General features: G+C 72.8%; 50 protein-coding genes, 2 tRNA genes and 1 riboswitch (1 of these 53 running past the window's edge). Of the genes, 35 read left to right on the top strand and 17 right to left on the bottom strand.

Features of this window, described 5'->3' with window-relative positions; genetic code table 11:
- Positions 1 to 742, bottom strand: the 5' portion of a protein-coding gene (locus tag ACIP5K_RS22525) for a DUF4352 domain-containing protein (protein WP_401412015.1). 110 nt of this gene lie to the left of the window's left edge; 742 of the gene's 852 nt are visible here — the first part of the coding sequence; the start codon lies at positions 740 to 742; its stop codon lies beyond the left edge, outside the window.
- A 203-nt stretch (positions 743 to 945) separates the two neighbouring features.
- Between ACIP5K_RS22525 and ACIP5K_RS22520 the strand changes: the two genes are divergently transcribed.
- The 6 genes from ACIP5K_RS22520 (at position 946) to ACIP5K_RS22495 (ending at position 8,198) form a co-directional block, all read left to right on the top strand.
- The gene (locus ACIP5K_RS22520; RefSeq protein WP_401412013.1) at positions 946 to 3,045 is read left to right on the top strand and encodes an N-6 DNA methylase; all 2,100 of its coding nucleotides are present in this window, start codon (positions 946 to 948) and stop codon (positions 3,043 to 3,045) included.
- A 122-nt stretch (positions 3,046 to 3,167) separates the two neighbouring features.
- The gene (locus ACIP5K_RS22515; protein ID WP_401412011.1) at positions 3,168 to 3,803 is read left to right on the top strand and encodes a hypothetical protein; all 636 of its coding nucleotides are present in this window, start codon (positions 3,168 to 3,170) and stop codon (positions 3,801 to 3,803) included.
- 5 nt (positions 3,804 to 3,808) lie between these two features.
- Positions 3,809 to 5,374: a protein kinase gene (locus ACIP5K_RS22510; RefSeq protein ID WP_401412286.1), complete on the top strand. Its 1,566-nt coding sequence runs from the start codon at positions 3,809 to 3,811 to the stop codon at positions 5,372 to 5,374.
- A gap of 194 nt (positions 5,375 to 5,568) precedes the next feature.
- A complete protein-coding gene (locus tag ACIP5K_RS22505; protein WP_401412009.1) occupies positions 5,569 to 6,282 on the top strand; it encodes a hypothetical protein in 714 nt (237 codons plus the stop codon).
- 176 nt (positions 6,283 to 6,458) lie between these two features.
- Positions 6,459 to 7,142 (top strand): SurA N-terminal domain-containing protein, encoded by a 684-nt coding sequence (locus ACIP5K_RS22500; protein ID WP_401412008.1) that lies wholly within the window; start codon positions 6,459 to 6,461, stop codon positions 7,140 to 7,142.
- An 84-nt stretch (positions 7,143 to 7,226) separates the two neighbouring features.
- The gene (locus ACIP5K_RS22495) at positions 7,227 to 8,198 is read left to right on the top strand and encodes a nucleoside triphosphate pyrophosphohydrolase (protein ID WP_401412007.1); all 972 of its coding nucleotides are present in this window, start codon (positions 7,227 to 7,229) and stop codon (positions 8,196 to 8,198) included.
- Between the two features lie 44 nt (positions 8,199 to 8,242).
- Here ACIP5K_RS22495 and ACIP5K_RS22490 read toward each other — a convergent pair whose 3' ends face one another.
- Positions 8,243 to 9,478 (bottom strand): cytochrome P450, encoded by a 1,236-nt coding sequence (locus ACIP5K_RS22490; RefSeq protein WP_401412005.1) that lies wholly within the window; start codon positions 9,476 to 9,478, stop codon positions 8,243 to 8,245.
- 331 nt (positions 9,479 to 9,809) lie between these two features.
- Here ACIP5K_RS22490 and ACIP5K_RS22485 point away from each other — a divergent pair, with 331 nt between their 5' ends.
- From ACIP5K_RS22485 to ACIP5K_RS22445, 9 genes are all read left to right on the top strand, one after another.
- The gene (locus ACIP5K_RS22485) at positions 9,810 to 10,862 is read left to right on the top strand and encodes a transglycosylase family protein (protein ID WP_401412004.1); all 1,053 of its coding nucleotides are present in this window, start codon (positions 9,810 to 9,812) and stop codon (positions 10,860 to 10,862) included.
- 180 nt (positions 10,863 to 11,042) lie between these two features.
- Positions 11,043 to 11,200: riboswitch (cyclic di-AMP (ydaO/yuaA leader) on the top strand.
- Positions 11,201 to 11,204: 4 nt separating this feature from the next.
- On the top strand, positions 11,205 to 11,915 hold the full coding sequence (locus tag ACIP5K_RS22480; protein ID WP_401412002.1) for a transglycosylase family protein: 711 nt from the start codon (positions 11,205 to 11,207) through the stop codon (positions 11,913 to 11,915).
- A 275-nt stretch (positions 11,916 to 12,190) separates the two neighbouring features.
- Positions 12,191 to 13,477 carry a phosphopyruvate hydratase gene (eno, locus tag ACIP5K_RS22475; RefSeq protein WP_207827959.1) on the top strand — a complete coding sequence of 429 codons (1,287 nt, stop codon included), beginning with the start codon at positions 12,191 to 12,193 and terminating at the stop codon, positions 13,475 to 13,477.
- Positions 13,478 to 13,591: 114 nt separating this feature from the next.
- The gene (locus ACIP5K_RS22470) at positions 13,592 to 14,089 is read left to right on the top strand and encodes a septum formation initiator family protein (protein WP_401412001.1); all 498 of its coding nucleotides are present in this window, start codon (positions 13,592 to 13,594) and stop codon (positions 14,087 to 14,089) included.
- Positions 14,090 to 14,114: 25 nt separating this feature from the next.
- Positions 14,115 to 14,648, top strand: coding sequence for a DUF501 domain-containing protein (locus tag ACIP5K_RS22465; protein WP_401411999.1), 534 nt, complete (start codon positions 14,115 to 14,117; stop codon positions 14,646 to 14,648).
- Positions 14,645 to 15,589: an exopolyphosphatase gene (locus tag ACIP5K_RS22460; protein WP_401411998.1), complete on the top strand. Its 945-nt coding sequence runs from the start codon at positions 14,645 to 14,647 to the stop codon at positions 15,587 to 15,589. Before ACIP5K_RS22465 ends, ACIP5K_RS22460 begins: the two co-directional genes overlap by 4 nt.
- A 40-nt stretch (positions 15,590 to 15,629) precedes the next feature.
- Positions 15,630 to 16,364: a hypothetical protein gene (locus ACIP5K_RS22455; RefSeq protein WP_401411997.1), complete on the top strand. Its 735-nt coding sequence runs from the start codon at positions 15,630 to 15,632 to the stop codon at positions 16,362 to 16,364.
- Positions 16,365 to 16,742: 378 nt separating this feature from the next.
- A complete protein-coding gene (locus tag ACIP5K_RS22450; RefSeq protein WP_401411995.1) occupies positions 16,743 to 18,143 on the top strand; it encodes an NAD(P)/FAD-dependent oxidoreductase in 1,401 nt (466 codons plus the stop codon).
- A gap of 256 nt (positions 18,144 to 18,399) precedes the next feature.
- A complete protein-coding gene (locus ACIP5K_RS22445; protein ID WP_401411993.1) occupies positions 18,400 to 19,701 on the top strand; it encodes a class I SAM-dependent methyltransferase in 1,302 nt (433 codons plus the stop codon).
- Positions 19,702 to 19,782: 81 nt separating this feature from the next.
- Here the strand turns inward: ACIP5K_RS22445 and ACIP5K_RS22440 are convergent, their stop codons facing one another.
- Together ACIP5K_RS22440 and ACIP5K_RS22435 are read right to left on the bottom strand one after the other, a co-directional pair.
- Positions 19,783 to 22,323, bottom strand: a complete 2,541-nt coding sequence (locus tag ACIP5K_RS22440; protein ID WP_401411992.1) for an ABC transporter permease — start codon at positions 22,321 to 22,323, stop codon at positions 19,783 to 19,785.
- 231 nt (positions 22,324 to 22,554) lie between these two features.
- On the bottom strand, positions 22,555 to 23,325 hold the full coding sequence (locus tag ACIP5K_RS22435; protein WP_401411991.1) for an ABC transporter ATP-binding protein: 771 nt from the start codon (positions 23,323 to 23,325) through the stop codon (positions 22,555 to 22,557).
- A gap of 428 nt (positions 23,326 to 23,753) precedes the next feature.
- Here ACIP5K_RS22435 and ACIP5K_RS22430 point away from each other — a divergent pair.
- The 5 genes from ACIP5K_RS22430 (at position 23,754) to ACIP5K_RS22410 (ending at position 28,121) form a co-directional block, all read left to right on the top strand.
- Positions 23,754 to 23,836: transfer RNA gene (locus tag ACIP5K_RS22430), tRNA-Leu, on the top strand.
- Between the two features lie 431 nt (positions 23,837 to 24,267).
- Positions 24,268 to 25,029: a hypothetical protein gene (locus ACIP5K_RS22425; RefSeq protein WP_401412283.1), complete on the top strand. Its 762-nt coding sequence runs from the start codon at positions 24,268 to 24,270 to the stop codon at positions 25,027 to 25,029.
- 581 nt (positions 25,030 to 25,610) lie between these two features.
- Positions 25,611 to 25,684: transfer RNA gene (locus ACIP5K_RS22420), tRNA-Leu, on the top strand.
- A 228-nt stretch (positions 25,685 to 25,912) separates the two neighbouring features.
- Positions 25,913 to 27,088, top strand: coding sequence for a 4-hydroxybenzoate 3-monooxygenase (locus ACIP5K_RS22415; RefSeq protein ID WP_401411990.1), 1,176 nt, complete (start codon positions 25,913 to 25,915; stop codon positions 27,086 to 27,088).
- Between the two features lie 136 nt (positions 27,089 to 27,224).
- Positions 27,225 to 28,121: a Bax inhibitor-1/YccA family protein gene (locus ACIP5K_RS22410; RefSeq protein ID WP_401411988.1), complete on the top strand. Its 897-nt coding sequence runs from the start codon at positions 27,225 to 27,227 to the stop codon at positions 28,119 to 28,121.
- A 78-nt stretch (positions 28,122 to 28,199) separates the two neighbouring features.
- Here ACIP5K_RS22410 and ACIP5K_RS22405 read toward each other — a convergent pair whose 3' ends face one another.
- Positions 28,200 to 28,430 carry a DUF4287 domain-containing protein gene (locus tag ACIP5K_RS22405; RefSeq protein WP_401411986.1) on the bottom strand — a complete coding sequence of 77 codons (231 nt, stop codon included), beginning with the start codon at positions 28,428 to 28,430 and terminating at the stop codon, positions 28,200 to 28,202.
- An 87-nt stretch (positions 28,431 to 28,517) separates the two neighbouring features.
- On the opposite strand from ACIP5K_RS22405, the gene ACIP5K_RS22400 reads away from it, so the two are divergent.
- Entirely contained in the window at positions 28,518 to 28,832 is a 315-nt protein-coding gene (locus ACIP5K_RS22400; RefSeq protein ID WP_401411984.1) for a hypothetical protein, read from the top strand.
- Between the two features lie 385 nt (positions 28,833 to 29,217).
- Here the strand turns inward: ACIP5K_RS22400 and ACIP5K_RS22395 are convergent, their stop codons facing one another.
- The 3 genes from ACIP5K_RS22395 to ACIP5K_RS22385 all read right to left on the bottom strand — a co-directional run bounded on the left by ACIP5K_RS22395 (position 29,218) and on the right by ACIP5K_RS22385 (position 32,655).
- Positions 29,218 to 30,042 carry a hypothetical protein gene (locus tag ACIP5K_RS22395; RefSeq protein ID WP_401411982.1) on the bottom strand — a complete coding sequence of 275 codons (825 nt, stop codon included), beginning with the start codon at positions 30,040 to 30,042 and terminating at the stop codon, positions 29,218 to 29,220.
- Positions 30,043 to 30,267: 225 nt separating this feature from the next.
- The gene (locus tag ACIP5K_RS22390; RefSeq protein ID WP_401411980.1) at positions 30,268 to 31,488 is read right to left on the bottom strand and encodes an acetyl-CoA C-acetyltransferase; all 1,221 of its coding nucleotides are present in this window, start codon (positions 31,486 to 31,488) and stop codon (positions 30,268 to 30,270) included.
- Positions 31,489 to 31,638: 150 nt separating this feature from the next.
- Positions 31,639 to 32,655 (bottom strand): SGNH/GDSL hydrolase family protein, encoded by a 1,017-nt coding sequence (locus ACIP5K_RS22385; RefSeq protein ID WP_401411979.1) that lies wholly within the window; start codon positions 32,653 to 32,655, stop codon positions 31,639 to 31,641.
- Between the two features lie 199 nt (positions 32,656 to 32,854).
- On the opposite strand from ACIP5K_RS22385, the gene ACIP5K_RS22380 reads away from it, so the two are divergent.
- A complete protein-coding gene (locus tag ACIP5K_RS22380) occupies positions 32,855 to 34,246 on the top strand; it encodes a cystathionine beta-synthase (protein WP_401411977.1) in 1,392 nt (463 codons plus the stop codon).
- A 306-nt stretch (positions 34,247 to 34,552) separates the two neighbouring features.
- Here ACIP5K_RS22380 and ACIP5K_RS22375 read toward each other — a convergent pair whose 3' ends face one another.
- Together ACIP5K_RS22375 and ACIP5K_RS22370 are read right to left on the bottom strand one after the other, a co-directional pair.
- Positions 34,553 to 35,422, bottom strand: a complete 870-nt coding sequence (locus ACIP5K_RS22375; protein WP_401411976.1) for a MurR/RpiR family transcriptional regulator — start codon at positions 35,420 to 35,422, stop codon at positions 34,553 to 34,555.
- Between the two features lie 92 nt (positions 35,423 to 35,514).
- On the bottom strand, positions 35,515 to 37,014 hold the full coding sequence (locus ACIP5K_RS22370) for an aromatic amino acid ammonia-lyase (RefSeq protein ID WP_401411974.1): 1,500 nt from the start codon (positions 37,012 to 37,014) through the stop codon (positions 35,515 to 35,517).
- Between the two features lie 171 nt (positions 37,015 to 37,185).
- Here ACIP5K_RS22370 and ACIP5K_RS22365 point away from each other — a divergent pair, with 171 nt between their 5' ends.
- The 6 genes from ACIP5K_RS22365 (at position 37,186) to ACIP5K_RS22340 (ending at position 42,565) form a co-directional block, all read left to right on the top strand.
- Positions 37,186 to 38,280 (top strand): ABC transporter ATP-binding protein, encoded by a 1,095-nt coding sequence (locus tag ACIP5K_RS22365; RefSeq protein WP_401411972.1) that lies wholly within the window; start codon positions 37,186 to 37,188, stop codon positions 38,278 to 38,280.
- Positions 38,277 to 38,921 carry an ABC transporter permease gene (locus ACIP5K_RS22360; RefSeq protein ID WP_401411970.1) on the top strand — a complete coding sequence of 215 codons (645 nt, stop codon included), beginning with the start codon at positions 38,277 to 38,279 and terminating at the stop codon, positions 38,919 to 38,921. Before ACIP5K_RS22365 ends, ACIP5K_RS22360 begins: the two co-directional genes overlap by 4 nt.
- Positions 38,922 to 38,926: 5 nt before the next feature.
- On the top strand, positions 38,927 to 39,607 hold the full coding sequence (locus ACIP5K_RS22355; RefSeq protein ID WP_401411968.1) for an ABC transporter permease: 681 nt from the start codon (positions 38,927 to 38,929) through the stop codon (positions 39,605 to 39,607).
- An 11-nt stretch (positions 39,608 to 39,618) separates the two neighbouring features.
- Positions 39,619 to 40,566 carry an ABC transporter substrate-binding protein gene (locus ACIP5K_RS22350; RefSeq protein WP_401411966.1) on the top strand — a complete coding sequence of 316 codons (948 nt, stop codon included), beginning with the start codon at positions 39,619 to 39,621 and terminating at the stop codon, positions 40,564 to 40,566.
- An 11-nt stretch (positions 40,567 to 40,577) separates the two neighbouring features.
- On the top strand, positions 40,578 to 42,017 hold the full coding sequence (locus ACIP5K_RS22345) for a purine-cytosine permease family protein (RefSeq protein WP_401411964.1): 1,440 nt from the start codon (positions 40,578 to 40,580) through the stop codon (positions 42,015 to 42,017).
- A 68-nt stretch (positions 42,018 to 42,085) separates the two neighbouring features.
- A complete protein-coding gene (locus tag ACIP5K_RS22340; protein WP_401411962.1) occupies positions 42,086 to 42,565 on the top strand; it encodes a hypothetical protein in 480 nt (159 codons plus the stop codon).
- Positions 42,566 to 42,577: 12 nt separating this feature from the next.
- On the opposite strand, the gene ACIP5K_RS22335 is transcribed toward ACIP5K_RS22340, so the two are convergent.
- Positions 42,578 to 43,372, bottom strand: a complete 795-nt coding sequence (locus tag ACIP5K_RS22335) for an SDR family oxidoreductase (RefSeq protein ID WP_401411960.1) — start codon at positions 43,370 to 43,372, stop codon at positions 42,578 to 42,580.
- 102 nt (positions 43,373 to 43,474) lie between these two features.
- On the opposite strand from ACIP5K_RS22335, the gene ACIP5K_RS22330 reads away from it, so the two are divergent.
- Positions 43,475 to 44,392: a helix-turn-helix transcriptional regulator gene (locus ACIP5K_RS22330; protein ID WP_401411958.1), complete on the top strand. Its 918-nt coding sequence runs from the start codon at positions 43,475 to 43,477 to the stop codon at positions 44,390 to 44,392.
- Here the strand turns inward: ACIP5K_RS22330 and ACIP5K_RS22325 are convergent.
- The 4 genes from ACIP5K_RS22325 to ACIP5K_RS22310 form a co-directional block, all read right to left on the bottom strand.
- On the bottom strand, positions 44,361 to 44,735 hold the full coding sequence (locus tag ACIP5K_RS22325) for a hypothetical protein (RefSeq protein ID WP_401411956.1): 375 nt from the start codon (positions 44,733 to 44,735) through the stop codon (positions 44,361 to 44,363). The two genes, ACIP5K_RS22330 and ACIP5K_RS22325, sit on opposite strands and share 32 nt — an antisense overlap.
- Before the next feature lie 86 nt (positions 44,736 to 44,821).
- Positions 44,822 to 45,358 (bottom strand): roadblock/LC7 domain-containing protein, encoded by a 537-nt coding sequence (locus tag ACIP5K_RS22320; RefSeq protein ID WP_401411954.1) that lies wholly within the window; start codon positions 45,356 to 45,358, stop codon positions 44,822 to 44,824.
- Positions 45,359 to 45,420: 62 nt separating this feature from the next.
- Positions 45,421 to 46,197 (bottom strand): transcriptional regulator, encoded by a 777-nt coding sequence (locus tag ACIP5K_RS22315; protein WP_401411952.1) that lies wholly within the window; start codon positions 46,195 to 46,197, stop codon positions 45,421 to 45,423.
- Positions 46,194 to 46,607 (bottom strand): hypothetical protein, encoded by a 414-nt coding sequence (locus ACIP5K_RS22310; protein ID WP_401411951.1) that lies wholly within the window; start codon positions 46,605 to 46,607, stop codon positions 46,194 to 46,196. The genes ACIP5K_RS22315 and ACIP5K_RS22310 overlap by 4 nt, the downstream gene beginning before the upstream one ends.
- A 429-nt stretch (positions 46,608 to 47,036) precedes the next feature.
- On the opposite strand from ACIP5K_RS22310, the gene ACIP5K_RS22305 reads away from it, so the two are divergent.
- From ACIP5K_RS22305 to hutI, 3 genes are all read left to right on the top strand, one after another.
- The gene (locus ACIP5K_RS22305; RefSeq protein WP_401412282.1) at positions 47,037 to 48,248 is read left to right on the top strand and encodes an allantoate amidohydrolase; all 1,212 of its coding nucleotides are present in this window, start codon (positions 47,037 to 47,039) and stop codon (positions 48,246 to 48,248) included.
- A complete protein-coding gene (locus ACIP5K_RS22300; protein ID WP_401412280.1) occupies positions 48,239 to 49,588 on the top strand; it encodes a formimidoylglutamate deiminase in 1,350 nt (449 codons plus the stop codon). Before ACIP5K_RS22305 ends, ACIP5K_RS22300 begins: the two co-directional genes overlap by 10 nt.
- A gap of 241 nt (positions 49,589 to 49,829) precedes the next feature.
- Positions 49,830 to 51,008, top strand: coding sequence for an imidazolonepropionase (gene hutI / locus ACIP5K_RS22295; RefSeq protein ID WP_401411949.1), 1,179 nt, complete (start codon positions 49,830 to 49,832; stop codon positions 51,006 to 51,008).
- A 20-nt stretch (positions 51,009 to 51,028) separates the two neighbouring features.
- On the opposite strand, the gene ACIP5K_RS22290 is transcribed toward hutI, so the two are convergent.
- Positions 51,029 to 52,168, bottom strand: coding sequence for a lipid II:glycine glycyltransferase FemX (locus ACIP5K_RS22290; protein WP_401411948.1), 1,140 nt, complete (start codon positions 52,166 to 52,168; stop codon positions 51,029 to 51,031).
- Between the two features lie 232 nt (positions 52,169 to 52,400).
- Between ACIP5K_RS22290 and ACIP5K_RS22285 the strand changes: the two genes are divergently transcribed.
- On the top strand, positions 52,401 to 53,069 hold the full coding sequence (locus ACIP5K_RS22285) for a DUF4097 family beta strand repeat-containing protein (protein WP_401411947.1): 669 nt from the start codon (positions 52,401 to 52,403) through the stop codon (positions 53,067 to 53,069).
- 101 nt (positions 53,070 to 53,170) lie between these two features.
- Here the strand turns inward: ACIP5K_RS22285 and ACIP5K_RS22280 are convergent, their stop codons facing one another.
- Entirely contained in the window at positions 53,171 to 54,112 is a 942-nt protein-coding gene (locus tag ACIP5K_RS22280; protein ID WP_401411945.1) for an RNA polymerase sigma factor SigF, read from the bottom strand.
- Between the two features lie 250 nt (positions 54,113 to 54,362).
- Between ACIP5K_RS22280 and ACIP5K_RS22275 the strand changes: the two genes are divergently transcribed.
- A complete protein-coding gene (locus ACIP5K_RS22275) occupies positions 54,363 to 54,734 on the top strand; it encodes an STAS domain-containing protein (RefSeq protein ID WP_401411943.1) in 372 nt (123 codons plus the stop codon).
- 239 nt (positions 54,735 to 54,973) lie between these two features.
- On the top strand, positions 54,974 to 55,465 hold the full coding sequence (locus ACIP5K_RS22270; RefSeq protein WP_401411942.1) for an ATP-binding protein: 492 nt from the start codon (positions 54,974 to 54,976) through the stop codon (positions 55,463 to 55,465).
- Positions 55,466 to 55,574 lie beyond the last annotated feature (109 nt).

Genomic DNA, 55,574 nt, shown 5'->3' with positions numbered 1-55,574 from the left:
TCCTGCCGGGCAGGATCGTCCCGCTGAAGCCCCCGCCGACCTTGCCGTCGAAGATCTGCTCGGCGGTCACGCCCGCCTTGCCGGCGCGGGCGTCGGCGGTCAGCAGCGTCGCGTCGAACTTCGCCTTGCTGTCGTTGGTGACCGTGACGGTGACCTTGTACGCCTTGTTGCCCTTGCTGTGGCCCGCGGCGTACGCGTCCGGGGCGAACCGCACCGCGTTCGACACCGACACCGTCAGGTCGTCGTCGTAGACCACCGCGTCGCCCGCGTCGAGCGCCTTGCCCGCGGCCGGCTTGTCGGCCTTGTCGTCCTTGTTGGCCTTGTCGGTGTCGCCCTTGTCGCCCTTGTCGCTCTTCGGGGCGCTCTCGGTGCCCTTGGCCTTCGTGTCCGACACCGACTCGTTGAACTGGTCGACCGCGTCGTCGACGGCCTTGAACGTCGTGTACGCGCCGAAGACCGCGAGGCCCATCGCGGCCAGGCCGAGGAGCGCGCCGGTCAGCGCCACGCCCTTGTTCGTGGCCTCGCCCCGCCTGGCGCGGCCCCGGCCCGTCAGGCCCAGGATCAGGGCGATCAGCCCGAGGACCCCGGCCAGCCAGAACAGGATCGGGACCACGCCCGACACGGCGCCGACGATGCCCAGGATCAGCGCCGCCGTCCCCAGCCCGTTCCGCGCCGCCTGCTGGGGCTGCGGCTGCTGGAACGGCGGGTACTGCGGGTGCTGCTGCGGCTGGGTCTGAGACATGACTGTTCCTCCGTGATGAGAGAAGCCAACCTCCCCCCGGCTTTCCGTGTATCCGGCGGTTGGCTGGGTCAAGAACACCATCATCTGTGAACCGAATCAACCGTGTTCACATGAATCTGGTGGCGATCGGTTGTGAATGCGGTTCTTAGGTGGAGGTCGATAGGGTCGGGTCCACACGTCATGCCACGAGGGGAGCCGGAGCGGTGCGGGACAACGCGACAGAGGTGACGGCCGCCGGGATCGCCCGGCTCGCCGGGGTCGGCCGGGCCGCGGTCTCCAACTGGCGGCGGCGGCACGCCGACTTCCCCAAGCCCGTGGGCGGCACCGACACCAGCCCCTCCTTCGCGCTCACCGAGATCGAGGAGTGGCTGCGCGAGCAGGGCAAGCTCGCCGAGGTCCCGCTGCGCGAGCGCGTCTGGCAGCAGCTCGCCGGCCACCCGGCGGGCCCGGTCACCGCACTGCTGCACGCCGGGAGCGTCCTGCTCCTCGTGCACGACCGGCCCACCGAATGGCTCGCCCTGAGCGCCACGACCGACGACCGCGGCCTCGCCGAGCGCCTGTCGGCCGCCCTCGAAGGCGTCCTCACCCCCCGCTTCGGGGCGCCCCCCGGGCGCGCCCTCGCGACCCCGGCGCCCGCCGCCCTCGTCCCGTCCGTCCCGCTGCTGCGCGGCGCCGCCGAACTCGCCGCGGACGTCGGCGCGCGCCGCGCCTTCGCGTTCCTGCTCGGCCGCCACCTGGACGCGAACCCGCGCCAGTACACGCTGACCCCGCCCGGCCCCGCCGCCCTGATGGCCGCCCTCGCCGGGCCCGCCGCCACCGCCCTCGACCCGGCCTGCGGCACCGGCGCCCTGCTGCACGCCGTGCGCACCCACGGCGCCCCCTGCGGACAGCGCCTCTACGGCCAGGACTCCGCGCCCGAGCTGGCCGCCCTGACCGCCCTGCGGCTCGCGCTCGACGGGCCCGCGGGCGAGGGCGCGGGCCCCACCGTGCGCACCGCCGCCGCCGACACCCTGCTCGCCGACGCGCTCGACGGCGTCAGCGCCGACGTCGTCCTCGCCCACCCGCCGTTCAACGAGCGCGGCTGGGGCCACGACGAGCTGGCCTACGATCCGCGCTGGGAGTACGGCTTCCCGGCCCGCACCGAGTCCGAACTGGCCTGGGTGCAGCACGCGCTGGCCCGCCTGCGCGACGGCGGCACCGCGGTCCTGCTGATGCCGCCCACCGTCGCCTCCCGCCGCTCGGGCCGGCGGATCCGCGCCGACCTGCTGCGCCGCGGCGCCCTGCGCGCCGTGATCGCGCTGCCCGCGGGCGCGGTCCCGCCGAACAACATCCCGCTGCACCTGTGGGTCCTGCGCCGGCCCGGCGGCACCGCGGTCCCCGCCCCCGAACTGCTCCTCGTCGACACCACCTCGCTGGCCGCCCCGGGCGACGTGCGCGAGCAGCAGGCCTGGGCCACCGTGCAGGACGCCGTGCTCGACGCCTGGCGCGCCTTCGACCGCGCGGGGACGCTGGCCGAGCGCCCGGGGGTGGCCCGTTCGGTGCCGGTCATCGAACTCCTCGACGACGAGGTCGACCTCGCGCCCGCCCGCCGGCTGCCCCCGCCGGCCGCGGGCGGCAGCGGCGCCGCCGGGCTGACCGCCGTGCGCGAGGAGCTCGCCGGGACCCTGCGGCTGACCACCGGGCTCACCCCGCGGCCCGCCGTCCCCGCCGCCGACCCCGCCCGCTGGCCGCTCACCACGGTCGGCGAACTCGCGCGCGCGGGCGCCCTGTTCCTGCGCACCCCGGCCGCCTCGGGGGCCGACTCCCGCACGGGCGGCGCCGCGCGGGTGCCGGTCCCGGTCCTCACCGACCACGACGTGCTCACCGGCGCCGCCCCCTCCGGCACCTTCGGCGGCGACGACGAGCCGTTCCTGCTGCGGGCCGGGGACGTCGTCGTGCCCGTCGTCGGCGGCGGCGCCACCGCGCGCGTGGTGGACGGTCCCACCGAGGGCGCCGCTCTCGGCCGCGGCCTCGCCCTGCTGCGCCCCGACCCGGCCGCGCTCGACCCCTGGTTCGTCGCCGGGTTCCTGCGCTCCACCGCCAACAACCGGCAGGCCAGCAGCTACGCCTCCACGGCGACCCGGCTCGACGTGCGCCGGCTGCAACTGCCCCGCCTCCCGCTGCCCGAACAGGCCGGGTACGGCGAGCGGTTCAAGGCACTGGCCGCGTTCGAGGACGCCCTGCGGCTCGCGTCCCGGCTCGGCGAACAGCTCGTCCAGGGCCTCCACGACGGCCTGACGGACGGCACGCTCGCCCCCGAGTGACCGTCACGGAACAGGCAGGTCCGCAACGGTTCGGTACAACCCCGGGCCGGTTGTCATGATCGGCCTATACGCTCGAAGGAGCACGCGGTTCGAACACCGGTCACACACCAGCAGGAGCATCCATGCACGGCCACGGCTACGCGCCTCCGCCCAGGCTCCCCTCGTCCGGAGCGCAGTCGGGTCTGCGCGTGCTCTTCGTGGCCATCGGCGTGCTCTCGTGCGGCTTCCTCGGGTTCGTGCCGGTGCTCCGGCTCGCCGTGACCACCCGCAGGAAGGCCGACTGGAGCGTCTTCGCCGCCGTCGCGGCGGTCCAGCTCGTCTGCTGGGCGGGCGTGTTCGGCGACCCGGGCGCCGAGGAGTTCACCACCTGGTGGGGGAACACCGCGATGGGGCTCATGCTCGTGAACGTCGTCGCCTCGGTCTCCTACTACCTGATCCGCGACATCCACTTCGCCCGCAGCCACCCGCACCCCGTGGCCCCGGCGCCGTACGGCATGCAGCCGCCCCCCGTGTACGGCTACCCCCAGCCCCAGCCCCAGCCCCAGCCCCAGCCCCAGCAGTACCCGCAGGGGCCGGTCGCGCCGCCGATGCACGGGATGGGCACGCAGACGGGCGGCGGCACGCCCCTGCCCACGCCCGCCCCCGCGCCCCGGCCCAGCGCACAGCCCCAGCCCCAGCCGCCGCAGCGCATCGACCAGGTCCGCGCGGAGCTTGACGAGCTGAGCGACTACCTGCGCAAGCAGGACGGCGGCCGGTGACAGCTCTGTCCGCGCACCCCGGCCTGCCCACCGCCGGCGGCCACCTCATCGCGGGGCGCTACGAACTCTCCTCGCTCATCGGCCAGGGCGGCATGGGCCAGGTCTGGACGGCGTACGACCAGCGCCTCGACCGCCGCGTCGCGGTGAAGCTCGTCCGCCCCGACCGGGTCGCGGGCGCCGAGGCCGAGGAGCTGCGCCGCCGCTTCCTGCGCGAGTGCCGCGTCACGGCCCAGGTCGACCACCCCGGCCTGGTCACCGTGCACGACGCCGGCACCGAGGGCGGCGAGGGCACCGGCGGGGCCTCGTTCCTCTATCTCGTCATGCAGTACGTCGACGGCTCCGACCTCGCCGACCACCTCGCCGAGCACGACCCGTACCCGTGGCCGTGGGCGGTCTCGGTCGCCGCGCAGCTGTGCGCCGTGCTGTCGGCCGTGCACGCGGTGCCGATCGTCCACCGCGACCTCAAGCCGCGCAACGTGATGGTGAAGAAGGACGGCACCGTCACCGTCCTCGACCTCGGCGTCGCCTCCGTCCTCGACACCGACACCACCCGCCTCACCCACACCGGCTCACCCATCGGCACGCCCGCGTACATGGCACCCGAGCAGGCGATGGGCGGCGCCGTCGGCCCGTACACCGACCTGTACGCGCTCGGGGTGCTGCTCCACGAACTGCTCAGCGGCGACGTCCCGTTCGCGGGCACCACCGCCCTCGGCATCCTGCACCGCCATCTGTACGAGGCCCCGGTCCCGGTCCGCCGGCTGCGCCCGGAGGTCCCCGAGGCGCTGGAGCAGCTGGTCCTGCGCCTGCTCGCCAAGGACCCGCAGCACCGGCCGGCGTCCGCCCAGCAGACGTACGAGGAGCTGCTGCCGCTGCTGCCCGCGCGGGGCGTGCCCACCGGCCGCCCGCTGGACCCCACCCGCCCGTTCCTGCGCCCGCACGCCCCGTGGCCCGACCGGGCCGTGACGCCCGCGCCGCAGCCCGCCGGCTCCGACGTCCAGGGCGACCGGCCCGACGTGGCCCGCGCCGTCGACGAGGTCAAGCGGCTCCTCGGCGAGGGCCGCATCACCCAGGCCGTCGACATCCTCGGCGCGATCCTGCCCGCCGCGGCCGCCCAGCACGGCGAGCACTCGCCCGTCGTGCGCACCCTGCGCAAGCAGTACGCGGCCACGCTCATGGACGACGGCCAGTACCGCCGCGCCCTGCCCGAACTGCGCCGCCTCGCCGACGAACGGGCCGCCGAGGCGGGCCACGCCGACCCGCGGTCCCTCCAGTTCCGCTACGAGGTCGCCCAGTGCCTCGAAGCCCTCGGCGAACCGGCCGCGGCGCTCGCCGAGTACCGCTCCCTGCTGCCGTACTACGAGAACCAGTACGCGACGACGGACCTGCGGCTCGCCCTCGAAGTGCGCCGCCGCATCGGCCAGTTGCTGCTCGCGGTCGGCGACCGGGGCGCCGCCCAGGAGACCCTGGTCCGGCTGCTGCACGACGCGGAGCGCCTGCACGGCCCCTCCCACCCGTTCCCCAACGAGGTCCGGCGCACCCTCCAGTGGCTCGGCCAGGTCAGGGGCTGAGCGGCAAAGAACCGGTCATCCACCGGTCAAGAACTGTCAGTGGGCTGGCTGTTCCGCACACCACCCGGCATGATCAGCTGGCTCGCAGTGCGCTGCCCCGTCCCCGGGCATGCCCCGCCCCGGCCCTCACCGCGCCGGGGACTGCTGGAGCATCCGCGTATTCCTGTCTCACGAGAAACACCGAGAACACCCCCATGCGCTCCATGACCCGTGCCGCCGTCCTGCTCTGCGCGACCGCCGCCCTCCCGCTCGCCCTGACCGCCTGCGGCCCGGACGACAGCACCGACGCCAAGGCGCCGGCGGCCTCCTCCGGCCGCGCGAAGGACCCCGACGCGGGCCTGGCCACCGGCGCCCGGCTGAAGAAGGCGCTCGCACCCGCCGCGTTCTTCGGCTCCGGCTACTCCCTGGACCCGTCCGCGGCCCGGGACACCGGCGACACCTACCAGAAGCAGGCCGCCCACCCGGCCGCGCTCGCCCACCCCGACTGCACCAAGCTCGGCGGCACCAGCTGGATCGCGCTCACCGGCGACGAGGGCGTCTCCTTCGCGCAGAACGACTACGTCGACGCCGACTCCTCCGTCGACATCGCCCAGGAGATCGACACCTTCCGCGGCGCGACGGCCGGCACCGTGATGCGGCACCTCGAAAAGGTCGTCGCCGCCTGCCCCGCCTACCGCGACGCGGACACCAAGTCCCGGGTCACGGTGGCCGGAGCGGCGACCGACGGCCTCGGCGACAGCGCGTACACCATCACGCTGACCGACCCGACCTGGACCAACGGCACCACCCTGATCGCGGTCCGCAAGGGCACCGACGTCGTCACGGTCATGTCCACGGACGGCCACGACGACGGCGCCGCGACGGCGAAGCGGCTCGCCGCGAAGGTGACCGCGGCGCTGGGCTCCTAGCGAAAGGCCCCGGGCCACCCGCGCACCGGAGCGCGGGCACCGGCTGACGGCGGCTCAGTACCTCAAGTCGCGGCGAATCGTTGTCGAATAGGTGGCCGAGGCATCGGCCACCTCCTAACATCATCATCGCCGGACTTTGTGCACCGACGCACAAACTCGCCGCAGGGAGGCCCACCTTGCACCGCCGCAACAGCCGCCGCACCGCGCTCGTCCTGTCCACCGCCGCCATCGCCGCGATCCCCGCCCTCACCGCCTGCGGAAGCGAGGCGCACCCCGGAGCCGCGGCCGTCGTCGGCGGCCAGCGCATCACGGTCTCCCAGCTGGAGAGCCGGGTGACCGAGGTGCGCCGGGCGCAGCAGGACGCCACCGACGGCGGCGCGCAGTACGAGCAGGCCGTCGCCAAGTCGGGCGGCCTCACCCGCAACACCCTGCACACCATGGTCCTGGACCGGGTGCTGCACCGCGCCGCCACCGACGCCGGGGTCTCCGTCTCCCGCAGGGAGATGCAGCAGATGCGGGCGGGCCTGGAACAACAGGCGGGCGGCGCCAAGCAGTTGGAGACGTCCTGGCTCCAGCAGTACAACGTGCCGCCCAAGCGGCTCACGGAGTCGCTGCGCACCGAGATCGAGGCGCAGAAGCTGGCCACGTCGCTCGGCGTCGACACCCGGACGCCCGCGGGCCAGGCCGCCTTCTGGAAGGCCCTCTCCCGGGCCTCCAAGGAGCTGAACATCGACCTGAACCCCCGCTACGGCAGCTGGGGCGTCACCAGGACCGGCACCGTGGGCCGGGTCGACGCCAAGACCCCGTGGCTGACCCAGGTCACCCGCGAGGCGCCCGCGGACCAGCAGCAGACGGCGTAGCGGCGCCGCGCCGCGGGCCCGCGGCCCGGCGCCGTGCCGGGCGCGGGGCGCGGCCGGGCGGCGGCCTGCGTTACGTTCGGGGGCGTGAACGACGACACCACTCCCGACGCCGGCCGCGTCGTCCTGCTCACCACCAGCCACCGGGTCGCCCCCGGACTGCTGTCCTGGCAGGCCTGGCAGGTCCTGCACGCCGCCGACGACGTGCTGTGCGCCGACCCCGCGCACCCGCAGCTGCCCTATCTGAAGGAGGCGGGCGTCGAGGTCGCCCTCGCGACGCCCGCCGCCCGCGACCTCGTCGAGCGCTGCGCCGACGGCGGGCGCACCGTCGTCGTGCTGACCACGGCGCAGGGCGACCGCGGCCTCACCGACGGCCTGGCGGCGCTGGCCGGCTCCGGCCGCGTCGCGATGCCGTCCCTCGAACTCCTCCCCGGCTCCTACGACCTGCCGGGCGCCCGGCTCCTCGACCTCGTCCAGGTGATGGACCGGATCCGCGACGCGTGCCCGTGGTCGGCGCCGCGCACCCACGAGGACCTGGCGAAGTACGTCATCGAGGAGGCGTACGAGCTGGTCGAGGCGATCGAGACCGGCGACCGGGAGGAGCTGCGCGAGGAGCTCGGCGACGTCCTGCTCCAGGTCGTCTTCCACGCCCGGATCGCCGAGGAGGACCCCGAGGAGCCGTTCTCCGTCGACGACGTCGCGGGCGCCATCGTCGACAAGCTCATCCACCGCCATCCGCACGTCTTCGGCGACGAGAGCGCGGCCACCCCCGAGGAGGTCCGGGAGATCTGGCTGCGCAGGAAGGCCGAGTCGAAGCGGCGCGCCTCCGTCACGGACGGCGTGCCCGTCGGCCAGCCGGGCCTGGCCCTCGCCGCGAAGCTCGGTTCGCGGGTGCGCACGGCGGGCCTGGACGTGCCGGTGCCGCCGGGGGAGGGCGTCGGCCACGAGCTGCTGGCGCTCGCCCTGCGCGCCGAGGCGTCCGGCGTCGACCCGGAGGCGGCGCTCAGGGAGGCGGCCCGCGCCTACCGCGACGCGGTGCGCGGCGCCGAGGGACTGTAGCCGGGGGCCGGGGGCCGGGGGACTGTAGGGGCGTAGGGCCGCGCTCAGCGGGGGGCGAACTCCACCGGCAGCGTCCGCAGCCCCCGCATGATGAGCCCGCCGCGCCAGCGCAGCTCGGCGGGGTCCGCGCCGAGCCGCAGGTCCGGCAGCCGGGTCAGCAGGGTCGCCAGCGCCGTCTGCCCCTCCAGCCGGGCGAGCGGGGCGCCGACGCAGTAGTGGATGCCGTGCCCGTACCCCAGGTGCTTGGTGTCGCGGCGGGCCAGGTCGAGGGTGTCGGGGGCGTCGAACCGGGCCGGGTCGCGGTCGGCCGCCGCGAGCACCACGAGCACCGGGTCGCCCACGGCGACCGGGACGCCGCCGATCTCCAGGTCCTCGGTCGCGTACCGCCAGGTCGCCATCTCCACCGGCCCGTCGAAGCGCAGCAGCTCCTCCACGCCCGTCTCCAGCAGCCCGTGCTCGCCCCGCGCGAGCGCGTCCTGGAGGACGGCCCGCTGCCCGGGGTGGCGCAGCAGGGCGTGGGTGCCGTTGCCGATCAGGTTGATGGTCGTCTCGAAGCCGGCGAACAGCAGCACGAAGCACATCGCCACCACCTCGTCCTCGGTGAGGTGCTCGCCGTGGTCGGAGGCGCGGATGAGGCCGGAGATCAGGTCGTCGCCGTCGCCGAGGCGCTTGCGGTGGATGAGGTCGGCGAGATAGCGGCGGATCTTCTTCACGGCGCGGGCGACGCCGCCGCGCGGCCCCTTGCCGTGACGGATCATCATGCCCGCCCAGTCCCGCAGGTCGTCCTGGTCCTCGCGCGGGACGCCGAGCAGGTCGCAGATCGCGTAGATGGGCAGCGGGAAGGCGAACTCGTGGATGAGGTCGGCGCTGCCGCGCGCCGCGAAGCCGTCGATGAGGCCGTCCGTCAGTTCCTGCACGCGCGGCGCGAACTCGGCCACCCGGCGCGGGGTGAACGCCTTGGAGACCAGGCGCCGCAGCCGGGTGTGGTCCGGCGGGTCGATGTTCAGCAGATGGGTCATCAGGCCGGCGCTGCGCTCGCCGGGGATGCCGGTCCTGCTCCTGCCTTGCGCGTCGTCCGCGTGGTGCACCGGGTTCTTCGACAGCCGCGGGTCCGCGAGCGCCTGACGCGCGTCCGCGTACCGGGTCACGAGCCACGCCTCGACGCCGCTGGGCAGGGTGGTGCGGTGCACGGGGGAGTGCTCGCGCAGCCAGGCGTAGGCGGGATACGGATCGGTGGCGAACTCCCAGGTGAAGAGTTCGGGGGCGGGCGCGGTGTTCACATCCCGACCGTACCCGGAGGCGGTCCGGCCAGCGGGAACGCGTGTGACCGGTGCCACTCGGCGCCGTGCGCGCGGGCGGCACGGGATGGTTTGTCGGCATCCCGGAAAGCCGCGAACGGGGCCCATTCACCGCACAGTTCACGACGGCCCACAGACCCCCGAAAGCTGACGTTGTGTCAAATCTGTGATGGAGGCGTGATCTACGCTGCATCGACTTGTGACAAGCGTTCGAGTCCCGCTACGTTCACCAGTCATCGCGACACACGCACAACAGGCACCACGCATCCACCTTGTCGCGTGCAGCTGTATCAGTCTCGCGAAAGGCAACCGCATGCTCTCCGGGAACGGTCGACACCGTCGCCCCCGCCAGGCCCCTGCTCTCGTCGTCGCCGCCGGGGTCACCGGCAGCGCCATCGCGATCCCGCTGCTCGGCGCCACCGGCGCGCACGCGGCGACGGCCACCACGTGGGACAAGGTCGCCGAGTGCGAGAGCGGCGGGCAGTGGAGCCTGGACGCGCGCAACGGCTACTACGGCGGCCTTCAGTTCTCGCAGGAGATGTGGGAGGAGTACGGCGGTCTCGACTACGCCCCGCGCGCCGACCAGGCCAGCCGCTCGCAGCAGATAGCCGTCGCCGAGAAGGTCCTCGACGCCAAGGGGCCGAGCGCCTGGCCGAGCTGCTCGGCCACCGCCGGCCTGGCGCAGGGCGCCGGCTCGGCGGACGTCGACCCGGGCGCGAGTGCCACCCCCAAGGCCCCCGGCGACGGCGGTGCGACGGCCGGGACGGACTCCGGCTCGGACTCCGGCTCGGACTCGGGTTCGAACTCCGGCGCGGACGCGGACGCGAGTGCGGATCCGGGAGACAAGAATCACGACGGATCCGGCGCATCGGACAAGGTGTCGGACAAGGCGTCGGACGATGCCACGGACGGCGCGTCGGACGCGGCGTCGGACGGCCCGTCCGACGGCCCGTCGGCGGACGACTCCGCCGCTACCTCGGGTAACAGCGAGGAGGGCGGGGCGAGTGACGCCGCGTCGGCTCCGTCCGGCACCGCCTCGCCGGACTCCCCGGACACCGCCGCCGACGACTCCACCGCCCCCGCCGACGCCTCCGCGGGCGGCCGGCACCGGGGCGACCGCGCCACCGACGACGGCGCCGACTCGCGTACGGGCGACGGCCGTCACGCCTCGCGCGACGAGCGGCGCGACGGCGACGCCTATGTGGTCCGCTCGGGTGACAACCTCTGGGACATCGCCGACGCCCAGAACGTGCCCGGCGGGTGGTCCGCGCTCTACGACGCGAACCAGAAGACGGTCGGTACCGACCCGAACCTCATCCTCCCTGGTCAGAGTCTGGATCTTGGGTCTGAATCGGTCGAAAAGTAGCGGGAGTTACGGGGTCTTTGAGGCCTGTATGTCCGCTTTTGATCGAGTGAGACATGAGTCTCAAAGACCCTGATCGTCTTTGAAATCGGGCGGATCCACTGCTTACGGTCTGACCGCTCGCCACAGCGGGCCCCGACGGACGTCACGCCGAATCCTGCCAACGTCCGTACGGGAACAGTCGACGCGTAAGCGCCGTAGGCAGGAGCGGGGGACCCAGGTAAGCCGCCGTCGAGGGAGACCGAGACGGCTTGGGGTTAAGCCGCGCACAAGGATGCGCGGCCGGGCACTCACTGGCCCGAACCCGACAGCTCACCTCGTAGGCGTCGGTGAGGGGATCTCTCCATGCTGCTTTCCAGCAAGGGCAAGCACCGCCGCCCGTCCAAGGCCGTCCGTGTCGCCACGCTCGCCGGTGTCGCCGGTGCCGCCGTCGCCGTCCCGCTGATGGGCGCCACCTCGGCCTCCGCCGCCTCCGCCTCCGAGTGGGACCAGGTCGCGCAGTGCGAGTCCGGCGGCAACTGGTCGATCAACACGGGCAACGGTTTCTCCGGCGGCCTCCAGTTCTCGCCGTCCACCTGGGCGGCCTACGGCGGCACGCAGTACGCGTCCTCCGCCGCGGGCGCCTCCAAGGCCCAGCAGATCTCGGTCGCCGAGAAGGTCCTCGCCTCGCAGGGCAAGGGCGCCTGGCCGAGCTGCGGCGTGGGCCTCTCGGGCGCCTCCACGGGCAACTCCGCCCCGGCCCCCCAGCAGGACACCCAGCAGTCCCAGCCGCAGCAGCAGCAGCCGCAGCAGAGCCAGCCGCAGCAGCAGAAGTCGACCGAGCAGCACACCGACTCCTCGGCCGCCTCCCGCTCGCAGTCGCGCGACACCGTCACCACCCCCACCGGCCAGAAGGTCGAGAAGGGCGACGGCGAGTACAAGGTCAAGACCGGCGACACCCTCAGCAAGATCGCCGACGCGCACGGCACGGACTGGCAGAAGGTGTTCAAGCTCAACAAGGACATCGTCAAGAACGCCGACCTGATCTTCCCGGGTCAGCAGCTCCACCTGAAGTAGGACCGCGCGGGAGTGCCGCGGGCCCGGCGTCGGCGGACGCCGGGTCACCGGCCGCACCCCCGTCCCCACTCCCCGGTGGGCCGCTCACCTGAGCAGCCCCCGCCCCATGCAGCGGGCGGGGGCTGCTGTCTTTGTTCCGTTAAGAAACATTTCGCTCTGGGCGTTGTCCACTGGCCGGGCGGTCGGATGGCCGATGCCTCGGAGCCGGTTAGGCTCAGAGGGTGCGGGACCGAACCAACCGGCCCCGCACCGTCCGCGTCACATCCCAGAAGGAGATGCTCGTGCCGTCCATCGACGTCGTCGTAGCCCGGGAAATCCTGGACTCCCGAGGCAACCCCACGGTCGAGGTCGAGGTCGGCCTCGACGACGGCAGCACGGGTCGTGCTGCCGTTCCGTCGGGCGCCTCCACCGGTGCCTTCGAGGCCATCGAACTCCGTGACGGTGACCCCAACCGTTACCTCGGCAAGGGCGTCGAGAAGGCCGTCCTCGCCGTCATCGAGCAGATCGGCCCGGAGCTGGTCGGCTACGACGCCACCGAGCAGCGCCTGATCGACCAGGCGATGTTCGACCTGGACGCCACGGACAACAAGGGCTCGCTGGGCGCCAACGCCATCCTCGGCGTCTCGCTCGCCGTCGCGCACGCCGCTTCCGAGGCGTCCGACCTGCCGCTCTTCCGCTACCTGGGCGGTCCGAACGCGCACCTGCTGCCCGTCCCGATGATGAACATCCTGAACGGCGGGTCGCACGCCGACTCCAACGTCGACATCCAGGAGTTCATGATCGCCCCGATCGGCGCGGAGTCCTTCTCCGAGGCCCTGCGCTGGGGCGCCGAGGTCTACCACACCCTCAAGAAGGTGCTGAAGACCAAGGGCCTGTCCACCGGCCTCGGCGACGAGGGCGGCTTCGCCCCGAACCTGGAGTCGAACCGCGCCGCGCTCGACCTCATCCTCGAAGCGATCAAGGAGGCCGGCTACATCCCCGGCCAGCAGATCGCGCTCGCGCTGGACGTCGCCGCCTCCGAGTTCTACAAGGACGGCAAGTACCAGTTCGAGGGCAAGGAGCGCTCGGCGGCCGAGATGACCGAGTACTACGAGGAGCTCGTCTCCGCGTACCCGCTCGTGTCCATCGAGGACCCGCTGTACGAGGACGACTGGGCCGGCTGGCACGTCATCACCGAGAAGCTGGGCGACAAGGTCCAGCTCGTCGGCGACGACCTCTTCGTCACCAACCCGGAGCGCCTGGCCCGCGGCATCGAGGAGAACTCGGCCAACGCCCTGCTCGTCAAGGTCAACCAGATCGGTTCGCTGACCGAGACCCTGGACGCCGTCGAGCTGGCCCAGCGCAACGGCTTCAAGTGCATGATGTCGCACCGCTCCGGCGAGACCGAGGACGTGACGATCGCGGACCTCGCCGTCGCCACGAACTGCGGCCAGATCAAGACCGGCGCCCCGGCCCGCTCCGAGCGCGTCGCCAAGTACAACCAGCTCCTGCGCATCGAGGAGATCCTCGACGACGCCGCGGTCTACGCCGGCCGCAGCGCCTTCCCGCGCTTCAAGGGCTGACCGGCCCCGCGCCTGCTGAGGCAGTAGTTCCGTACGTCCCCGCACTCGGTCCCGTACCGTGTGCGGGGACGTACGCACGTAGACAGCACTGCCGGACGGGGAGGCGGAGGAGCCATGCCGGGAAAGCTCCGAGACAGGGGCCGTGACGACTCGGCCCGCTTCTCCACGGCGACCCGCCTGCGACTGCTCGGCGAGCAGACCGCGGAGCGGGTCTACCGCTCGCAGACCAGGCGCCAGGCGCGCCGCTCCCGGCTGACCGGCCGCGCGGCCCTGCTCGCCCTCGTCGTCTGCACCCTCGTCGTGGCGCTCGCCTACCCGATGCGGCAATACGTCTCCCAGCGCGGCGAGGTCGCGGACCTCCAGCGCCAGCAGCGGCAGGCCGAGGAGCGCGTCGACCGGCTCCGCGACGAGAAGGCGCGCTGGCAGGACGACGCGTACGCCGAGCAGCGGATCCGGGAGCGCCTGCACATGGTGATGCCGGGCGAGACCGGCTACGTGGTGCCCGACGCGCGCGCCACCAGCACCGGCCGCCCGGACCAGAGCCCGGCCGAGCGCGCCTGGTACTCGAACGTCTGGGACGGCGTCGACAAGGCCGACCAGGCAGCCAACTGACACACGAGAGACACCCCAGGAAGTCATGGACACGCCCCCGCCCCAGACCGAGCGCACCGAGCCCACGGACGCCGACATCCACGCGTTCAAGGAGCAGCTCGGCCGCCCGCCGCGCGGCCTGCGCGCCATCGCCCACCGCTGCCCCTGCGGCAACCCGGACGTGGTCGAGACCGCTCCGCGTCTGGAGGACGGCACGCCGTTCCCGACGACGTACTACCTGACGTGCCCCCGCGCGGCCTCCGCCATCGGCACGCTGGAGGCCAACGGCGTCATGAAGGAGATGACGCAGCGGCTGACGACGGACCCGGAGCTGGCGCGCCAGTACCGCGCCGCCCACGAGGACTACCTCGCGCGCCGCGACGCCATCGAGGTCCTGGAGGGCTTCCCCAGCGCGGGCGGCATGCCGGACCGCGTGAAGTGCCTGCACGTCCTGGTCGGCCACTCCCTGGCCGCGGGCCCGGGCGTGAACCCGCTCGGCGACGAGGCGATCGCGATGCTGCCCGAGTGGTGGAAGAAGGGCCCGTGCGTGAGCGCCTGCACCGTGGAGGAGGACGCGTGAGCCGGGTGGCGGCCGTCGACTGCGGTACGAACTCGATCCGGCTCCTCGTCGCGGACGTGAACCCGGAGACGGGCGAACTGACCGACCTGGACCGGCGCATGACCATCGTCCGGCTCGGCCAGGGCGTCGACCGCACCGGCCGGCTCGCGCCGGAGGCGCTGGAGCGCACCTTCGCGGCCTGCCGCGAGTACGCCGCCGTGATCAAGGAACTGGGGGCCGAGCGGACCCGCTTCGTCGCCACCTCGGCGTCCCGCGACGCGGAGAACCGCGACACGTTCGTCCGGGGCGTCCTCGACATCCTGGGCGTCGAGCCCGAGGTGATCACGGGCGAGCAGGAGGCGCAGTTCTCCTTCACGGGTGCGACGAGGGAACTGACCGGCCGCGCCGACCTCGACACCCCGTTCCTGGTCGTCGACATCGGCGGCGGCTCCACCGAGTTCGTGGTCGGCGCGGAGCGCGTCGACGCGGCGCTCTCCGTCGACATCGGCTGCGTGCGGATGACCGAGCGGCACCTGGTGGGCGAGGACGGGCGGATCACCGACCCGCCCACCGCCGAGCAGATCGGGGCCGTCCGCGCCGACATCACCGAGGCCCTCGACCGGGTCACCCGGACCGTGCCGATCCGCTCCGCGCGCACCCTGGTGGGCCTGGCCGGTTCGGTGACGACGGTGGCCGCCCTGGCCCTCGGCCTGGACGCCTACGACTCCACGGCGATCCACCACTCCCGGATCCCCTACGAGAAGGTCGCCGGGCTGACGGACTGGCTGCTGTCCTCGACGCACGACCAGCGCGCCCTGAAGCCGGTCATCCACCCCGGCCGGGTCGACGTGATCGCCTCCGGCGCACTGGTGCTGCGGATGATCATGGAGTGGACGGGGGCCCGCGAGGTCGTCGTCAGCGAGCACGACATCCTCGACGGCATCGCCTGGTCCCTCGCCTGACCCCGGGCCATCGGCGCGGCCCCCTTGTAGGGTGCCGCGCATGGGGGAGACGACGGCGCGGCACGGCGCCTACCGGACCGGTCCGCTGTGGGGCGCGGCGGGCGTCTGCCTCGGTGTCCTGGTGCTCTGCTCGGGGCTCGCGCTGTTCGGGATGCTGGAGTTCCACGAGCGGTGCGCGCAGGGGCTGATCACGGGTTCCGGGGCGCTCGGCGACATCCACGACCAGGCGTTCCCGCCCGCCACGGTCTGCGAGTTCGCCGGCGGGGACGTCACCTCCGTCGGCGGGCGGTGGCCGCTCGCCGCGCTGTCCTGGCTGGCCCTGGCGGGGCTCGTGGGCTGTCTGCTGCTCGCGCTGGCCGCGGAGTGCTGCGAACCGGTCCCGGGCCCGGACCACGTCGTGCCCATGACCCGGGCGGCCAAGCTGCGCCGCACCGGCACCGCGTTCTTCGTGACGGGCTCGGTCTTCGCCGGGTGCTACGCGCTGGCCGGCGGGCGGCTGCTCGCCGGGCCCTCGTCGGCCTGCGCGGCCGGGGCGGACTGGGGGACGCAGGCGCCGCGGACCCTCGACCCGAGCTTTCTGCCGCCCCAGGCGACCTGCCGCTACACCAGTGGCCTCACGAGGCCGCTGAACCCGGACTGGCTGGCGTCCCTCAGCGTCGAGCTGGCCGTCCCCGCCCTCCTCGCGGGGGTCGGATTCGCCCTCGCCTGGTGGCGCCTGCGGCAGGAGCGCGCGGCCCGCGAGACCCCACTTCTGAGCACGCCGCACAGCGTCTGAGCACCCCTGGAGGGGGTCGCGACACCCCTCGGCGACACTCCGTCGGGAAAGTTCGTGAAGTTCTTCACAAGGAATTCGGCCCTGTTGGACGCCGTTACGGGCCCACGGGTCCGTCCGGGGCCCGCGCGGGGCACCACCGAGGGCGGTCCGGGGGGTTCCAGGGGTGTTACGGGCGGATGACGCGGAGGGGTGGTCCAGTGCCGCCGAATGCCCGCCGTCGCTGCTCAAGAGGGGTGTGCAACGACTGGCGCCGCCGCGCGGTTCCCCCGGGCGACCATGACATGGGTCACGTGGGCGGCGAAGTGTAGCAGAGGGGTGCGGGAACCTTGTGAAGGGGCGCACGAGCACCCCCCTCCACTCGGGTGGATACTCGATGGCATGAGCACCACGGAGCGTCCCAGGATCCTCATTGTCGGGGGTGGGTACGTAGGCCTGTACGCAGCGCGTCGCATCCTCAAGAAGATGCGTTACGCGGAAGCGACCGTCACGGTCGTGGACCCGCGCTCGTACATGACGTACCAGCCCTTCCTCCCCGAGACCGCCGCCGGCAGCATCTCGCCGCGCAACGTCGTCGTCCCGCTGCGACGCGCTGTGCCGGGAGCCGAGATTCTCACCGGCCGCGTGACCACCATCGACCAGGACCGCAAGGTCGCCACGGTCGCCCCGCTCGTCGGCGAGGCGTACGAGGTGCCCTTCGACTACCTGGTGATCGCGCTCGGCGCGGTCTCCCGCACCTTCCCGACGCCGGGCCTCGCCGAGGCGGGCATCGGCATGAAGGGTGTCGAGGAGGCCATCGGCCTGCGCAACCACGTCCTCGAGCAGCTCGACAAGGCCGAGTCGACGACCGACGAGGAGATCCGCCGCAAGGCGCTCACCTTCGTCTTCGTCGGCGGTGGCTTCGCGGGCGCCGAGACCATCGGTGAGGTGGAGGACCTGGCGCGCGACGCGGCCAAGTTCTACAAGAACGTCAAGCGCGAGGACATGCGCTTCGTGCTCGTCGACGCCGCCGACAAGGTGCTGCCGGAGGTCGGCCCGGACCTGGGCACGTACGGCCGCAAGCACCTGGAGTCGCGCGGTATCGAGGTCTACCTGAAGACGACGATGCCGTCCTGCGTCGACGGTCACGTGGTGCTGAGCAACGGCCTGGAGGTCGACGCCAACACCATCGTGTGGACCGCCGGTGTGAAGCCGAACCCGGCGCTCGCCCGCTTCGGTCTCCCGCTCGGCCCGCGCGGCCACGTGGACACCGCCGCCACCCTCCAGGTGCAGGGCACCGACTACATCTGGGCCGCGGGCGACAACGCCCAGGTGCCGGACCTCGTCGGCCGCGCCAACGGCAACGAGAACGCCTGGTGCCCGCCGAACGCGCAGCACGCCATGCGCCAGGCCAAGGTCCTCGCGGACAACGTGGTCTCGGGCATGCGCGGCTTCCCGCAGGGCGAGTACAAGCACGCCAACAAGGGTGCGGTCGCCGGTCTCGGCCTGCACAAGGGCGTCGCGATGATCGTCATGGGCAAGATGAAGATCAAGCTCAAGGGCCGTCTCGCCTGGTACATGCACCGCGGCTACCACGGCATGGCCATGCCGACGTACAACCGCAAGATCCGGGTGATCGCCGAGTGGACGATCAACATGTTCCAGAAGCGCGACATCACCGCGCTCGGCGCCCTGGAGACTCCGCGCGAGGAGTTCTACGAGGCCGCCAAGCCGGCGCCGAAGCCCGCCGCGGCCGAGGCCCCCAAGGCCGAGGAGAAGAAGGCCGAGGCCAAGGCCTCGTAACCGCCGTCCGTCCGTAGCCCGAAGGGGCCGCCTGCCATCCGTGGTGCAGGCGGTCCCTTCGGCGTTGCCGGGTGGTGCGGCGGGGCGCCGTGCGGGGGTCGCGGCCCGCCGGAATACGTGGTGGCTACATGTATTTTGCCGTTCCGTGACCCGGTCACGGGACTGCGGAGCCGGGCCGTCGGTGTTTACCTGCTGTTGGACCGGACCGCGATGTCGGGGCGTTCCGGTGTCTTCCGACATCACGGAGGTGTGCGCCATGCCCCACGCCGCACAGCGGCTGAAGAACCTCGCCGAGCAGCTGCTCGGCACCGAACTTCCCGTGCGCCTGCGCGCCTGGGACGGCTCCGAGGCCGGCCCCCCGGACGCCCCCGCCCTCGTCGTCCGCAACCGGCGCGCCCTGCGCCGCCTGCTGTGGAAGCCGGGCGAACTCGGTCTGGCCCGCGCCTGGGTGGCGGGTGACCTGGACGTCGAGGGCGACCTGTACGCCGCCCTGGACGCCATGGCGGAGCTCATCTGGGAGCACGACGACGACGCCCCGCGCAGGAGCCTCGCCGAGGCGCTGCGGGACCCGGCCGTCCGGGCCGGCGCGCGCGAGCTGGTGAAGCTGGCGGGCCCCTACCCGCCGCCCGCGCCGCCCGCCGAGGAACTGCGCCGCAAGGGCCGCCTGCACCTGCACACCAAGGGCAGCGACAGGAAGGCCATCAGCCACCACTACGACGTCGGCAACGACTTCTACGCGCTGGTGCTCGGCCCCTCGATGGTCTACTCGTGCGCCTACTGGGAGTCGCCCGGCGCGACCCTCGAATCGGCCCAGCGCGACAAGCTGGAGCTGATCTCCCGCAAGCTCGGCCTGGAGCCCGGCATGCGGCTGCTCGACGTCGGCTGCGGCTGGGGGTCGATGGCCATCCACGCCGCCCGCGAGCACGGGGTGAGCGTCGTCGGCGTCACCCTGTCGCAGGAACAGGCCGCGTTCGCCCGCAAGCGCGTCGCCGACGAGGGGCTGACCGACCGCGTCGAGATCCGCGTGCAGGACTACCGGGACGTGCGGGACGGCCCCTACGACGCGATCTCCTCCATCGGCATGGCCGAGCACGTCGGCGCCGACCGCTACCTGGAGTACGCGCAGGATCTGTACGCCCTCCTGGTGCCGGGCGGCCGGCTGCTCAACCACCAGATCGCGCGCCGCCCGCAGCGCGACGAGTCGGCGTACGAGGTCGACGAGTTCATCGACGCCTACGTCTTCCCCGACGGGGAGCTGGCGCCCGTCGGCAGCACGGCCGGGCTCCTGGAGCGGGCCGGGTTCGAGGTGCGCGACATCGAGGCGATCCGGGAGCACTACGCCCTCACCCTGCGCCAGTGGGTGCGCAACCTGGAGGCCCGCTGGGCCGAGGCCCAGCAGCTGGTCACCCCCGGCCGGGCCAGGATCTGGCGGCTGTACATGGCGGCCTCGGCGCTGAGCTTCGAGCGCAACCGGATCGGGGTCAACCAGATCCTCGCCGTGAAGACCCCGCCGGACGGCGCGTCGGGGATGCCGCTGCGGGCCCGGACCTGGAACTAGGGACCGGCGCGGCCGTACGCGCGCGACAGGGGGCGCCCGGTGCAGCACCGGGCGCCCCCTGTCGCGTACGCGCGCGGTCCGCTACTCGGACTTGATCGCCGCCAGCATGTTCAGCCGGGCCGCGCGGCGGGCCGGCCACAGGGCCGCCAGGATGCCGACCACGGCGGCCAGGGCGAGGAAGAGGCCCATCCGGCCCCACGGCAGGATCAGTGCGTAGGTCGACATCGCGTTGCCGATCAGCCGGCCGGCCGCCCAGCCGAAGAACACGCCGAGGCCGATGCCGAGCACGCCGCCGAACAGGGAGATCACCAGGGACTCCAGCCGGACCATGCGCTTGATGCCCTTGCGGTCGATGCCGATGGCGCGGAGCATCCCGATCTCCTGCTGGCGCTCGAAGACCGACATCGCCAGGGTGTTGATGACCCCGAGGACGGCGACGATCACCGCCATGGCGAGCAGGCCGTAGAGCATGTTCAGCATCAGCGTGAAGATCTGAGCGATCTGGTTGGAGATGTCCTGCTTGTCCTGGACCTGGATGGCGGGGTTCTCGCCGAGGGCCTTGGTGAGCCTGTCCTGGTTGGCCTCGGTGGCGCCGCCGGACATCTTCACCATCACCTGGAGGTCGGTGGCGGCGCCGTCGATGTGCGGGTCCAGGGTCGCGGAGTCGAGCAGGACGCCCCGCATCATCTCGTTGCCCTCGTAGACGCCCGCGACGGTCAGCCGCTGCTTGCGGCCGTCCTCGTAGGTCGTGGTGAAGGCGGAGCCGGCCTTCCAGCCGTGGTCCTTCGCCGTCTTGTCGTCGACGACCACGTCACCGCCGCCGACGGTGAACCGGCCGCTGTCCATGGTGAGCGCGGCCAGCTCGCCGATGGTCCTTCCGTCGACCCCGGTCAGGTACTCGGTCCTGCCGTCGATCCGGGAGGGCGAGTTGGTCAGGCCGGTGCCGGCCGTGACGCCGTCCGTGCGCTCCAGGGTCTTCAGGACGTCGGGGGAGAGCGGGTTGCCGTTCGCCATCGAGACGACGTAGTCCGCCTTGATGGAGTCGGCGGCCATCTTGTCGATCGCGCCCTGGACGCTGCCCGCGATCACCGTCAGGCCGGTGATCAGGGTCAGGCCGATCATCAGGGCCGAGGCGGTGGCGGCGGTGCGGCGCGGGTTGCGCACCGAGTTCAGGCGGGCGAGCTTGCCGGAGATGCCGAAGACGCGCAGCACCGGGGCGGCCGCCGCGATCAGCGGGCGCGACAGCAGCGGCGTCAGGATGAAGACGCCGATGACGAGCAGGCCGGCGCCGAGGCCCATGGGGGCCTGGCCGGAGTCGCCGCTCATCGTCGTCGCGGCGAGCACGGCCGCGACGCCGGCGGCGGAGACCAGCGCGCCGAGCGTGTTGCGCAGCACCATCGATTTAGCGGTCGGGGCCGCGTGCACCGCGTTCATCGCGGCGACCGGCGGGATCTTCGCGGCGCGGCGGCCCGGCAGCCAGGCGGCCAGCATGGTGACGACGACGCCGACGACGAGCGCGGAGACCACGGTGCCGGCCGAGACGACCAGCGGGCCGTCCGGGATGACCGCGCCGGTGCCGTTCATCAGCGCGCGCATCCCGGCGCCGATGCCGATGCCGACCGCGAGGCCGGTGACGGCGGCGACGGCGCCCACGACGAACGCCTCCAGGAGCACCGACCGGGTGACCTGGCGGCGGGAGGCGCCGACGGCGCGCAGCAGGGCCAGCTCCTTGGTGCGCTGGGCGACCAGCATCGTGAAGGTGTTGGCGATGATGAAGATGCCGACGAAGAGCGCGATCCCGGCGAAGACCAGCAGCATCGTCTTCATGGAGCTCATCGACGCCGAGATCTGCTCGGCCTGGTCGTCGGCGAGCTGCCGGCCGGTCTCGATGTGCACGGCGTCGTCGCCGAGCGCCTGGGCGAGCTGGGTCTTCAGCCGGTCCTGGCTGGTGCCGGCCGCGGCCCGCACGTCGATCTCGTCATACGCGCCGGGCTTGTGGAAGAGCCGCTGCGCGGTCGCCGTGTCGAACAGGGCGAGCGAGCCGCCGGCCGCGACGTTGCCGTCGTCGGTGGTGAAGACGCCGGTCAGGGTCGGGGTGAGGACGGGTCCGTCGACGGACATCCGGACCTGGTCGCCGACCTTGTACCCGGCGCGCGCCGCCGTCTCGGAGTCCAGGGCCACCTGGTGGGCGCCGTGCGGTGCGGTGCCGCGGGCCAGCGGATAGCGGGTGTCCTCGTGGCCCGGGGTGCCGGCGTAGTTGCCGCCCCTGGTCGAGAAGCCGTTGCCGACGAGCTTGCCGTCCTGGTCGGCGACGGCCGCGTAGCCGCTGACGACACCGGTCGCCGAGGCGGCGCCCGGCACGTCGCGCGCCGTCTTCAGGGTGGCGTCGGTCAGCTTCCGCTCCTTGCCGACCCGGTCGCCCTCGGCCTTGGTGGAGCCGGGGGTCAGCGCGACGTCGACGTGGTCGAAGCCCTTGGCGGAGGACTTCTCCAGCGCGGAGGAGATGGTGTTGGTGAAGACGAGGGTGCCGCTGACGAAGGCGACGCCGAGCATGACGGCGAGGACCGTCATCAGGAGGCGGGCCTTGTGCGCGAACACGTTGCGCAGGGCGGTTTTGAACATGGGTGTCAGCTCAGTCCAGGGTTCGTCGGGGCGTTTTCCTGCCCCTGCGGCGATCGGGGAGCGGGCCCGGGGCGGGGGCCGGTGCCTCGGCGCCGTCGCGGGTCGCCGGTTCGTCGACGACTGCGGGCCGGTGGGGCTTCTCGCGCGGCTCCCCGCGCCCCGGCGGGGGCGTGTGCCGCCCGTGCGGGGCAGGTGGGGCAGGTGGGGCAGGGGACGCCGGCGCGGCCGGGGTCAGCTGGTGCGGCCCTTGGTGTCGAAGCGCTTCATGCGGTCCAGGACCGTGTCGGCCGTCGGCTGGTGCATCTCGTCGACGATGCGGCCGTCGGCGAGGAAGACGACGCGGTCCGCGTAGGCCGCCGCGACGGGGTCGTGGGTGACCATGACGACCGTCTGCCCCAGCTCCCGGACGGAGTTGCGCAGGAAGCCCAGGACCTCGGCGCCGGAGCGCGAGTCGAGGTTTCCGGTGGGCTCGTCGCCGAAGATGATGTCGGGCTGCGAGGCGAGCGCGCGGGCGACGGCGACGCGCTGCTGCTGGCCGCCGGAGAGCTGCGCGGGCCGGTGGCCGAGGCGGCCGGAGAGGCCGACCATCTGGATCACGTTCTCCAGCCACTGCTGGTCGGGCTTGCGGCCCGCGATGTCCATGGGGAGCGTGATGTTCTCCAGGGCGGTCAGCGTCGGCAGCAGGTTGAACGCCTGGAAGATGAAGCCGATCTTGTCCCGGCGCAGCTTGGTGAGCTGCTTGTCCTTGAGCGTGCCCAGCTCGGTCTCGCCGATGCGGACGGAGCCGGAGGAGAAGGTGTCCAGGCCCGCGACGCAGTGCATCAGCGTCGACTTGCCGGAGCCGGACGGGCCCATGATCGCGGTGAACTCGGCCTGCCGGAACTCGACGGAGACCCGGTCGAGCGCGACCACCTGGGTCTCGCCCTGTCCGTAGATCTTGGAGAGATCCGTGGCGCGGGCGGCCGCCGTGGTGGTCCGGCCGGCGAGCGGGGTGGTGGTCACGGGAGGGTGCTCCTGTCCGTCGGGGAGGTGATCGGCGAGGCGATCGGGGGGTGATCGAGGTCTGGTTCCATCCTCGGTGCCGATCGTGCCGCCGAAGTCAGCCGCAGTTCCCGTTCCGGTGGGCGACTTCCGGTGGACCGGGGGAGCGGGAGTCATCCCCAGGTATGACACCGGACCCCGAGGACGCCGCCCCGGAGCCCCGCGGAGCGGAACCCGTCCCACCGCACGTGGGGCGGAGGTGAAATTCCGTCAATCACCGAGTGGGCGCCCCCGCGCGTGGAAGGGCCCCCGGCAAGTGCGGATGGCCGCTGTCGTGGGCTGATGCACCCTCAGACGTCAATAAAATAAGACAACATCGTTCCATTGTTCCGCTGTTCGAGGGATGCCGCCGGATAGTCTCGGACGGTCGACGCGGAGCCGCTCACCCTGCCCGGATGGTGGAATGCAGACACGGCGAGCTTAAACCTCGCTGCCCTTCGCGGGCGTACCGGTTCAAGTCCGGTTCCGGGCACCTCCGACGCGAGAGCGGCTGGCCAGGTGAGAAGGCCGATCGCCGTCGTCACCCGTCCGTGGCGCCGGCGCACCGCTGGCGCACGGAGTCCCTGGTGCTCCATCTCGGAGTACGCAGCGCCTCCGCGGCGGCGCTCACGTGGTCGGTCGGCAGTACCGCCCCGGCGCCGACCGCACCGACAAGCAAGGGCCTTGACGCGGAGATTCTTCCCCCCAAGGCGGCTCTCCCGGGGTGCCTACCCAGCGCACTCGACTTCCACGGATCCGCTTGGACCGCGGTCGACGGCAACTCCCGCTGCCGATGCGTAATTGTGACTCCGAGCCGTGCAACTGCACGCCACAGCTAGCGGTCGGAGAGGCGCCGGAGGATTGGCTGCCGGCGTCTTTTCCGAACAGGTCGGCGTACGCGTGAGCAGAGAAATCGGGGTTCAAGTGGGCAAGATGGTCTGGAGAGCTCTAGTGGCCGGTGGGGCGGCGGCAGTGTTCGCTGCCGTCGCGGCGGCCCCGGCGGGCGCGGCCGAGGGTGGGGTGTCGTTCACCCGCATCAAGGTGAACGGCGGCAAGCCCATCGTGATGGGCGTGGGGGCGGTCAGTGCGCCCACCTCGTTCCGTATGACGACCACCCGCAAGTGGGAGTGGCCCTTGGTGTTCCTGTACCGGGGCAATACGGACAACGTGCTGTGGCACGCCGTCGGGACCAGCGACTGCGTCCACGCGGGTCCGGGTGTCTGCGACTTCACCGGGTCGCTGGACTTCGACCCCCGCGAGTGGGACACGCTCAACAGCGAGGCGGGAGCCTGGAAGGTAGGCGCCCAGGTGCGGTTCTCGGGCGGAGGCGGTGACACCGACGGCTCGAACGTCACGGTCTACATGAAGCGCAACAGCCGCCTGACCGTCAACGCCTCACCCGAACCGGTGGTCAAGGGCAAGACGATCACCGTGACCGGCAAGGTCACGCGGGCCAACTGGGAGACCAAGAAGTACGGGACCTACGCAGACCGCCTGGTCAGCCTCCAGTTCAAGCCCAGCGGTTCCTCGTCCTACACCACGGTGAAAAAGGTGCACGCCAACGGCTCGGGCGCCCTCAAGACAACCATGAAGGCGACCAAGACGGGCACCTGGCGCTGGGCCTACTACGGCAACACCACCACCGGTCCCTCGACCTCGTCCGGGGACAACGTCGTGGTGAGGTGACGACGTGCCCGGCGAGGCGACTCCCTGATCGAGATCTGTGACATGCCCCAGGTCCGCTCTTCGCTCCGCTTGTAGCAGTCCAGGCGGAAGCGGTGTTGGGGTGCCCTCCCGAATGCTGGATCCACTTCCGCACCGACGCTGCTGTCGGCGCGGATGGCTGCCCGCCGACCCCAACCCGCACCCCGAGATCAGCGCGGCGGGCGGGGGCGGCGGCTCGACCGCGTCGTACCGGCTCCCGCTCCCGCCGAACCTGATCGTCCACCTCGTCGCATCCGGGCCCGGGATCCAGCTCGCGAGGCGGGCTCCGCTACTTCCCCATGCCGTCCCTCAACGTCGCCGCCATGACGTGGGTGCACACCGAGGCCGACGCGCTCATGAACCGGCGCTCGCCCTCCCCTTTTTGGTCGTATTGATCGCAGAGGATGTCCGATTTCGGCACTTCCACGGCGCTGACGTGCGAGAAGGTGAGACGGTCGAGCCGTCGCCGCTCGACCGGACCTCAAGTCACACGCCAGGAGAGCCGTGTACGAGTGGCAATGCACCTCGTCGGCGTAGAAACGTCGCCCGCCTTCGAGGCTCCGGCCCGGGTCGCGCAACTGGTAGACGCAGCCGCCTTAAACGCGGTCGAGTGTGGGTTCGAACCCCACCCCGGGCACCGGCCCGCCCCGAGGGGCGGACCCTTCCGTCCGTGGCATTCCGTCCGCCGCTCCGAGACGGAGGCAAGTCCGGCTCCGGGCACCTCCGACGCCACTCGCGGACGCCCGTCCGACGGTCGCCGACGCCCGTTCGGAAGGTCACCCATTGACACCCGCGCGCCCGCGGACGAGGATCCGCAGCGATCCGTGATGAACAAAAGTTCGCCACGCGAACGCGAGGGGGTCGGATGCGCACCACCGTCGGCATCGTCGGAGCGGGGCCCGCGGGGCTGCTCCTGGCCAGGCTGCTGCACAACGCCGGGATCGGGTCCGTCGTCCTGGAGAGCCGGGACCGCGCGTACGTGGAACAGCGCCAGCGCGCCGGGATCCTGGAGCAGGGCACCGTCGACGTGCTGCGCGCGGCCGGGGTCGGCGGCCGGATGGACCGCGAGGGGCTGCCGCACGACGGCATCGAACTCCGCTTCGACCGGCGCCGCCACCGCGTCGACCTCCCCGCCCTGACCGGCGGCCGGCGGGTGATGGTCTACGCGCAGACCGAGGTCTGCAAGGACCTGATCGCGGCCCAGCTCGCCGACGGCGGGCCCCTGCTCTTCGGGGCGCAGGCGCTGGCGGTGGAGGACGCCGCGACGGACCGCCCCCGCGTCCGCTTCCGCCACGCGGGCCGCGAGGACGTCCTCGACTGCGACTACGTCGTGGGCTGCGACGGCTTCCGGGGCGTGGCCAGGAAGGCCGTCCCGGCCGCGCTCTCGGCCACGTACGAACGCACGTACCCGTTCGCCTGGCTCGGCATCCTCGCCGACGTCGCCCCCTCCCACGACGAGCTGGTCTACGCCCGCGGCGAGCGCGGCTTCGCCCTGCTGAGCATGCGCTCCCCGGCCGTGACCCGCGCCTACCTCCAGGTCCCCGCGGGCACCGACGCCGCCGACTGGTCCGACGCGGAGATCTGGGACGAGCTCGACCGCCGCCTGGAGGTCGACGACCCGGGGTGGCGGCTCGCCCGCGGACCCGTCACCGCGAAGTCCGTGACACCCATGCGGTCGTACGTGCACGAACCGATGCGGCACGGCCGGCTCTTCCTCGCCGGGGACGCCGCCCACATCGTCCCGCCCACCGGCGCCAAGGGCCTCAACCTCGCCGTCGGCGACGTCGTCACCTTCGCCCGCGCCCTGCTCGCCCTGCGCGACACGGGGGACCCGGCGCCCCTCGACGCCTACTCCGAGACCTGCCTGCGCCGGGTCTGGCAGGCCGAGCGGTTCAGCTACGCCCTGACGACGATGCTGCACCGCGCGCCCGACGCCACCCTCTTCGACGAGCGGCTCCAGCGGGCCGCGCTCGACCGCGTGACCAGCGCACACGCCGCCGAGACCGATCTCGCGGAGGGTTACACAGGGTTTCCGCTGTGAGACGGAACACCCTGGGGCGCCGCGACGTTCCACCGTCACAGGACGGGAAAGATCCTCCTTGAGCATTAGGGACGTATCTTTGCCAGAGCATTACTCTTGATGGCGAGGCCATGCACGGTGGCCACAGAGGAGTGAAATGAGGAGCAGCAACCCGGTCTTCTCGCGACGGGGGTTCAGCCGCGACAACGGCTACGCGCAGTTCAACGCGCAGCCGCAGGCCGGGGGCCCCGCTGTCGGCACGGCCGAAGGTAACCCGTACGCGCAGGCCCCCGCGGGCAACCCGTACGCGCAGAACCCGTACGCCCAGCAGGACGTCCAGTACGGCGCGCCGCAGGCGCCGGCCACCACCGGCCGCATGACGATGGACGACGTCGTCATGCGCACCGCGACCACGCTCGGCACCCTGGTCGTCACCGCGGTGCTCGCCTGGGTGCTGCTGCCGGTCGACGAGGCCCACCTCGGCAGGTCGTACGGCATCGCCATCGTCTCCGGACTGATCGCGATGGTGCTCGGCTTCGTCCAGGCCTTCAAGCGCAAGGCGTCGCCGCCGATCATCCTGGCGTACGCCGCTCTCGAGGGTGTCTTCCTGGGCGTCCTGTCGAGCGTCGTCGACAACTACATCGCCAGCGGCGCGGCCATGCAGGCCGTGCTCGGGACGATGGCCGTGTTCGTCGCGGTCCTCGTCGCCTACAAGGCGGGCTGGATCCGCGTCAACCGCCGCTTCTACGGCTTCGTCATGGCCGCGGCGATGGGCTTCGTCCTGCTCATGGCCGTGAACCTGCTGTTCGCGGTCTTCGGCGGCGGCGACGGCCTCGGCTTCCGCAGCGGTGGCCTCGGCATCCTGTTCGGCATCATCGGCGTGCTGCTCGGCGCGTGCTTCCTGGCCCTGGACTTCAAGCAGGTCGAGGACGGCATCGCGTACGGCGCCCCGAAGGAAGAGGCGTGGCTCGCCGCGTTCGGTCTGACCATGACGCTGGTCTGGATCTACATGGAGTTCCTGCGCCTCATCGCGATCCTCCAGGGCAACGACTGACGGCTCCGCCGCAGTTCTCGGGCCCGCGCACCCCGGTGCGCGGGCCCTTCGCCGTTCCGGTGCGGGGAGTCGCGGCGGCTACCCGAACCGGCGGGCCGCGCGCCTGAGGTCGTACTCGTGGACGATCGCCTTGGCGTGGCCGTACGCGAGGTCGTGCTCCCCGCGCAGCCAGCTGACCTTCTCTTCGAAGCGAAGGAAGCAGGGGCCTTCTTCTACGGTGCGCAGCCAGTCGCCGACTTCACGGCCGGTGCAGTGGGGGATGCGGGCGAGTAGATTGCGGTGGGTCTCCTCGGAGAAGACTTGGGACATCGGCGCCTCCGGAACGCTTCGATGTGGCCGGGTCTTCACGTCACCGTGCCTGAGCATCGGGGCCTTGTAAACAGCTACAGTCGCCGAGTGCTTGATACGACGCCTTTGACCGCAGCGGTGGACCAGTTCGCGGACCGGCTGCGGGCCGCGCCGCAGAGTCGGTTGCAGCGGGGGGCCGCCGCGGCGGCCCTCGACCTGGCCCGGGAGCTGTCCGGGTGGGCTCAGCGGCTGGAGGAGCCCGGGGTGGGGGCGGTGCGGGAGATGCCGGATGCCGGGATGTTCGCCGCCGCTGATCAACTCACCGTTGCGGGGCGGGATCTCGGGGTGGTGCTGGGGGATGAGCGGGATCTGGTGCGGGCCGTGGAAATGGTGGAGTCGGCGATGAAGCGCGCCGGCGTCTAGCTCCGCTCCTGGGTGGCGTTTCGTCTGCGGCCCGGTGGCCTCTTCTCGCGCAGTTCCCCGCGCCCCTGAGGCACGCGCTGCGCGCAGCCTCCCCTGCCCTGAGGCTGCGCTCCGCGCGCCTCCCCCTGCCCTGAGGCTGCGTTCCGCGCGCCTCCCCCTGTCTGAGGCTGCGCACTCCCGCGCACGTCCCTTGTCTGAGGCTGCGCACTTCCGCGCGCCTCTCCTTGCTGGACGGCCCGGTGGGCCGCCCTTGATGAGATGCCGCACGCAGTGCGCATCTCAGGGGCGCGGGGAACTGCGCGAGAAGCGGCCACCGGCCGGGAGCCGACGACGGTCCTGGGGGCGCGGGGAACTGCGCGAGCGGCCACGGCGGTGGTGCGCGGGGTCAGGTGGAGGCTATGACTCGGTCGGCCAGGATGTAGACGGAGTCGGCGCCGCACTCGAAGGTCAGGGCGTAGGCGCCCGAGACACCGGACCCGCCGAGCAGCACCGGCACATCCCCGCCCCGCAACGCGTCGGCCAGCCGCTCCGCGGTCTCCCGGTGGCCCGGGGTCATGCACAGCGTGGTCCCGTCGGCGAACACGTAGACATCGAGCGTGCCGAGTGGCCCGGGCCGCACATCGGCGAGAGCGGTGCGCGCCTGCGCCAGGCCCTCCAGACACGCCACGGTGCGCTCGTGGTCCCCGATCCCGTCGGCGGCGGGCGACTGCACCGGCACGAAGTCGGGGTGCGAGGGGTGCCGCCGGCGCGCGGCGGCCAGCTCGGGCGACTCGTCCGCGAACTCGTCCTCGATCTCCAGCATGGGTTCGAGCACCGGCTCGCCGACCGGCTCCAGCCCGGCGAAGTCGGCCTGCCGGGGCAGGAAGAACTCCTCGCCGAGCGTGCCGCCCGCGAGGAACGGCGGCAGGTCGGAGGTGTCCCGCGACTCCTGCGCCGCCCAGAACGCCCGCGCCTCGGCCAGCTCCCGCTCCCGCTCCTCGGCGAGCGCGTCGGCGACCGCGGCGCGTATCGCGTCGGTGTCGGTCGCGGTGCGGGCCGCCGGGACGGTGGCCGACCGCGCGGCGCTCGCGCGGCCCCGCGCCAGCTCGTCTCTCAGGTCCGCGAGCTGCCGGCGCAGGCCCCGCACATGGTGCAGGGTGACGGCGCCGACGGCCGTGGCAGCGGCCGAGGCGAGCAGCAGGACACTGAGGGTGGCAGGCAAGGCGCTCACTGACGTACTCCCGGTTTCAAGTCGACCCCCGACTTCCTACATCAGCTTGAAGCCTGTAAGAACCTGCTGTCAGTGCATTACGTCACGAATTGGACAGGTCTTTTGGCCGGGCGTTTAGCCCTGATATGGCCTGGGTACCGGTCTGACCTGCGAAAACGACTTTCCCCCATGACGCAGATCACATCATGGGGGAATTTCGATCACGAACGGATAGCCGGTTTCCGGTCAGCTCAGGCGCTCGACGACCATCGCCATGCCCTGGCCCCCGCCGACGCACATGGTCTCCAGGCCGAACTGCTTGTCGTGGAACTGGAGGCTGTTGATCAGCGTGCCGGTGATGCGGGCGCCGGTCATGCCGAAGGGGTGGCCGACGGCGATGGCGCCCCCGTTGACGTTCAGCTTGTCCTCGTCGATGCCCAGGTCGCGGGCGGACGGGATGACCTGGGCGGCGAACGCCTCGTTGATCTCGAACAGGTCGATGTCGGAGACGCCGAGCCCGGCGCGCTTCAGCGCCTGCTTGCTGGCCTCCACCGGGCCGAGGCCCATGATCTCGGGGGACAGGCCGGAGACGCCGGTGGACACCACGCGGGCGAGCGGGGTCAGGCCCAGCTCGCGGGCCTTGGTGTCGGACATGATCACGAGGGCGGCGGCGCCGTCGTTGAGCGGGCAGCAGTTGCCGGCCGTGACCAGTCCGTCCGGGCGGAAGACGGGCTTGAGGCCCGAGACACCCTCCAGGGTGACGCCGGCGCGCGGGCCGTCGTCCTTGCCGACGACCGTGCCGTCGGGGGTGGTCACCGGGGTGATCTCGCGCTCCCAGAAGCCGTTCTTGATGGCTTCCTCGGCGCGGTTCTGCGAGCGGACGCCGAACAGGTCCATGTCCTCGCGGGTGACGCCCTTCAGGCGCGCCAGGTTCTCGGCGGTCTGGCCCATCGCGATGTACGCGTCCGGGACCAGGCCGTCCTCGCGCGGGTCGTGCCAGCTGGTGCCCTCCTGCTGGGCGACGGCCGCGGTGCGGGCCTCCGCCTCGGCGAAGAAGGGGTTGCGGGTGTCGGGGAGCGAGTCGGAGTTGCCCTTCGCGAACCGGGACACCATCTCCACGCCGGCGGAGATGAAGACGTCGCCCTCGCCCGCCTTGATCGCGTGCAGCGCCATCCGGGTCGTCTGGAGGGAGCTGGAGCAGTACCGGGTGACGGTGCAGCCCGGGAGGTGGTCCATGCCCATCTGGACGGCGACGATGCGGCCCAGGTTGTTGCCCTGCTCGCCGCCGGGCAGGCCGCAGCCGAGCATGAGGTCGTCGATGTCGTGCGGGTCGAGCTCGGGGACCTTGGCGAGGGCCGCCTGGATGATCGTGGCGGTCAGGTCGTCCGCGCGCAGATCCTTGAGCGAGCCCTTGAAGGCCCGGCCGATCGGGGAACGGGCGGCTGAGACGATCACTGCTTCGGGCATCACGGCTCCAGGAGTTCGTTGGCCTTTTCAGGTGGGACCGTCTGGGAAGTTACCCGTACGTATGGCGCGGGTCACCGTCCCGGGCGTGTGACTCCGGCCGCATTTTACTAAGCGCTTGCTCAGGGTGGTGCGCGTCCCCGGTCCCGGGCCCTACGAGGTGACCGGGGCCGGGTCCTGGGTGGGGACGCGGCGCCGGCGCCGCCGCTTGAGGAGGGCCCAGGGCCCCCGGGGCCCGGTGGGCATGGCCCCCGTGACCTCGGTGCCCCCCTCGGACGCGGCCCGCACGGCGGCCCGCGCCACCGGCAGGAACCCCTCCTCGCGGGTCGCGTCGGGCCGCTCCTCCTCCGGCCAGAGCCCCAGCGCGGCGCAGAGCGTCGGCAGCACCGCCATCGCCGCCGTGGCGTACCCCTCGGCGGACGGATGGAAGTTGTCCGGCCCGAACAGCTCGCGCGGATTCGCCGAGAACTCCGGGCCGAGCAGGTCCATCAGCGACACCGTGCGCCCGCCCTGCTCCACGGTCCCGATGGTCTGCGCCGCGGCCAGCTGCCGCGAGGCCCGCCGGGCGATCCAGCGCAGCGGCTGCTGCACCGGCTCCACCGACCCCAGGTCGGGACAGGTGCCGACCACCACCTCGGCCCCGGCCGTGCGCAGCCGCCGGACGGCGGCCGACAGGTGCCGTACGGACTTGGTCGCCGGGATCCGGTGGGTCACGTCATTGGCGCCGATCATGATGACGCAGACGTCGGGCAGCCACTCCGGGTCGCCGAGGACCAGGGCGACCTGCCGGTCGAGGTCGTCGGACTGGGCGCCGGGCAGTGCCACGTTGCGCAGCTCCACCGCGCGCTCCGCCACCGCCGCGAGCCCCGAGGCGAGCAGCGCCCCCGGCGTCTGCCGGGCCCGGTGCACGCCCTGTCCGGCGGCCGTGGAGTCGCCGAGCACCACGAACCGCAGGGGGGCGCGGTGCTCGACGTCGTAGGCCCGGCCGTACAGCCCGTCGGCGGACGGCACGTGGACCGGGTCGGGGCCCTGGTTGCCGACCTGGCGCCGCGCCATCTGCACCTCCGCGAGCACCACCCCGACCGCGGCTGCCCCGAGGAGCCCGATCCCGCCGCCGCCGTACGCCGCGCCCGCGGCGATCCGCCGTGCCACCCTCGCCCTGCTCGACATGTTCCGCGGCCACCTGTCTCTCGCGATCCGCCAGTGCGCTGTCCGTGCCGCGCTTTCCCACGGCCACATGAACTCCTTGCCCCGTAAGCACCGTCGGCCAATCGCGGGATGAGCTGAAGGCCCGCTCCGCGCAATACTCTGGCGGCATCCCGCAACAGGACATCCAGCAGGACATCCACCGGCAGACCCGGAGTAGAACGTGCAGATCCACGACTCGATGATCAGCCTCGTCGGCAACACCCCGCTGCTGAGGCTCAACAAGGTGACCGAAGGCCTCCAGGCGACCGTCCTGGCCAAGGTCGAGTACTTCAACCCCGGCGGTTCCGTGAAGGACCGCATCGCGCTGCGCATGATCGAGGCGGCCGAGCGGAGCGGGGAGCTGGAGCCGGGCGGCACCATCGTCGAACCGACCAGCGGAAACACCGGCGTCGGCCTGGCCATCGTCGCCCAGCAGAAGGGGTACAAGTGCATTTTCGTGTGCCCCGACAAGGTGTCCACCGACAAGATCAACGTGCTGCGTGCGTACGGCGCCGAGGTGGTGGTCTGCCCCACGGCGGTGGACCCCGAGCACCCGGACTCGTACTACAACGTCTCGGACCGCCTCGTGCGCGAGACGCCGGGCGCCTGGAAGCCCGACCAGTACTCCAACCCGAACAACCCGCTCTCCCACTACCACTCGACCGGCCCCGAGCTGTGGGAGCAGACGGACGGCAGGATCACCCATTTCGTCGCGGGCGTCGGCACCGGCGGCACCATCTCCGGGACCGGCCGCTACCTGAAGGACGCGAGCGAGGGCCGGGTCCAGGTCGTCGGCGCGGACCCCGAGGGCTCGGTCTACTCCGGGGGCTCCGGGCGGCCGTACCTGGTCGAGGGCGTCGGCGAGGACTTCTGGCCGTCGGCGTACGACCGTGACGTCGCCGACGAGATCGTGCCGGTGTCCGACAAGGACTCCTTCCAGATGACGCGCCGGCTCGCCAAGGAGGAGGGGCTGCTGGTCGGCGGCTCCTGCGGGATGGCGGTCGTGGCCGCGCTGCGCGTCGCGGAGCGGCTCGGCCCCGACGACATCGTGGTGGTGCTGCTGCCGGACAGCGGGCGCGGCTACCTCAGCAAGATCTTCAACGACGAGTGGATGGCGGACTACGGCTTCCTGGAGGACGCCGGGCCCAGCGCGCGCGTCGGCGACGTCATGAAGGACAAGGCCGGCGGCGCCCTGCCGGAGCTGGTCCACATGCACCCCGAGGAGACGGTCGGCGAGGCGATCGACGTGCTGCGGGAGTACGGCGTCTCGCAGATGCCGATCGTGAAGCCGGGCGCCGGGCACCCGGACGTGATGGCGGCCGAGGTCATCGGGTCGGTGGTGGAGCGGGAGCTGCTCGACGCGCTGTTCACCGGGCGGGCCTCGCTCGGCGACGCGCTGGAGAAGCACATGTCGGCGCCGCTGCCGCAGGTCGGTTCCGGGGAGCCGGTGGCGGACCTGATGAGCGTGCTCGGTTCGGCGGACGCGGCGATCGTGCTGGTCGAGGGCCGGCCGACCGGTGTCGTGAGCCGTCAGGACCTGCTCGCGTTCCTGGCCAAGGACGCCGCCCGGTAGGTCCGCCGGGGAGGTTCGGGAAAACGGTACGAGCGTGTCACGTGCCCGCAGCACACGCTTAACACGCGTCCGGCAGATTGGTGGATGTCGGAAGGGGCGGGAGCGGCTCCCCGCCCCAGCCGGCACCGTAGCGGCGTCAGGACCTCCGGAGCGGCTCCCGGACCTCCAAGGACGCCCAGGACGTGGCAGCCCGGCCCTGACCGGGCTGTGCGCGTCCCCCGCGGGGACCGCCGTCGTCCCGCCCCCCGTCACACGGGGGTGCGGCGGTCCCCGCGCAACTCTCCTTCCGGCGCCCCGGGCCCGGGTCTACTCGACGAACAGGCCGCGCTCGGTCGCCCGCACGTCGAACTCCTCCAGCCGCGCCTGCGCCTGCGGCAGTCCGTCGCACATCGCCTCCAGCAGCACCCGGCCGAGCAGCATCGGCGCGCACGCCGTGTCGAAGGCGAGGCCGGTGCCGACCGCGGCCGGCAGCAGGAGGTCGCTGTGCCGGGCGACGGGGGCGAACGCCGAGTCGGCGACGGTGACCACGGTCAGGCCCGCCGACTGGGCGTACCCGAGCGCGTCGACCACCTCGCGGGGGTGGCGGGGCAGCGCGAAGCAGAGCAGCGCGGTGGCGCCCGCCCGGACCGCCGCGTCGATCCGGTCGGCGAGCATCGTGCCGCCCTCGTCGAGCAGCCGGACGTCCGGGTGGACCTTGGCCGCGAAGTACGAGAACCCGTAGGCCTGCGAGGCCGCCGCGCGCAGTCCGAGGACCGGCAGCGGGCGGGAGGCGGCGAGCAGCCGGCCGGCCCGTTCGACGGGCGCGGGGTCGGCGAGCAGGTCGGCGAGGTGCCGCAGGTTGGCGATCTCGGCCTCCACCGCCTGCTGGTACTCGTTGGTGCGCGGCGGTGTCGCCGGGGCGGCCGGGGCGACCTCGCGCAGGTGCTTGCGCAGCGCCGGGTAGCCGTCGAAGCCGAGCGCGACGGCGAACCGGGTCACGGAGGGCTGGCTGACCCCCGCCAGCTCGGCCAGCTCGACGGAGGACAGGAACGGCACGTCGGCGGCGCGCCGCACCATGCAGTGCGCGATGCGGCGCTGGGTGGGCGTGAGCCGGTGCCCCTCGAAGAGGTGCTGGAGCCGCGCGGCGGGGCTGCCGCCCGCGCCGGTGCCGGTGGTCTGTTCGGTGTGCTCGCTCATGGCTCCCCGTCCGTTCCCCGTCGCTCCATTCACGGGGATTGCCTCATGCATGAGCTTATTCAAGGGGGCGGGGCGGCGCCAGGGTGCGCTCCCTAGACCTCGAACTGTCCGAGCAGCTCGGCGGCCCGCTCCACGTCCGGCGTCAGGGGGCGGTCCGCCATCTGCGGGTCCAGCTCCGCGTCCGCGAGGGCGAACGCGCGGCCCACCGGGAGGTCCGGGTCCAGGCGGAGGTCGCGCAGCCGCAACGCCCGTACCGCCGCGACGAGTTCGCAGCCGACCACCTGGCGGTAGGCCGCGCACAGGCGCAGGGTCTGGCGGGCCGCGAGGGAGGCGAAGCTGGCCTGCTCCTCGACGCCGCGGGAGAGGACGGCGTGGCCGAGCGAGGCGGGGGCCGCGAAGGCGCGCAGGTCGGCGAGGGCGCCGCCGGCCGCGTATTCCAGGATCATCACGCCGGACGCGGCCGCCTCGCCGTCCGCGAGGAAGGGCCGCAGACGGGTGAAGTTCGGCTCGTTCAGGGTGGAGAGCCGGGACGTCGACAGCCGGGCCACCTGGGTCATGGCCAGCCTGAAGTGGTCCAGGGCGAGCGCCAGTTGGGCCATGTAGAAGCCGCCGTGGTGGTAGGCCGCCATGTCCGCGGGGGAGATGAGCGGGTTCTCCGCCGCCGCGTTGATCTCGACGGTGAGCACGTCCTCGAGGGCGTCGGCCGCGTCGTGCGCCGGGCCGTGGATCTGCGGCACGCAGCGGAAGCCGTACGGGTCCTGGATGCGGCCCAGCGGCGGGGTGGGCCGCTCGTCGGCGCCGAGGATCGCGCGCATGGCCGCCGCGACGTCGTAGCTGCCCCGGTGGTGGCGGGCCTCGTGCACCGGCAGCGCGTACGCCTCGTAGGAGCCGTCGACCGCCATCAGGCTCAGCGCCGCCACCAGCCGCGTCGCGGTCAGCAGGGCGCGCAGTTCGTGCAGGGCGAGCGCGGCCTGGCCGAGGGTGAGGGCGTTGGAGGAGATCAGTGCCAGGGCGTCGTTGTTGTCGAGGGGCTGCGGCTCGGGCGGGGTGCCCTTGCCGCGCCAGGGGTGCTCGCCCGCCAGCGCCAGGCCCATCTGGGCGAGCGGGGCGATGTCGCCGGTGCCGACCGAGCCGTGTTCGTTGACGACGGGGTGCGCGCCGTTCTCCAGCGCCTCGCACAGCGCCGTGACGACCGTGGGGCGCAGGCCGGCGCCGCCCGCCAGCAGCTGGTTCGCCCGGACCGCGAGCATCGCCCGGACCTCGCGCTCGGGCAGCTCGTCGCCGATCGCGCCCGCGTGGCTGCGCAGCAGCCGCAGGCCGTGGTCGGCGGCGGCCTCGGTGGGCACGTCCTCGCTGCGGTTGGCGCCGACACCGGTGGAGCGGCCGTAGACGCGGCCCCACGCGGCGATCTCGCGCGCCGCGTGCCAGGACTCCTCGACCCGTTTCATGGCGTCCGTCCCGGGCACCGGTCGGGCCTCGGAGTGTGCGAGGCGGACCACGTCGGCGACGGGCAGGCCGTGGCCGTCGAGGACGACGACCGGGCGGGCGACGGACAGGGGGCCGGACGTCGCGGGGGAGGACTTCGGGGGCATATCGGGCTTTTCCTCCTCAAGTAGCCGTCTGCGTCTCACAGTTCGGTCGATCTAGGGTGATTCGGCGGTGATTTACCAGCGATTCACACCAGGCCATTGACAATCTATTCACGCACCAAGAACTCTGCATGACGATATGCAGGACGGGCAAGAGGACTCCAGAGGCGCTCCATGATTCAGTTCGAAGCGGTCCACAAGAGGTTCCCGAACGGCACGACCGCGGTGCACGACCTCTCCCTCGACATGCCGGAGGGGGGTGTCACCGTCTTCGTCGGGTCCTCGGGGTGCGGCAAGACGACCAGCCTCCGGATGATCAACCGCATGGTCGAGCCCACCTCCGGCACGATCCGGGTCGGCGGCCGCGACGTCCTCGACCAGGACGCCGCCGAGCTGCGCCGCTCCATCGGATACGTCATCCAGCAGTCCGGCCTCTTCCCGCACCGCACCGTCCTCGACAACGTCGCCACCGTGCCGCTGCTGCTCGGCTGGGGCCGCAGGAAGGCCCGGGCCGTCGCCGCCGAGCTCCTGGAGCGGGTCGGCCTCGCCGCCGAGCTGGGCAGGCGCTACCCGCACCAGCTCTCCGGCGGCCAGCAGCAGCGTGTCGGCGTGGCCCGCGCGCTCGCCGCCGACCCGCCGGTGCTGCTCATGGACGAGCCGTTCGGCGCCGTCGACCCCGTCGTGCGCACCCAGCTCCAGGACGAGCTGCTCCGGCTCCAGCAGGAGCTGAGCAAGACCATCGTGTTCGTCACCCACGACATCGACGAGGCCGTGCGGCTCGGCGACCGGATAGCCGTCTTCCGCGAGGGCGGACACCTGGTGCAGTGCGCCACGCCCGCCGAGCTGCTGGCCCGCCCCGCCGACGGCTTCGTCGCGGACTTCCTGGGCGCCGAGCGCGGGCTGAAGCTGCTGTCGCTCACCGACCTGGCCGGGGTGGCGCAGGGGACGGCGCCGGACGGCGGCCCCTGGGAGCTGACGCTCGACGCGGCCCGCAGGCCACTGGCCTGGCGCGACCGGGCGACCGGCGCCGAGACCCCCGTACGGGCGCTGCGCGACACGGACTCGCTGCTGTCGGCGCTGAACGAGGCCGTGGCCTCCCCGCCGGGCCTGGTGGTCCGGGTGGACGCCGACGGGGTGCTCACCGGGGTCACGTCGCGGGACGACATCCACGCCCGGGCCGGTGCCGCGCACGCGCGGGCCCTGGCGGGCGGCCCGTCCCGGCCGACCGGCCCCGAGGGGCACGACGCGGCGGAGGCCGATGCCACATGACGATCGACTGGACCTGGATATCCGAGCACGGCTCGGACCTCACCAGCCTCACCCTCTCCCACCTCCAGGCGGCTCTCGGCGCCGTCCTGCTGGGCCTGCTGATCTCCCTGCCGCTCGCCGTCGTCGCCCACCGGGTCCGCCCCCTGCGCGGCTTCCTGCTCGGGCTGTCGAACGTGCTGTTCACGATCCCCTCGATCGCCGTGTTCGTGCTGCTGCTCCCGGTCTCCGGGCTGACCCGCACCACCACCGTCATCGGCCTGACGATCTACACCCTGGTCGTGCTGCTGCGGAACACCGTCGAGGGCCTGGACTCCGTGCCGCAGAAGACGCGGGAGGCCGCCAGGGCCATGGGCACCCGGCCGATGCGCATCCTGCTCACGGTCGAGCTGCCGCTCGCGCTGCCCGTCATCATGGCGGGCGTCCGCATCGCCACCGTCATGTCCATCTCGCTCGTCTCCGTGGCGACGTACATCGGCGACGGCGGCCTCGGCCAGCTCTTCACCGACGGGTTCCAGCGCAACTTCCCGACCCCGGTGATCGTCGGCGTCGTGCTCACGCTGCTGCTCGCGCTCGTCGCCGACGCGCTCCTGGTCGCCGTGCAGCGGCTGCTCACGCCCTGGACCCGGACCCGGAAGGGCTGACCGCCATGTACGAACTGTTCAAGAACCTCGGGTCCTGGCTCGTCAGCGGCGAGCAGTGGACCGGCCCCGACGGCATCGCGCACCGGCTCGCCGAGCACCTCCAGTATTCGCTGATCGCCACCCTCGTCGCCGCCGCGATCGCCCTGCCCGTCGGCCTGCTGATCGGGCACACCGGCCGCGGCGCGTTCGTCGCGATCAACCTCTCCTCCTTCGGCCGCGCCCTGCCCACCGTCGGACTCGTCGTGCTGGTCTTCCTGGCCAGCGGACTGTCGATGTGGCCCGTCTACATCGCCCTCGTCGCGCTCGCCGTGCCGTCCATCGTGACCAACACCTACGCGGGCATGACCGCCGTCGACCCGGAGGTCCGGGACGCCGCGCGCGGCCAGGGCATGCGCGGCCACCAGGTGCTGTTCCAGGTCGAACTGCCGCTCGCGCTGCCGCTGATCATGACCGGGCTCCGGCTCGCCCTGATCCAGGTCGTGGCGACCGCCACCATCGCCGCGTACGTCTCCTTCGGCGGGCTCGGCCGCTACGTCTTCGACGGGCTCGCCCAGCGCGACCTCGTCCAGGTCCTCGGCGGCGCCGTGCTCGTCGCGGTCGTCGCCGTCGTCCTCGACCTCGCCCTGTCCGGACTCCAGCGCCTGCTGTTCCGCCACCGCCCCGCCGCCACCCCCAAGTCCGCCTAGGAGCACGCCAGATGAGCACACTCAACCGACGCACGCTGCTCGGCGGGCTCGCCGCCGCGGCCTCCGTACCCGCACTGGCCGCCTGCTCCAGTGGCATCACCTCGCTGAACGGCGACGGGGGCGGCGGCTCCGGCTCCGGCTCCAGCAAGGGCGGCGTCACCATCGGCACCGCCAACTTCACCGAGAACCAGGTCCTCGGCCATCTCTACGCGGCCGTCCTCGACGCCGCCGGGGTGAAGACCTCCGTGCGGCCCAACCTCGGCACCCGCGAGATCCTCATCCCCGCCCTGCGCGGCGGCGACATCGACCTGCTGCCCGAGTACCAGGGCGCCCTCCTGCACTACCTCGACACCAAGGCGAAGGCCACCGAGGAGGGCGAGATGCAGAACGCCCTCGCCATGGCCCTCCCGAACGGCCTCCAGATCCTCCCCTACGGGATGGCCGAGGACTCCGACGCCTTCGTCGTCACCCGCGAGACCGCCGCGAAGTACCACCTGAAGTCCCTCGCGGACCTCGCGCGGCACAACGGCCGGCTGGTCATCGGCGCGGCCCCCGAGGTCAAGAAGCGGCAGGTCGGCGCCGTCGGCCTGAAGGACGTCTACGGCATCGAGTTCAAGGAGTTCAAGTCCCTCGACTCGTCCGGCCCGCTGGTCAAGGGCGCCCTGCGCAAGGGCGACGTCGACGTGGCGAACCTGTTCACCACCGACACCGACATCGCCGCCAACCACTGGGTCGTCCTCACCGACCCCAAGAACCTCGTCCCCGGCCAGCACGTCGTCCCGCTGATCGCCGACCGCAAGGCCGACTCGACCGTCCGCAAGGCCCTGGCCCGCCTCGGCAACGTGCTGACCACCGAGCACCTCACCGAGCTGAACCGGCTCGTCGACAAGGACAAGAAGGACCCCGAGGACGTGGCGAACGACTACGCGCGCCGGCACGGCCTGACGCGGAAGAAGTAGGGAGGCCCCGCATGGCAGCGGTAGTGGAGCAGCACTCCATCGACGTCGTCCCCGACAGCGAACGGCACGGACACCCCTTCAGCCAGTTCACGCTCTGGCTGGGCGCCAACCTCCACATCACGGCCGTCGTCACGGGCGCCCTCGCGGTCGTCTTCGGCGGTGACGTGGTCTGGTCGCTGGCCGGGCTCGCCCTGGGCAATCTGCTCGGCGGCGCCGTCATGGCCCTGCACTCCGCGCAGGGCCCCAAGCTCGGACTGCCCCAGATGATCCAGTCGCGGGCGCAGTTCGGGGTCAAGGGCGCCGTCCTGCCGCTGCTCCTCGTGATCCTGATGTATGTCGGGTTCTTCGCCAGCGGCAGCGTGCTCGCCGGCCAGGCGACCGCCGAGCTGACGCACACCGGCGACGCCACCGGCATCGTCGTCTTCGCGCTGATCACGGCCGTCATGGCGGCCGTCGGCTACCGCGTCATCCACATCCTCGGCCGGGTCGCCAGCGTGATCTGCGCGCTGGCCTTCGTCTACCTCGGCATCCGGCTCCTGGACCGCGTCGACCTCGGCGCGCTCCTCGGCGACGCGCACTTCTCCCTCCCGATGTTCCTGCTCGCCGTCTCCCTCTCGGCGTCCTGGCAGCTCGCGTTCGGCCCGTACGTCGCCGACTACTCGCGCTACCTGCCGCGCGCGACGAGCGGCCGGGCGACGTTCTGGTGGACGCTGGCCGGCTCGGCGCTCGGCTCGCAGTGGTCGATGGCGTTCGGCGTGCTGGTCGCCGCGAGCGCCGGCGAGGCCTTCATCGACAACCAGGTCGGCTACGTCGTCTCGCTCGGCGGCACCGGTCTCGTCGCCTCCGTCTTCTACTTCGTGATCGCGCTCGGCAAGCTCACCATCAACGTGCTCAACACCTACGGCGGCTTCATGTCGATGGTGACCGGCGTCAGCGGCTTCCGCGGCCGGCGCACCCTCGGCCCGCGCGGCCGGGCCGCGTACATCGCGGTCATCATGATCGCCGGCACGGCCGTCGCCCTGCTCGGCAAGGACAGCTTCCTGAACTCCTTCAAGGACTTCCTGCTGTTCCTGCTGACGTTCTTCACGCCGTGGTCCGCGGTCAACCTGGTCGACTACTACCTGATCTCGCGCGAGCGCTACGACATCCCCGCCCTCGCCGACCCGCACGGCCGCTACGGCGCCTGGCGGTGGGACGCGCTCGGCGTGTACGCGGTCGGGGTCCTGGCCCAGCTGCCGTTCCTGGCCACGTCGTTCTACACCGGCCCGCTGGTCGGTCCGCTCGGCGGCGCCGACATCTCGTGGATCGTCGGGCTCGCCGTCCCCGCCGTCCTGTACTGGCTGCTCGCCCGCCGGGACACCTCGCACGTGCCGGACGCGACGATCCTGGGCCTGCCCGGCGAGGGCGCGGGGGCGGGCGCGGGCGAGCCGGCCGCAGCGGGCCGCTCCTGACCCTCCGGCGGATTTCGGGGGGTTAGCCCCACTGTCCGGACGCCGCCGGATCCGTACCGTACGAGGGTATGGAAGCCCGCGAACGCGCACGCGATGCCGAACTGAAGAAGGACCTCGACGCGACCGTCCAGGCGCGCAGAGAGCTGGGGGCGGAGTACGAGTCGGCGCTCGTCGACTCGTTCCTCGACAAGGTCGACCAGCGCCTCGACCCCATGGTCGACCGCCTGGTGCGGCGCCAGCTCGCCGAGCAGCAGATGACCGCCGCCCGCGACAGCCGCCGGGGCCGCCGCGACGGCGGCAGCTGGGGCGAGCGCTTCGGCTTCGCCGTCGTCTCCCTCGTCCTCGCCGTCCCGCTGTCCGCGATCGCCGTGGTCAACGCCGGCCTGCCCGGGCTGCTGATCGCCTGGGGCGGCATCGTCGGGGTCAACGCCGTGCACAGCGGGGCGCTGCCGGACCGGCTGCGCGGCGGACGGCGCTCGCCGGACCGGCAGGACAGGCAGGACAGGCAGGACCGGCAGGACCGGCAGGGTTCGGAGTGGGAGGGGTAGCCGTCCGCCCGCTCACGCCTGGCGGGTGGGCAGGGCGATCACCTGGCGCAGGTTGACCCGGCGCGGCCGGCTGGTCGTGTAGGCGATCAGGTCGGCGATGTCGTCGGCGGTGAGCCCGGCGAGCGCGTCGAACATGCCGTCCAGCTGGGCGGAGAGGTCGGCGTTGTCGACGTGGCTGACCAGCTCGGTGTCGGTCAGGCCCGGCTCCACATTGGTCACCCGGACGTCGTGCGGGCCCAGTTCGGTGCGCAGCGACTGGGAGAGATAGGTCAGCGCGGCCTTGGTCGCCCCGTACACCGCGTAGTTCGGGAACGGCACGTGCGCGCCGATCGAGGAGATGTTCACCAGGTCCGCGGTGCCGCCCGCCCCGGCCGCCGCGACGAGGTCGGGGACGAAGGCGCGGATCACCCGCAGCGCGCCGGTGACGTTCGTGTCGAGCATGCGGTGCCACTCGTCGGCGCGGCCGTCGGCGATCGGGTTGGGCAGCATCACGCCCGCCGCGTTCACCACGAGGTCCACCGTGCCGTACGCGGCGTGCACCCGCTCGGCGGCCGCGTCGACGGACGCATGGTCGGTGAGGTCGGCGGGCACGGCCAGCGCGCTGCCGCCGTCGGCGCCGATCCGCTCGGCCAGCGCGCCGAGCCGGTCCGCCCGGCGGGCCACCAGGGCGACCCGCGCCCCGTTCGCGGCCAGCAGCCGGGCGGTCGCCTCGCCCATGCCGCTGGCGGCGCCGGTGATCAGGGCGGTGCGGCCGGAGAGGGCGGCGTAGGGGGCGGGGGTGGGCACGAGGTGCTGTGTCGTCGTCATGGCCCCCACTGTGGTGCGGCGCGGGCCCGCCACCCAGGGCAGAGCTTTTCCTGGGTCTGCCAGTACCAGGCTGGGCGCGCGGGCCGGCCCTAGGATCGCGGCATGGACGACGACGGGGAACTGGGCGGCATAGGGGATTTCCTGCGGACGCGGCGCGCCCGCATCCGGCCCGAGGAGGTCGGGCTGCCGGAGTACGGGCGGCGGCGGGTGCCGGGGCTGCGGCGCGAGGAGGTGGCGCAGCTCGCGGGGGTCAGCGTCGACTACTACATCCGGCTCGAACAGGGGCGCGGGCAGTCGGTCTCCGACGCCGTCCTGGACGCCGTCGGCCGGGTGCTGCGGCTCGATCCGACCGAGACCGCGTATCTGCGCTCGGTGGCCCGGCCCGCTCCGGCGGTGCGCCGGGACGGCGAGCAGCGGGTGCGGCCCGGCCTGCGCCTGCTCCTGGACACCATCGACCGGGCGCCCGCGTTCGTGCTCGGCCGCCGCATGGACGTCCTCGCCTGGAACGCGCTGGGGGACGCCCTGCTCGGGTTCTCGGCGATGGCGCCGAAGGAGCGGAACATGCCGCGGCAGGTGTTCCTCGCCCCGGCGGCGCGGGAGCTGTACCCGCAGTGGGCCGCGGTCGCCGCGGAGACGGTGGCGCACCTGCGGCTGGACGCCGGGCTGCACCCGGGCGATCCGCGGCTGGCCCGGCTGGTGGGCGAACTGTCCCTGGCCAGCGCGGACTTCCGGCGGCTGTGGGCCGACCACCAGGTGAAACGCAAGACGACCGGGGCGAAGCTGATGGCGCACCCCGTCGTCGGTGAACTGGTCATGCCCTACGAGACGCTGACGGTCTCCGGCGAGCCCGACCAGACGCTGGTGGTGTACACCCCGGAGCCGGGGTCGGCCACGGCGGACCGGCTGCGGACGCTGGCCGTCGCGGACGCCGCGCCCGGGTGGGGCGCGGCGCCGTCAGGGTCCGTCCCGGAGTCCGGGCCGCACGGGCTCAGACCTCCAGTTCGGCCTCGATCTTCTTGAGCTGGTGGCGGGCCATCGCCAGGTTGGCGCGCGAGGAGTCGAGCACCAGGTAGAGGAAGAGGCCGTTGCCCCCGCGGCCCTTGATCAGGCGGATCAGGTGGTACTGCGTGCTGAGGGTGATCAGGATGTCCTCGATCTCGTCCTTGATGCCGAGGTGTTCCATGGTGCGGAGCTTGGCGCGGACGACGTCGGTGTTCCCGGCCGCCGCCACCTCCAGGTCGAACGACTTGGAGCCGCCGATCGTCCCGAGGGCCATGCCGCTGGTGTAGTCGACCAGGGCGGCGGCGCTGGCGCCCTCGATGGAGGCGACGGCGTCCTTGAGGGCGGTCTCGGCGTTGGTCATGGTGGTGGTTCCTTCCGTGTGCGGTGGTGTCTTCTTCGCGTTCCGGGTGCGTCGCCGGCGGTGCGCCGGCGGCAGGTCGCCGCCCGTCAACGGGCGGTTCTGGGCTGGAGCTTGGGTTCGACGTGCTGGGCGAGGTCGGACGGCTTGGCGGTGCGGACCGGGAGTCCGCTGTCGGTCGTCGGCGCCGTCTCGTTCGCGGCGGTGCGGGCCCGGGCGCGGCCCTTGGTCCGCATCACGGGTTCGGGCAGTTCGGCCGCCTCGGCGACGAGTTCACCGACCCGGCTGCCGGCTCTGCGGCCCTCCAGGTGGAGCCGTCCGACGTTGACCCGGTTCTCGGCGAGCAGGGTCAGGACCGCGGTGTCCCCGGCGGCGTACGTGGCGACGTAGCCGTTCGTGCCGCGCACCAGCAGTTCGCGGAAGGCGCCCTGGCCGGTGGCGTCGGAGAGGCGCTGGGCGACCCCGAGGGCGGCGGCGGTGAGCGCGGCCACCCCCTCCGGCTCGACGCCGGAGGTGTCCTGGGCGAGGACCAGCCCGTCGACGCTGGCCGCGAGGGCCCCCGTGACCTGGGGCACCCGGACTCTCAACCGCTGTAGTTCGCCGAGGACTTCGGCCTCGTCCGCCATCGGCGGTCTCCCTTCGGAGAGTTCGGAGGATGCGGGGCCCCGGGTGCCGCGGCGCAGACGTATCACAGGGCCTCCAGCGCCTTGCGCAGGCGGCGCAGCAGGGCCACGTCCGGGTCGTCGACGGCGGCGCGGGCCAGCCACTCGGGCGGGGCGGTGTCGGCGGCCGGCGCCGGGGGCGCGGTGGTGACCAGGCCGCTCGCGGCGAGCCGCCGCAGGTCCACCAGGGTGTGGAAGGCGGGCCGGCCGAGCATCAGCGCGATCTGGGACGCGGTGCGCTCGCCGTCCACCAGGTCCAGGACGCGGCGGCGGCGCGGCGGCACCCGCAGGTCGCGGGTGCCGGCCCGGGTGAGCGGGGCGGTGTCGGTGTCCGGCTCGGGCCAGATCCGCTGGAGCAGGTCGCGGCGGCGCAGCGTCTCCCGCTCGACGGACGCCACCGGCACCGGGCGCACCGCCCCGAACCAGTGCGAGACCCCGTACCGGAACCGGGTCGGGCCGCTGCTGGGCGCGAGGGTGAAGTAGGCGGCGTCGAACAGGGCGCCCAGGTGGCACAGTTCGAGCGCGCCGTCGCTGAGTCCGCCGTGCTCGACGAGGTAGCGGCCGACGGAGCGTCGGGCCCCGGCCCGGTCGACCGCCTCCCACCAGCCGTCGGCGTGCACGGCGCCGCCCGCGGTGAGCAGGACGTCCATGCCGGGGGTGGCCGGGGACTCCGCGTGCACGATCCGGCCGTCGGCGAGGTAGAGGGTGCCGTGTTCGCGGATCAGCGCGCCCGTCGCCTGCTCGGCGGCGAGTCTGCTGAGCATCGGGGAGACGCCCGCGGCGGGCGCGGAGGCGGTGGTCATCCGAGGACCAGCCGGTCGGCCAGGTCGGCCAGGCGTATGCGGGACAGGGCGAGATTGCCCTCGTCGCGGCCGAGCCACAGATGCAGGAAGACGCTGCTGTCGAAGGTGGTCGGCACGAAGCGCAGCAGGTGGTACCCGTCGCGGCTGGTGACGATGACGTCCTCGATCGGCGGGGACTTGTCGCCGCCCGACACGCCGGTCCAGTCGTTGCCGTCGGCGGGGGCGAACGCCCGGTGCTCGGCGGCGAGCCGGGCCAGCTCGGCGGCCTCGGTCGCGGTGGCCTCGTGGTCGCCGTTGGGCGACTCGCCGATGGTGCCCAGCGCGAGCCCGCTGGTCCAGTCGACGACGGAGGCACCCCGTGCCCCCGGCAGCCGCATGGCCTCTAGCAGGCACTCGTCGATTCCGGGCACGCCTGAAACCCCCCACCTGTCGCCGCGTTCGTGCAAAGCTGATGCGCGTGTGACGAAGACGCTACGCACCGTACGGCGGCCTGGTGAGCGTTCTGGCATTTTCCAGTGGAACATTCGATGAGGGTCTAAAATCCGCCGACTCCGCCTGAACGCACCGGTGTTGGTGCCGGCGGGACCACCCGCCGCACGCCCTTGCGGAAGGCGTTCCGGGCGTGCTCCCGGTGGTCGGGGGACGGGGCCCGGCGCCCGGGGTGGCGCCGGGCCGAGGTGTTGACTAGATCTATTCAGGCGACGAGTATGTGAATATCGAATGCACCGTGGCGTCGCCGACGTCCGTGGGCCGGGAGGCGCTCCGATGCGAGAGGACGACAGCCTGTGAGTACTCAAGACCCGTCGGGGACGCGGGACGGGGGAGCGGGCTTCCTGGAGATGTGGCGCGACCTCCTCCCCGTCGGCCGCGACGAGGACACCCGCGGCTACCGCCGGCACGCCTGGACCGGCGCCGACGCCGACTGCCGCGCCTGGTTCCGCGACCAGGCCGAGTCCCGCGGCCTGACCTACGAGCTGGACCGCAACGGCAACCAGTGGGCCTGGCTCGGCGACCCGCTGGCCGGCGACGCCGTCGTCACCGGCTCCCACCTGGACTCGGTCCCCGACGGCGGCGCCTTCGACGGCCCGCTCGGCGTGGTCTCCTCCTTCGCCGCGCTCGACGAACTCCGCCACAGGGGAGCGGAGTTCGCCAAGCCGTTCGCCATCACCAACTTCGGCGACGAGGAGGGCGCCCGGTTCGGCCTGGCCTGCGTCGGCTCCCGGCTCACCGGCGGCCACCTCACCCGCGAGGCCGCGCACCGGCTCACCGACGCCGACGGCGTCACGCTCCCGCAGGCGATGGAGCGCGCCGGGTACGACCCCGGGGCGATCGGCCCGGACCCCGAGCGCCTCGCCCGGATCGGCGCGTTCATCGAACTCCACGTCGAGCAGGGCCGCGCCCTCGACCTCTCCGGCGACGCCGTCGGCATCGCCAGCTCCATCTGGCCGCACGGCCGCTGGCGCTTCGACTTCGCGGGCGAGGCCAACCACGCGGGCACCACCCGCCTCGCCGACCGCCGCGACCCGATGCTGCCCTACGCGGAGACGGTGCTGGCGGCCCGCCGCGAGGCCCGGCTCGCCGGCGCCGTGGCCACCTTCGGCAAGATCTCCGTCGAGCCCAACGGCGTCAACGCCATCCCCTCGCTGGTCCGCGGCTGGCTGGACTCCCGCGCCGCCGGGCAGGACGCCCTCGACCGGACGGTCACCGCCATCGAGCGCGCGGCCCGCGAGTACGCCGACGCGCACGGCATCGACGTCACCCTCACCCGCGAGTCCTTCACCCCGGTCGTCGAGTTCGACCACGCGCTGCGCGACGAGCTCGCCCGCATCCTCGGCCTCGGCGCCGACCGCCCCGGCCTCGCGGTACCCGTCCTCGGCACCGGCGCGGGACACGACGCGGGGATCCTCGCCTCCGCGGTCCCCACCGCCATGCTGTTCGTGCGCAACCCGACGGGCGTCTCGCACTCCCCGGCCGAGACCGCCGCCGAGGACGACTGCCTCGCCGGGGTGCGCGCACTGGCCGACGTACTGGAAGGGCTGGCCTGCAAGTGACGACGACGTACTGGCTGGAGCACGCCTGGCTCGGCACCCACGTCGAGCCGGACGTGGCCGTCGACGTGACCCCCACCGACGGCGCCGGCCGCATCACGGCCGTGCGCACCGGCGTCCCCGCGCCGCCGCCCGGCGCGACGGCCCTGCGCGGCCTGACCCTGCCCGGCCTCGCCAACGCCCACAGCCACGCCTTCCACCGGGCGCTGCGCGCGACGGTGCAGGTCGGCTCCGGCACGTTCTGGACCTGGCGCGAGGTCATGTACGCGGTCGCGGAGCGGCTCACGCCGGACACCTACCACGCACTCGCGCGCGCCGTGTACGCGGAGATGGCGCTGACCGGCATCACGGCCGTCGGCGAGTTCCACTACGTGCACCACGCCCCCGGCGGCGCCCGCTACGCCGACCCGAACGCGATGGGCGAGGCACTGATCGCGGCCGCCGCCGACGCCGGGATCCGGCTCACCCTCCTCGACACGGCGTACGTCTCCGCCGGCTTCGGCAAGGAGCCCGACCGCCACCAGCTCCGCTTCTCCGACGGCACCACCGAGGCCTGGGCCGAGCGGGCGTCGCTGCTGACCGGCCGGCCGCACGCCCGGATCGGCGCCGCCGTGCACTCCGTCCGCGCGGTCCCCGCCGACCAGCTGGCGACGGTCGCCGCGTGGGCCGCCGAGCGGGACGCGCCGCTGCACGTCCACCTCTCCGAGCAGACCGCCGAGAACGACGCCTGCCTCGCCGCCCACGGCCGGACGCCGACCCAGCTGCTCGCCGACCACGGGGTGCTGGGCGCGCGCACCACCGGCGTCCACAACACCCACCTCACCGACACCGACATCAAGCTGATCGGCGACACGTCCACCGGCACCTGCATGTGCCCGACCACCGAACGCGACCTGGCCGACGGCATCGGGCCCGCCGTCCCGCTCCAGCGGGCGGGATCGCCGCTCTGCCTCGGCTCGGACAGCCACGCCGTGATCGACCTCTTCGAGGAGGCGCGCGCGATGGAGCTGAACGAGCGGCTGCGCTCGCGCACCCGGGGCCACTGGACGGCGAACGCCCTGCTGCGCGCCGCCTCCGCCGACGGGCACGCGGCGCTGGGCTGGCCCGACGCCGGGGTGATCGAGCCCGGGGCGCTCGCCGATCTGGTCACGGTGACGCTGGACTCCGTACGGACGGTGGGGGCGCCGGCGCGGCTCGGGGCGGAGACGGCGGTGTTCTCGGCCAGCGGGGCCGACGTCACCGACGTGGTCGTGGGCGGGCGCCGGGTGGTACGCGACGGACACCACACCCTCATCCCCGACGCAGCCCCCGCCCTGACCAGAGCGATCACCGCCCTACGCTGACAACCCCGCCCGGCGAACGCCCCTTGAGGGGCGCGGGGAACTGCGCGACCGGCCCCCACCGGCCCGCGGACGGGGAACGACCCTTGAGGGGCGCGGGGAACTGCGCGACCGGCCCCCACCGGCCCGCGGACGGGGAACGACCCTTGAGGGGCGCGGGGAACTGCGCGACCAGCCCCCACCGGCCCGCAGAGACGAACGCACGCCAGGGGCAACCGCCCCCTCACCCCCACGGAGAGCACCCATGACGACGCAGACCTCCACGGCCATCACCCACATCGGCACCCTGGTCACCAACAACCCGGACCTCGGCACCGGCCCCCTCGGCCAGATCAAGGACGCCGCGCTCGTCATCGAGGGCGACCGCATCGCCTGGACGGGCCCGACGGACCGCGTCCCGGCCACCGACACCACCCAGGACGCCGGAGGCAGGACCGTGATCCCGGGCTTCGTCGACTCCCACTCCCACCTGGTCTTCGCCGGCGACCGCACCGAGGAGTTCAACGCCCGCATGTCCGGCCAGAGCTACCGCGCCGGAGGCATCCGCACGACGGTGGCCGCCACCCGCGCCGCCACGGACGCCGCGCTGGAGGCGAACCTCACCCACCACCTCGCGGAGGCGCTCCGCCAGGGCACGACCACCTTCGAGACGAAGTCGGGCTACGGCCTCACCACGGCCGACGAGGAACGCGCCCTGCGCATCGCCGCGGCCCACACCGACGAGGTCACCTTCCTCGGCGCCCACATCGTCTCCCCGGACTTCGCCGACGACCCGGCCGCCTACGTCGCGCTCGTGACCGGCGAGATGCTGGACGCCTGCGCCCCGCACGCCCGCTGGATCGACGTCTTCTGCGAGAAGGGCGCCTTCGACGGCGACCAGGCGCGCGCGATCCTCACCGCGGGCCGGGCCAGGGGCCTGCTCCCGCGCATCCACGCCAACCAGCTCTCCTACGGCCCGGGCGTCCAGCTCGCCGTGGAACTCGACGCGGCCTCGGCCGACCACTGCACCCACCTCACGGACGCCGACGTCGACGCCCTCGCCCACAGCGACACGGTGGCGACCCTGCTGCCCGGCGCCGAGTTCTCCACGCGCGCCGCCTGGCCGGACGCCCGCCGGCTGCTGGACGCGGGTGCCACGGTGGCCCTCTCCACGGACTGCAACCCCGGCTCGTCGTTCACGTCCTCGGTGCCGTTCTGCATCGCCCTCGCCGTACGGGACATGGGGATGACCCCCGACGAGGCGCTGTGGTCCGCGACGGCGGGCGGCGCCAGGGCGCTGCGCCGCACCGACGTCGGCCACCTGGCGCCCGGTGCGCGGGCCGACCTGGCGTTCCTGGACGCCCCCAGCCATGTGCACCTGGCGTACCGGCCGGGCGTGCCGCTGGTGTCGCAGGTCTGGCGGGCCGGGGCCCGCGTCGCCTGACGCACCGGGCCGGGGCCGGCTCAGCGGTGGCCGAGGTAGAACCCCAACGCCCGTTGCAGGACCCGCCCCTGGTGCCCGACGGGAAGCTCCCACTCGCCCAGGTACTCCACGGCCCGCCCGCCGGCCCCGGTCTCGAACCGCAGCCGGTCCAGCAGCCGGTTGTCCTCGGTGAGCAGCGGGCTGACGGCCCGCAGGTCGTACGTGGCCGCGCCCGCGTCCCGGGCGTCGCCCAGCATCCGCCACACCAGGGCGTTGCTGGGCCGCAGGTCGCGCCCCCGGTCGCCGGACGCGGCGTAGGAGTGCCAGACCCGCGACCCGACGGAGATCATCAGCGCGGCGGACAGCACCTCGCCGTCGTGTTCGGCGAGGCAGAGCCGGAGCCGGTCGTCGTGCTCGGCGTTCAGCGCCTGCCACATGCGGTCGAAGTACGCGGCGGGCCGCGCCTTGAACCCGTCCCGGGCGGCGGTGCGCACGTACAGCCGGTGGAAGGCGGGCAGGTCGGCGGCCGAGCCCCAGGCGACCCGGACGCCGGCGGCGGCCGAGGCCGCCAACTCCTCGCGCCAGTGCGGCGCGAGCCCGGCGCGCACGTCCGGCGCCGAGCGTCCGGCCAGCGGCACCTGGCACCCGTACCGCGGCTGCCCCACCCCGAACCCGGCGTCGTCGCCGTCCGCGCACGGCCGCCAGCCCAGCCGCCGCAGCCGCTCCCCGACCTCCAGCGCCGTGCCGTCGATGTGGTCGGCCGCCATCCCGTGCAGATGCCGGACGCCGCCGTCGGCGATGCCCTCGGCGACGGTGGCCGGCTCCCACTGCCGTACGACGAGCGGCGGCCCGATGCGCAGCGAGAACGCCCCGCGCTCGGTCACGTGCGCGACCAGCGGCTCCAGCCAGCGGCCCAGCCGCGGGTCGCGCCAGTCGATCGACGGCCCGTCGGGCAGGTAGGCGAGCGTGCGCCGGGTCCCCGGCAGCGTCCGGTACAGCACGAGCGCGGCGGCCGCCATGACCGGGCCGTCGAACCAGCCGACGCTCTCGGCCTCCCAGTCGGGCTTCACGGCGCCCCACTCGGGGATCTGGAGATGGCTCACGCCGGGATACAGGGTGAGGTGGGCCAGATGCTCCGCGCGGGAGACGCCGCGGACGGAGAGAGCGGGCTGGCTGGTCATGGCAGGTGAGGGCTCCTGTTCTGCGGCGGCCAGCCTAAGCCCTCCGGAGCGTTCACCCCCATTCATTGCAATGAAATGAGAGACGGCTGTTGCGTTAACTCCACCTCGGTTGCAATGAAATACCCGCTCCCACCTGGGAGTTGCGCAGTCCGACGCAACAAAGCCATTGAGGAAATTGTGAACGCAACGTAGCGTTTCTCTCATCGGAAACAACGATTCCCAGGAGAGAACGATGCAGAGCTTCACCACCCCCGCCCCCGTCACCGCCGTCCTCGCCCTCCCCGCCGCCCGGGTCCGCCTCGTCGCGGCCGACCGGCCCGACACCACCGTCGAGGTCCGCCCCGCGACCGCCGGCCGCAGCCGCGACGAGCAGGCCGCCGAGCGGACCGCCGTCTCCTGCGCGGACGGCGTGCTGCGGATCGAGGCACCCGGCGCCGGACACCGGTCCCTCGGCCCGTCCGGCGCGGTCGAGGTGACCGTCCACCTGCCCGCGGGATCGCACGTCGAGACCGCGGCGGCCTGCGGCGCGCTGCACGCCGAGGGCCGGCTCGGCGACGTCGTCGTCGAGGGCGCCCTCGGTCCGGTCGACCTGGCCGAGGCGGCGAGCGCCCGGATCACCCTCCAGGACGGCGCCATCACCATCGGGCGCCTCGCCGGGGACGGCGAACTCACCACGCAGCGCGGCGATCTGACGGTCGTCCAGGCCGTCGCGGGGACCCTGACGCTGCGCACCCGGCAGGGCGACATCACCGTCGGCGCCGCCCCGGGCACCTCCGCGACGCTCGACGCCCGCACCGGTCACGGCCGGGTGGCCGACTCCCTGAAGAATACCGGCGGCACTCCGGCCCTGGCCGTCCGGGCGGACACCTCGCAGGGCGACATCGCCGCCCGCGGCCTGTGATCCGTGCGGCGCCGGACAGAAAGAACGAGCGGGCCCGGCCCCCGGGGATCGGGGAGGCGGGCCCGCTCGTGCGGGGAACCGTAAGGGACCGTCCGGAGGGCTCACTCCTCCACCGTCAGCCCCTTGCGCAGACGGACCAGCGTGCGCGACAGCAGCCGCGACACGTGCATCTGCGAGATTCCCAGTTCGTCGCCGATCTCCGACTGGGTCATGTTCGCCACGAAGCGCAGGGACAGGATCTTGCGGTCGCGCGCCGGGAGTTCGGCGATCAGCGGCTTGAGGGACTCGACGTACTCGATGCCCTCCAGGCCGTGGTCCTCGTAGCCGATGCGGTCCGCGAGGGCGCCCTCGGAGTCGTCCTCCTCCGGCTGCGCGTCGAGCGAGCTGGCGGTGTAGGCGTTGGACGCCGCCATGCCCTCGACGACCTCTTCGTTCGTGATGCCCAGGCGTTCGGCGAGCTCGCCCACCGTGGGGGCGCGATCGAGCTGCTGGGCGAGTTCGTCGCCCGCCTTGGCGAGGTCGAGACGGAGTTCCTGGAGGCGCCGCGGTACGCGCACCGACCAGGAGGTGTCGCGGAAGAAGCGCTTGATCTCGCCGACGATGGTCGGCATCGCGAACGTGGGGAACTCGACGCCCCGGCTCAGCTCGAAGCGGTCGATCGCCTTGATCAGGCCGATGGTGCCGACCTGGATGATGTCCTCCATCGGCTCGCTGCGGGAGCGGAACCGGGAGGCCGCGAACTTCACCAGGGCGAGATTGAGCTCGACCAGCGTGTTGCGGACATAGGAAAAGTCGTGGGTGCCCTCTTCGAGGGACTCAAGGCGCGCGAAGAGCGTCTTGGAGAGCGCTCGGGCGTCGAGTGGGGCAACTTCGTCGTAAGGGGGGATCTCCGGCAGGCCGTCGAGCCCGTCCAGGGAGTCCGCCGGGGTGCCGGACGGGACCGAAGCGCTGGCGTCGGCGTCGGCACGCGGTTCCGGGGGGAGAGTCGACGCCGCCTGGTCAGGACGCGATTCGTCGAGCCGGGGTGACATGATGTCCTCCATCGTTCTCGGCATATGGCTGCCGATGCCAATACGTGCACTGCGGTGTGCGGCGCCTCCGAAGCCGGCCGTGTCGATTGGTGTCCTTACTAGGCCTACCCGGTTTCCACATCGAGTCGCAAGTGCGCTTGATGGTGAAATGTCCGATTCCTAGGGGTTGTTCGGATGCCAGGGCATGTCAGGAAGGCGTAGTGTGCGAGGGCGTCAACCGCACGTCGTCAGCAGCGCAGAGCTTGAGCGGGAGAGGGTCGTCATGGACCGCGGGACAGTCGGCAGCGCCAACCGGGGCCGGCTTCTGGTCGAGGTGCGGCAGGAGGGCTCCAGTGCCGTGGTGACACCGGCGGGTGAGCTGGATCACCACACGGCCGATCTGCTGCGCGAACCCCTGGATGAATGCCTCACGAACGGACTTTCCCGTCTGGTCGTCGACTGTTCACGCCTGGAGTTCTGCGACTCGACGGGGCTGAACGTACTGCTCGGCGCGCGCCTCAAGGCCGAGGCCGCGGGCGGCGGGGTCCACCTGGCCGGGATGCTGCCGGTGGTGGCCCGGGTCTTCGAGATCACCGGCGCGGAGGCCGTTTTTACCGTGCACGCATCCCTGGAAGCGGCGCTCGCCGCGGAGTGATGCGGAGCCTCCCGAAGGGCGCACACGCGCGAGACGCAGAAGTTACGCTCCGGTTGTCCGTACGTGATCGGGGCGTTACCGGCGTCACAGGGTCTCCACGCATGTAAGGGGTGTTCGCTCCGCGCCTTCGGGCAGGAGACCCCCGACAGGGGCGCCCGCGCCCCGGCCCCCACCCCTGAACTTCTGAACCCTTGAACTCTTGAACCTGACATTTGGTGAATCGGTGAGGTGAAGTGCTGATGAGCGCCACCCGGCCTTACTCGCCGGGCGACCACGGCCCCGGGTCCGGCGACGAGCCGGCCGCTGGGGACCGCCGGGTTCGCAGGCTGAGCCTCGACGGCGAGAGCGGCATCGTGCCGCTGGCCCGTGACTTCACCCGGGAGGCGCTCCAGGCCTGGGGCTGGCTGCCGGCCGAGTCCGCGGACCGCCGCGCCGCCGCGGAGGACGTCCTGCTCGTCGTCTCCGAGCTGGTCACCAACGCCTGCCTGCACGCCGAGGGACCGGACGAGATCGCGCTGTTCTACGGCGACTCCCCGGCCAACAAGGTGCTGCGCATCGAGGTCACCGACCACGGCGCCGGTGAACCGGCGCCGCGCACCCCGCACCGCGCCGGCCGCCCCGGCGGACACGGCATGTTCATCGTCCAGCGGCTCTGCCTGGACTGGGGGGTCGTGCGCACCCCCGGGGTCGCGGGCAAGACCGTCTGGGCCGAGGTGGGCGCCCCCGCCTGACCCGCCCCGCGGGCCCCTTCCGCACGCCGTCACGAGCACGCCGGATCGTCTTCGATCCGGCGTGCTCTTTGTCTTCCCTCGGCAAGGTCCCCGGCGTACCTTGAGCCAC

The organism is Streptomyces sp. NPDC088785 (assembly GCF_044750685.1).
In the GTDB taxonomy this organism is placed as follows: domain Bacteria; phylum Actinomycetota; class Actinomycetes; order Streptomycetales; family Streptomycetaceae; genus Streptomyces.
The sequence above is the reverse complement of the archived record's forward strand: the minus strand, read 5'-3'. Positions and strand labels throughout refer to the sequence as shown.

Excerpts from the sequence above, each read along its gene's own strand:
- ACIP5K_RS22350 (WP_401411966.1), top strand. The coding sequence starts at position 39,619 with ATGAGCACACTCAACCGACGCACGCTGCTCGGCGGGCTCGCCGCCGCG.
- ACIP5K_RS22345 (WP_401411964.1), top strand. The coding sequence starts at position 40,578 with ATGGCAGCGGTAGTGGAGCAGCACTCCATCGACGTCGTCCCCGACAGC.
- ACIP5K_RS22305 (WP_401412282.1), top strand. The coding sequence starts at position 47,037 with ATGTGGCGCGACCTCCTCCCCGTCGGCCGCGACGAGGACACCCGCGGC.
- ACIP5K_RS22485 (WP_401412004.1), top strand. The coding sequence starts at position 9,810 with ATGCTCTCCGGGAACGGTCGACACCGTCGCCCCCGCCAGGCCCCTGCT.
- ACIP5K_RS22360 (WP_401411970.1), top strand. The coding sequence starts at position 38,277 with ATGACGATCGACTGGACCTGGATATCCGAGCACGGCTCGGACCTCACC.
- eno (WP_207827959.1), top strand. The coding sequence starts at position 12,191 with ATGCTCGTGCCGTCCATCGACGTCGTCGTAGCCCGGGAAATCCTGGAC.
- ACIP5K_RS22455 (WP_401411997.1), top strand. The coding sequence starts at position 15,630 with ATGGGGGAGACGACGGCGCGGCACGGCGCCTACCGGACCGGTCCGCTG.
- ACIP5K_RS22355 (WP_401411968.1), top strand. The coding sequence starts at position 38,927 with ATGTACGAACTGTTCAAGAACCTCGGGTCCTGGCTCGTCAGCGGCGAG.
- ACIP5K_RS22415 (WP_401411990.1), top strand. The coding sequence starts at position 25,913 with ATGCGCACCACCGTCGGCATCGTCGGAGCGGGGCCCGCGGGGCTGCTC.
- ACIP5K_RS22440 (WP_401411992.1), bottom strand. The coding sequence starts at position 22,323 with ATGTTCAAAACCGCCCTGCGCAACGTGTTCGCGCACAAGGCCCGCCTC.
- ACIP5K_RS22325 (WP_401411956.1), bottom strand. The coding sequence starts at position 44,735 with ATGACCAACGCCGAGACCGCCCTCAAGGACGCCGTCGCCTCCATCGAG.
- ACIP5K_RS22315 (WP_401411952.1), bottom strand. The coding sequence starts at position 46,197 with ATGACCACCGCCTCCGCGCCCGCCGCGGGCGTCTCCCCGATGCTCAGC.
- ACIP5K_RS22270 (WP_401411942.1), top strand. The coding sequence starts at position 54,974 with ATGAGCGCCACCCGGCCTTACTCGCCGGGCGACCACGGCCCCGGGTCC.
- ACIP5K_RS22480 (WP_401412002.1), top strand. The coding sequence starts at position 11,205 with ATGCTGCTTTCCAGCAAGGGCAAGCACCGCCGCCCGTCCAAGGCCGTC.
- ACIP5K_RS22330 (WP_401411958.1), top strand. The coding sequence starts at position 43,475 with ATGGACGACGACGGGGAACTGGGCGGCATAGGGGATTTCCTGCGGACG.
- ACIP5K_RS22335 (WP_401411960.1), bottom strand. The coding sequence starts at position 43,372 with ATGACGACGACACAGCACCTCGTGCCCACCCCCGCCCCCTACGCCGCC.
- ACIP5K_RS22390 (WP_401411980.1), bottom strand. The coding sequence starts at position 31,488 with ATGCCCGAAGCAGTGATCGTCTCAGCCGCCCGTTCCCCGATCGGCCGG.
- ACIP5K_RS22385 (WP_401411979.1), bottom strand. The coding sequence starts at position 32,655 with ATGTCGAGCAGGGCGAGGGTGGCACGGCGGATCGCCGCGGGCGCGGCG.
- ACIP5K_RS22410 (WP_401411988.1), top strand. The coding sequence starts at position 27,225 with ATGAGGAGCAGCAACCCGGTCTTCTCGCGACGGGGGTTCAGCCGCGAC.
- ACIP5K_RS22285 (WP_401411947.1), top strand. The coding sequence starts at position 52,401 with ATGCAGAGCTTCACCACCCCCGCCCCCGTCACCGCCGTCCTCGCCCTC.
- ACIP5K_RS22515 (WP_401412011.1), top strand. The coding sequence starts at position 3,168 with ATGCACGGCCACGGCTACGCGCCTCCGCCCAGGCTCCCCTCGTCCGGA.
- ACIP5K_RS22450 (WP_401411995.1), top strand. The coding sequence starts at position 16,743 with ATGAGCACCACGGAGCGTCCCAGGATCCTCATTGTCGGGGGTGGGTAC.
- ACIP5K_RS22445 (WP_401411993.1), top strand. The coding sequence starts at position 18,400 with ATGCCCCACGCCGCACAGCGGCTGAAGAACCTCGCCGAGCAGCTGCTC.
- ACIP5K_RS22290 (WP_401411948.1), bottom strand. The coding sequence starts at position 52,168 with ATGACCAGCCAGCCCGCTCTCTCCGTCCGCGGCGTCTCCCGCGCGGAG.
- ACIP5K_RS22465 (WP_401411999.1), top strand. The coding sequence starts at position 14,115 with ATGGACACGCCCCCGCCCCAGACCGAGCGCACCGAGCCCACGGACGCC.
- ACIP5K_RS22320 (WP_401411954.1), bottom strand. The coding sequence starts at position 45,358 with ATGGCGGACGAGGCCGAAGTCCTCGGCGAACTACAGCGGTTGAGAGTC.
- ACIP5K_RS22505 (WP_401412009.1), top strand. The coding sequence starts at position 5,569 with ATGCGCTCCATGACCCGTGCCGCCGTCCTGCTCTGCGCGACCGCCGCC.
- ACIP5K_RS22280 (WP_401411945.1), bottom strand. The coding sequence starts at position 54,112 with ATGGAGGACATCATGTCACCCCGGCTCGACGAATCGCGTCCTGACCAG.
- hutI (WP_401411949.1), top strand. The coding sequence starts at position 49,830 with ATGACGACGCAGACCTCCACGGCCATCACCCACATCGGCACCCTGGTC.
- ACIP5K_RS22375 (WP_401411976.1), bottom strand. The coding sequence starts at position 35,422 with ATGAGCGAGCACACCGAACAGACCACCGGCACCGGCGCGGGCGGCAGC.
- ACIP5K_RS22370 (WP_401411974.1), bottom strand. The coding sequence starts at position 37,014 with ATGCCCCCGAAGTCCTCCCCCGCGACGTCCGGCCCCCTGTCCGTCGCC.
- ACIP5K_RS22405 (WP_401411986.1), bottom strand. The coding sequence starts at position 28,430 with ATGTCCCAAGTCTTCTCCGAGGAGACCCACCGCAATCTACTCGCCCGC.
- ACIP5K_RS22275 (WP_401411943.1), top strand. The coding sequence starts at position 54,363 with ATGGACCGCGGGACAGTCGGCAGCGCCAACCGGGGCCGGCTTCTGGTC.
- ACIP5K_RS22340 (WP_401411962.1), top strand. The coding sequence starts at position 42,086 with ATGGAAGCCCGCGAACGCGCACGCGATGCCGAACTGAAGAAGGACCTC.
- ACIP5K_RS22470 (WP_401412001.1), top strand. The coding sequence starts at position 13,592 with ATGCCGGGAAAGCTCCGAGACAGGGGCCGTGACGACTCGGCCCGCTTC.
- ACIP5K_RS22365 (WP_401411972.1), top strand. The coding sequence starts at position 37,186 with ATGATTCAGTTCGAAGCGGTCCACAAGAGGTTCCCGAACGGCACGACC.